At 64.5% G+C, this 57,671-nt stretch carries 33 protein-coding genes and 19 pseudogenes (2 of these 52 only partly in view); 12 read left to right on the top strand and 40 right to left on the bottom strand.

Annotated elements, in window-relative coordinates:
• Positions 1-923 (bottom strand): annotated as a pseudogene (locus PspTeo4_RS08375) (alkene reductase) (it extends 159 nt beyond the left edge of the window).
• Positions 924-1,164: 241 nt separating this feature from the next.
• Here PspTeo4_RS08375 and PspTeo4_RS08380 point away from each other — a divergent pair.
• Positions 1,165-2,493 (top strand): MFS transporter, encoded by a 1,329-nt coding sequence (locus tag PspTeo4_RS08380; protein WP_322363213.1) that lies wholly within the window; start codon positions 1,165-1,167, stop codon positions 2,491-2,493.
• Positions 2,494-2,917: 424 nt separating this feature from the next.
• Here PspTeo4_RS08380 and PspTeo4_RS08385 read toward each other — a convergent pair.
• The 10 genes and pseudogenes from PspTeo4_RS08385 to PspTeo4_RS08430 form a co-directional block, all read right to left on the bottom strand.
• Positions 2,918-4,269, bottom strand: a pseudogene (locus PspTeo4_RS08385) (DUF1329 domain-containing protein); the annotation flags it as partial.
• Between the two features lie 109 nt (positions 4,270-4,378).
• The gene (locus tag PspTeo4_RS08390; protein WP_322363214.1) at positions 4,379-6,067 is read right to left on the bottom strand and encodes a class I adenylate-forming enzyme family protein; all 1,689 of its coding nucleotides are present in this window, start codon (positions 6,065-6,067) and stop codon (positions 4,379-4,381) included.
• 21 nt (positions 6,068-6,088) lie between these two features.
• On the bottom strand, positions 6,089-7,243 hold the full coding sequence (locus tag PspTeo4_RS08395) for an acyl-CoA dehydrogenase (RefSeq protein ID WP_322363215.1): 1,155 nt from the start codon (positions 7,241-7,243) through the stop codon (positions 6,089-6,091).
• Positions 7,240-8,444, bottom strand: a pseudogene (locus PspTeo4_RS08400) (acyl-CoA dehydrogenase family protein). The gene PspTeo4_RS08395 and the pseudogene PspTeo4_RS08400 overlap by 4 nt, the downstream one beginning before the upstream one ends.
• Positions 8,445-8,523: 79 nt before the next feature.
• A pseudogene (locus PspTeo4_RS08405) lies at positions 8,524-9,690 on the bottom strand (acyl-CoA dehydrogenase family protein).
• Between the two features lie 10 nt (positions 9,691-9,700).
• On the bottom strand, positions 9,701-10,879 hold the full coding sequence (locus PspTeo4_RS08410; RefSeq protein WP_322363216.1) for a lipid-transfer protein: 1,179 nt from the start codon (positions 10,877-10,879) through the stop codon (positions 9,701-9,703).
• 17 nt (positions 10,880-10,896) lie between these two features.
• The gene (locus PspTeo4_RS08415) at positions 10,897-11,316 is read right to left on the bottom strand and encodes a MaoC family dehydratase (protein ID WP_322363218.1); all 420 of its coding nucleotides are present in this window, start codon (positions 11,314-11,316) and stop codon (positions 10,897-10,899) included.
• Positions 11,288-12,423 (bottom strand): annotated as a pseudogene (locus PspTeo4_RS08420) (acyl-CoA dehydrogenase family protein). Before PspTeo4_RS08420 ends, PspTeo4_RS08415 begins: the two are co-directional and overlap by 29 nt.
• 12 nt (positions 12,424-12,435) lie before the next feature.
• Positions 12,436-13,409 (bottom strand): annotated as a pseudogene (locus PspTeo4_RS08425) (OB-fold domain-containing protein).
• Positions 13,410-13,466: 57 nt separating this feature from the next.
• Positions 13,467-14,241, bottom strand: a pseudogene (locus PspTeo4_RS08430) (SDR family oxidoreductase).
• A gap of 137 nt (positions 14,242-14,378) precedes the next feature.
• On the opposite strand from PspTeo4_RS08430, the pseudogene PspTeo4_RS08435 reads away from it, so the two are divergent.
• The 3 genes and pseudogenes from PspTeo4_RS08435 (at position 14,379) to PspTeo4_RS08445 (ending at position 16,383) form a co-directional block, all read left to right on the top strand.
• Positions 14,379-15,164: pseudogene (locus PspTeo4_RS08435) on the top strand (enoyl-CoA hydratase).
• A gap of 640 nt (positions 15,165-15,804) precedes the next feature.
• A complete protein-coding gene (locus PspTeo4_RS08440; RefSeq protein WP_322364819.1) occupies positions 15,805-16,098 on the top strand; it encodes a hypothetical protein in 294 nt (97 codons plus the stop codon).
• 19 nt (positions 16,099-16,117) lie between these two features.
• A pseudogene (locus tag PspTeo4_RS08445) lies at positions 16,118-16,383 on the top strand (DUF3077 domain-containing protein).
• Between the two features lie 308 nt (positions 16,384-16,691).
• On the opposite strand, the pseudogene PspTeo4_RS08450 reads toward PspTeo4_RS08445, so the two are convergent.
• From PspTeo4_RS08450 to peaA, 5 genes and pseudogenes are all read right to left on the bottom strand, one after another.
• Positions 16,692-18,362 (bottom strand): annotated as a pseudogene (locus tag PspTeo4_RS08450) (fatty acid CoA ligase family protein).
• A gap of 136 nt (positions 18,363-18,498) precedes the next feature.
• The gene (gene peaD, locus PspTeo4_RS08455) at positions 18,499-19,620 is read right to left on the bottom strand and encodes a quinohemoprotein amine dehydrogenase subunit beta (protein WP_322363219.1); all 1,122 of its coding nucleotides are present in this window, start codon (positions 19,618-19,620) and stop codon (positions 18,499-18,501) included.
• Positions 19,621-19,652: 32 nt separating this feature from the next.
• Complete coding sequence (gene qhpC, locus PspTeo4_RS08460) at positions 19,653-19,976, bottom strand: quinohemoprotein amine dehydrogenase subunit gamma (protein WP_176517541.1); 324 nt, start codon at positions 19,974-19,976, stop codon at positions 19,653-19,655.
• A 1-nt stretch (position 19,977) separates the two neighbouring features.
• Positions 19,978-21,406: pseudogene (gene peaB / locus PspTeo4_RS08465) on the bottom strand (quinohemoprotein amine dehydrogenase maturation protein).
• Positions 21,407-21,455: 49 nt separating this feature from the next.
• Positions 21,456-23,018, bottom strand: a pseudogene (peaA, locus tag PspTeo4_RS08470) (quinohemoprotein amine dehydrogenase subunit alpha).
• A gap of 482 nt (positions 23,019-23,500) precedes the next feature.
• On the opposite strand from peaA, the gene PspTeo4_RS08475 reads away from it, so the two are divergent.
• The 3 genes and pseudogenes from PspTeo4_RS08475 to PspTeo4_RS08485 all read left to right on the top strand — a co-directional run bounded on the left by PspTeo4_RS08475 (position 23,501) and on the right by PspTeo4_RS08485 (position 27,862).
• On the top strand, positions 23,501-24,994 hold the full coding sequence (locus PspTeo4_RS08475) for an aldehyde dehydrogenase family protein (protein WP_322363220.1): 1,494 nt from the start codon (positions 23,501-23,503) through the stop codon (positions 24,992-24,994).
• Between the two features lie 163 nt (positions 24,995-25,157).
• Positions 25,158-26,473 (top strand): annotated as a pseudogene (locus PspTeo4_RS08480) (hypothetical protein).
• Between the two features lie 705 nt (positions 26,474-27,178).
• Positions 27,179-27,862: an RHS repeat-associated core domain-containing protein gene (locus PspTeo4_RS08485; protein WP_322363221.1), complete on the top strand. Its 684-nt coding sequence runs from the start codon at positions 27,179-27,181 to the stop codon at positions 27,860-27,862.
• A gap of 64 nt (positions 27,863-27,926) precedes the next feature.
• Here PspTeo4_RS08485 and PspTeo4_RS08490 read toward each other — a convergent pair.
• The 4 genes and pseudogenes from PspTeo4_RS08490 to PspTeo4_RS08505 form a co-directional block, all read right to left on the bottom strand.
• A pseudogene (locus PspTeo4_RS08490) lies at positions 27,927-29,218 on the bottom strand (NAD(P)/FAD-dependent oxidoreductase).
• Positions 29,211-29,887: pseudogene (locus PspTeo4_RS08495) on the bottom strand (peptidase S8 and S53 subtilisin kexin sedolisin). Before PspTeo4_RS08495 ends, PspTeo4_RS08490 begins: the two co-directional pseudogenes overlap by 8 nt.
• A complete protein-coding gene (locus tag PspTeo4_RS08500) occupies positions 29,877-31,610 on the bottom strand; it encodes an ABC transporter ATP-binding protein (protein WP_322363222.1) in 1,734 nt (577 codons plus the stop codon). Before PspTeo4_RS08500 ends, PspTeo4_RS08495 begins: the two are co-directional and overlap by 11 nt.
• Before the next feature lie 3 nt (positions 31,611-31,613).
• Entirely contained in the window at positions 31,614-33,527 is a 1,914-nt protein-coding gene (locus PspTeo4_RS08505) for a sigma-54-dependent Fis family transcriptional regulator (protein WP_322363223.1), read from the bottom strand.
• Positions 33,528-34,083: 556 nt separating this feature from the next.
• Here PspTeo4_RS08505 and PspTeo4_RS08510 point away from each other — a divergent pair.
• The 5 genes and pseudogenes from PspTeo4_RS08510 to alkB all read left to right on the top strand — a co-directional run bounded on the left by PspTeo4_RS08510 (position 34,084) and on the right by alkB (position 40,486).
• Positions 34,084-35,411: pseudogene (locus PspTeo4_RS08510) on the top strand (hypothetical protein).
• 32 nt (positions 35,412-35,443) lie between these two features.
• Positions 35,444-37,678, top strand: a complete 2,235-nt coding sequence (locus tag PspTeo4_RS08515; RefSeq protein WP_322363224.1) for an Ig-like domain-containing protein — start codon at positions 35,444-35,446, stop codon at positions 37,676-37,678.
• Positions 37,679-37,693: 15 nt separating this feature from the next.
• Positions 37,694-38,165 (top strand): annotated as a pseudogene (locus PspTeo4_RS08520) (curlin).
• Positions 38,166-38,238: 73 nt separating this feature from the next.
• On the top strand, positions 38,239-39,627 hold the full coding sequence (locus PspTeo4_RS08525; RefSeq protein WP_322363225.1) for a curlin: 1,389 nt from the start codon (positions 38,239-38,241) through the stop codon (positions 39,625-39,627).
• A 215-nt stretch (positions 39,628-39,842) separates the two neighbouring features.
• A pseudogene (gene alkB / locus PspTeo4_RS08530) lies at positions 39,843-40,486 on the top strand (DNA oxidative demethylase AlkB).
• A gap of 150 nt (positions 40,487-40,636) precedes the next feature.
• Here the strand turns inward: alkB and PspTeo4_RS08535 are convergent.
• The 20 genes and pseudogenes from PspTeo4_RS08535 to mnxG all read right to left on the bottom strand — a co-directional run.
• Positions 40,637-40,882: a hypothetical protein gene (locus PspTeo4_RS08535; protein WP_322364821.1), complete on the bottom strand. Its 246-nt coding sequence runs from the start codon at positions 40,880-40,882 to the stop codon at positions 40,637-40,639.
• Between the two features lie 743 nt (positions 40,883-41,625).
• Positions 41,626-42,467, bottom strand: a pseudogene (locus tag PspTeo4_RS08540) (CsgG/HfaB family protein).
• A gap of 35 nt (positions 42,468-42,502) precedes the next feature.
• Complete coding sequence (locus tag PspTeo4_RS08545) at positions 42,503-42,916, bottom strand: curli assembly protein CsgF (protein ID WP_322363226.1); 414 nt, start codon at positions 42,914-42,916, stop codon at positions 42,503-42,505.
• Positions 42,913-43,305, bottom strand: a complete 393-nt coding sequence (gene csgE / locus PspTeo4_RS08550; protein WP_322363227.1) for a curli production assembly/transport protein CsgE — start codon at positions 43,303-43,305, stop codon at positions 42,913-42,915. The genes PspTeo4_RS08545 and csgE overlap by 4 nt, the downstream gene beginning before the upstream one ends.
• On the bottom strand, positions 43,302-43,829 hold the full coding sequence (locus PspTeo4_RS08555) for a type II secretion system protein (RefSeq protein WP_322363228.1): 528 nt from the start codon (positions 43,827-43,829) through the stop codon (positions 43,302-43,304). The genes csgE and PspTeo4_RS08555 overlap by 4 nt, the downstream gene beginning before the upstream one ends.
• Positions 43,804-44,178, bottom strand: coding sequence for a type II secretion system protein (locus PspTeo4_RS08560; protein WP_322363229.1), 375 nt, complete (start codon positions 44,176-44,178; stop codon positions 43,804-43,806). The genes PspTeo4_RS08555 and PspTeo4_RS08560 overlap by 26 nt, the downstream gene beginning before the upstream one ends.
• Positions 44,179-44,183: 5 nt before the next feature.
• The gene (locus PspTeo4_RS08565; protein ID WP_322363230.1) at positions 44,184-44,657 is read right to left on the bottom strand and encodes a type II secretion system protein; all 474 of its coding nucleotides are present in this window, start codon (positions 44,655-44,657) and stop codon (positions 44,184-44,186) included.
• Positions 44,654-46,525 carry a secretin N-terminal domain-containing protein gene (locus PspTeo4_RS08570; protein ID WP_322363232.1) on the bottom strand — a complete coding sequence of 624 codons (1,872 nt, stop codon included), beginning with the start codon at positions 46,523-46,525 and terminating at the stop codon, positions 44,654-44,656. The genes PspTeo4_RS08565 and PspTeo4_RS08570 overlap by 4 nt, the downstream gene beginning before the upstream one ends.
• A complete protein-coding gene (locus PspTeo4_RS08575) occupies positions 46,522-47,031 on the bottom strand; it encodes a hypothetical protein (RefSeq protein WP_322363233.1) in 510 nt (169 codons plus the stop codon). The genes PspTeo4_RS08570 and PspTeo4_RS08575 overlap by 4 nt, the downstream gene beginning before the upstream one ends.
• Positions 47,031-47,582: a type 4a pilus biogenesis protein PilO gene (gene pilO, locus PspTeo4_RS08580; RefSeq protein ID WP_322363234.1), complete on the bottom strand. Its 552-nt coding sequence runs from the start codon at positions 47,580-47,582 to the stop codon at positions 47,031-47,033. Before pilO ends, PspTeo4_RS08575 begins: the two co-directional genes overlap by 1 nt.
• Positions 47,569-48,111 (bottom strand): PilN domain-containing protein, encoded by a 543-nt coding sequence (locus PspTeo4_RS08585; RefSeq protein ID WP_322363235.1) that lies wholly within the window; start codon positions 48,109-48,111, stop codon positions 47,569-47,571. The genes pilO and PspTeo4_RS08585 overlap by 14 nt, the downstream gene beginning before the upstream one ends.
• A 1-nt stretch (position 48,112) precedes the next feature.
• Positions 48,113-48,892: a hypothetical protein gene (locus PspTeo4_RS08590; RefSeq protein ID WP_322363237.1), complete on the bottom strand. Its 780-nt coding sequence runs from the start codon at positions 48,890-48,892 to the stop codon at positions 48,113-48,115.
• Positions 48,876-50,669: a GspE/PulE family protein gene (locus PspTeo4_RS08595; protein ID WP_322363238.1), complete on the bottom strand. Its 1,794-nt coding sequence runs from the start codon at positions 50,667-50,669 to the stop codon at positions 48,876-48,878. Before PspTeo4_RS08595 ends, PspTeo4_RS08590 begins: the two co-directional genes overlap by 17 nt.
• Positions 50,670-50,730: 61 nt before the next feature.
• Positions 50,731-51,267 carry a response regulator gene (locus PspTeo4_RS08600; protein WP_322363239.1) on the bottom strand — a complete coding sequence of 179 codons (537 nt, stop codon included), beginning with the start codon at positions 51,265-51,267 and terminating at the stop codon, positions 50,731-50,733.
• Between the two features lie 237 nt (positions 51,268-51,504).
• Positions 51,505-52,143, bottom strand: a complete 639-nt coding sequence (locus PspTeo4_RS08605; RefSeq protein ID WP_322363240.1) for a SurA N-terminal domain-containing protein — start codon at positions 52,141-52,143, stop codon at positions 51,505-51,507.
• 12 nt (positions 52,144-52,155) lie between these two features.
• The gene (locus tag PspTeo4_RS08610) at positions 52,156-53,682 is read right to left on the bottom strand and encodes an ABC transporter substrate-binding protein (protein WP_322363241.1); all 1,527 of its coding nucleotides are present in this window, start codon (positions 53,680-53,682) and stop codon (positions 52,156-52,158) included.
• Positions 53,683-53,687: 5 nt separating this feature from the next.
• Positions 53,688-54,353, bottom strand: a complete 666-nt coding sequence (locus PspTeo4_RS08615; RefSeq protein WP_322363242.1) for an SCO family protein — start codon at positions 54,351-54,353, stop codon at positions 53,688-53,690.
• On the bottom strand, positions 54,350-55,015 hold the full coding sequence (locus PspTeo4_RS08620) for an SCO family protein (RefSeq protein WP_322363243.1): 666 nt from the start codon (positions 55,013-55,015) through the stop codon (positions 54,350-54,352). Before PspTeo4_RS08620 ends, PspTeo4_RS08615 begins: the two co-directional genes overlap by 4 nt.
• Positions 55,012-56,988: a cytochrome D1 domain-containing protein gene (locus PspTeo4_RS08625; RefSeq protein WP_322363244.1), complete on the bottom strand. Its 1,977-nt coding sequence runs from the start codon at positions 56,986-56,988 to the stop codon at positions 55,012-55,014. The genes PspTeo4_RS08620 and PspTeo4_RS08625 overlap by 4 nt, the downstream gene beginning before the upstream one ends.
• Before the next feature lie 17 nt (positions 56,989-57,005).
• Positions 57,006-57,671, bottom strand: partial view of a manganese-oxidizing multicopper oxidase MnxG gene (mnxG, locus tag PspTeo4_RS08630; protein ID WP_322363245.1) — the 3' end only. Its footprint extends 5,196 nt past the window's final position; 666 of the gene's 5,862 nt are visible here — the last part of the coding sequence; the start codon falls outside the window, past its right edge; it ends in the stop codon at positions 57,006-57,008.

Consider the following 57,671-nt stretch of genomic DNA (forward strand, 5'->3'; position numbering starts at 1 on the left):
GACCGCCTCGCCCTCGCCTGCCTCCAGCGCGGCGCGGGCCGAGTCACCGTCGAACCCATCGTTGAGAATCAACCCCTGGGGGCCGTGTTCACGCGCCAGGGCGAAGGCGTCCAGCTCGGGCAGTGGCGAGCGCATGATGTGCAGGTAGGCCAGGCCCAGGGCGCCACCGCCGCGCACAGTGCAGTGGTGGTTTGTGCAGGCTCATGGTCGTCGATGTCGTTGTACGGGTTGCCGGGGCAAACGCGCAGGCCAACCCGGCCTGCGCCGATGGCAGCGGCCATGGCTTCGAGCACTTCCTTGGCGAAACGCACCCGGTTCTGCGCGTTGCCGCCGTAACCATCGGTACGCTGATTGCTGCCTGAAGCCATGAACTGCATGGGCAGATAGCCGCTGGTGCAGTGCAGCTCGACGCCATCGAAACCGGCTTCACGGGCGTTGAGCGCAGCCTGGCGATAGTCACCGATCACCTCGCCGATGCCTTCTGCGCTCAACGCCTCTGGCATATCGGCGTCGACCAGGCCGGCGGCGTCGCTGAACAACTGCACACGGGCACGCAGCAGCGACGGCGCCACCGTTGCCGCGCCTTCGGGCTTGTTGTGGTGGCTGGCGGCGCGGCCCACGTGCATCAGTTGCAGCACGATCTGCCCGCCACGCTCGTGCACGGCGCGGGTCACCTGCTGCCAGGCGGCGATCTGCTCGCGGTTGTAGATACCCGGGGTGCGGCAGTAGCCCAGGCCACTGGCCGATGGTGCGGTGCCTTCGGCGACGATCAGTCCGGCACTGGCGCGCTGGCGGTAGTACTCGACCATTTCGCGGCCCGGCACAGCGTGGCCGTCGGCGCGGCTGCGGGTCATCGGGGCCATCACGATGCGGTTGGCCAGTTGCAGTTCGCCCAGGCGCACAGGCTCGAACAAGATGTCCATCTCAGCTCCTTCACGTCTTCTTGTTTCCGGCTCGCAGGGAGCGCGAAACGCCGGATATGGGCTGAATGATTGACCGTGGGCAGGTGCGAAACATCGTCCGTCGAGACTAGGTTTGCAGGGGGCTCGCCAACCGTCGGCAAGCCTTGTGGGCACTGGAAAATCTGGTCTGAACAGACGATGAAATACCGCTAGGATCCGTCGAGCATCGTGCGCACCTAAAACAAGAAGCGGAGCCTTTGCAGTGAACGCATCCCCACCTGTGACCTGGCGTACCCATTACGCCCTGCTGGTGCTGGCCAGCATCTACGTCTTCAACTACATCGACCGCCAGTTGATGGCGATCCTGATCGAGCCGGTGAAGCAGGAATTCGGTATCTCCGATACCGGCATCGGCCTGCTGTCCGGAGTCACCTTCGCCGTGTTCTACACCGTGTTCGGCCTGCCGCTGGGGCGCCTGGCCGACCGCGTCGGGCGCAAACCGGTGATTGCCTTCGCCTGCATGGCCTGGAGCCTGATGACCATGCTCTGCGGCATGGCCGGCAGTTTCTTCACCCTGGTGTTGGCGCGCATTGGCGTTGCCATTGGCGAAGCCGGCGGCACCGCGCCTTCGGTGGCCATGGTTTCCGACCTGTACCCGGCCAACCGACGCTCCACCGCGCTGGCGGTGCTGATGCTCGGTTCGAGCCTGGGCGCCATCGTCGGCCTGGGCCTGGGCGGCTGGATCGCCCAGCACCATGGCTGGCGCTATGCGTTCCTGCTGATTGGCGCGCCCGGCATTGCGCTTGGGTTGTTGCTGTTGCTGACGGTACGGGCGCCGGCACCGGTTCGGGTCAGGCAAGCGGTGGACGCACCTGGCGAAAGCTGGGGGCGCACGCTGGCCGAGCTCATGCGCATGCCATCGTTCGTGTGGCTGGTGCTCACGGGCGGCGCCGCGGCCATCGCCGGCTATGCCATCGGAACCTGGAGTCCGAGCTTCCTGATCCGCTCCCACGGCCTGAACATGCAGCAGGCGGGGTTTCTGGTGGGTGTGGTGGGCGGCACTGGCTCGACCATCGGCACCCTGGTGTGCGGCATGCTCACCGACCGCCTGGCCCGGCGCGACGTGGGCTGGCAGATAGGCGTGCCGTTGCTGGGCACGCTGCTCAGCATTCCTTTTGCCCTGGCGTATTTCCTCTGGCCGCAGGGCATTGCCTTCCATATCGGTGACACGCCGGTGCCGCAGGCGTTTCTGTTCTACAGCGCGTTCGGCTTCTTTGGCGTGTGGTGGGCGACGCCGTGCCTGGGGGCGATCACCCACCTGTTCCCGGCCCATCGCCTGGCCCAGGCCACGGCGGTGTTCGTCATGGCCATGACCTTGCTGGGCGTGGGTATCGGGCCTTTGTTGATCGGCTTGCTCAGTGACCTGTTCCTGCCGAGCCTGCAGGGGGAATCGCTGCGTTATGCGTTGGCGGCTTCGGTGAGTGTGCTGGTGCTGGCGGCGGGGTTCCTGGGGATGGCGTTGCCCCGGTATCGGGCACGGATGAAGGGGGTGGCGGGTGAAGATGCGGGTGTTCGGGCTGTGACGGTGTGATTGAGCGCATGTCGGACGAGGTTTAGTGCCTGTGAAATCGAGCGCCGTAGGTCGTAGGTCGTAGGAGATGTAGCGCCTGTGAGATCGAGCGCCGCCGCGCGGCGCATCGCAGGCTTCGCCAGCTCCCACATCTGTTTCGGGCCAATTATTCCTGTGAAATTCGCGCGCGCCCCCTTTGGCGCATGGCTGGATATCGCGTCGAACAAATAAGGGGTCGAGCGCGCCTGTAACAGGCGTTATTGGCCCGAAACAGATGTGGGAGCTGGCGAAGCCTGCGATGCGCCGCGCGGGCGGCGCTCGATCTCACAGGCGCCGAATCTCTCTCGGCGAACATCTACTACCCACCCCAAAAACAAAAAGGCCCAGCGGTCTCCCGCCAGGCCTTCACACCAGCCCGACCTAAGCCGGGCCACCTACCCTTACCGCCCGATCGCCGCGCCGCATCCGCGGTATACATATCCGGCGTGAACTTGCTCTCGTTCAGAATCGGCCCCTTCTTCGCCTCGTTGGTCATGCCGTAACCGGTGTACTGCCCCGAGTTCAGGTCCATGAAGAACTGCGACCCGGCCTGCCAACCGCTCATGTCGGGGTGGTAGTAGTAGTTGATCATGGCGTGCTTCCACAGCTGCCCACGGGCATCGTAGTTGTCGGCCATCACTGCGTTCCAGGTGTCTTCGTCAATGAACAGCACACGCTTGCCATACACGTGGCGGTAGCCTTCCTTCAGGTCCGCCTCCACCACCCACACCCGCCGCAACTCATAACGCATGAACTCCGGGTTGGGGTGGTTGGGGGTGAGCAGTTCGGCGTACTTGACGGTGCCGGCATTGGCCTTGAAGGCATTGGCCGGGCTGTAGATTTCGCGCTTGCCCAGCAGTTTCCAGGTGTAGCGCTCTGGCGCGCCGTTGAACAGGCGGTCTTCGTCCACCGTCATGGTGCCGTTGGTGCCGATCATCGGCTGGTCGTAGCCGTAGCCAGGCATCTGCCGCACACGGCGGGTCGACGGGCTGTACGACCAGGCCTGGCGCGCCGAGGTGACGAAGTTGTACGGCTCGTGGGCAATGCTGATCACACCATTGTCACGGGCCGGCTTGAGCGTGGTGTTGTAGCTCATCGCCTGGATCATGTCCGAGGTCTTGGGTTCGACCGTCGGCGAGTTGGCCTGGGACAGGTTGCGGGCATGGGCGCGGCCCCAGCCGATGCTGCCATTGGGCAGTACCGAGGCCAGGTCGGAGATTTTTCTTCGGTGTAGGCCCGTGCCGGCAACTGGTGGTTCCACAGCACTTCCATGCCGTTCTTGGGAATCGGGAACGGCACCTGGCCCAACCCTTCGATACCCAACCCGTCGTTCACCAGCTTGGCATTCAGAGCATTGTCCATGACCCGGCGGCACACGTAGTCGGGGTAGCGGAAGTCGCGGTGGCCTGGGTAGATGTTCATCTTGTAGCTGCTGGGGTACTTCTTCAGCAGCGCCTTCTGCCCATCGGTGAGATGCGCCGCGTACTGGTCCATGTTCTGCGCGGTGATTACCAGAATCGGCTTTTCGTTGGCGTATGGGTCCACCGGCTGGTCACCGGAGAACTTCACATGGTTCCAGCCTGGCACCTCACCCAGGTACTTGCCGGTGTACGGCGGGATGGTGCCTTCGGCATTGCCGGCCTTCTCGGCCCCGACGCAGGTCAGGTCCTTGCCGAGCCTGGCAGCTTCGTCGGGTGGTACCGCCGCGTGGGCGACAACCACCAGTCCGGTGTTGACGGTTAGAGCAGCTGCGAGCATCACACCTTTTGTTGTTTTCATGTACTGCCTCCTTCGCTGATAAGGCTTCTGGTATGGCTTCATTGTTCTTTTTCCGGGGTAGCCGGCATCGTCCGGAGAGACTAAAAAATCACCCGGCGCACAGGCTTGCCTTGAGTTCGGCCTTGAGCACTTTGCCGGTGGCATTGCGTGGCAGCGGCTGCGGCACGCGATAGACCTGGGCCGGCACTTTGTAGGCGGCCAGACGAGCGGCGATGTAGCCTTTCACCTGTTCGACCGACGGCAACTCGGCGGCGCTGCCATGAATCGCCAGCGCCACCACTTCGCCCAGCGTCGGGTCGTCCAGGGCGAAGGCCGCCGCCTCTTGCACGCCGGCCATGTCGCTGACGCAGGTTTCGATCTCGACCGCTGAAATCTTCTCGCCGCCACGGTTGATCAGGTCCTTGACCCGGCCGCTGATGCACAGGAAGCCCTGGTCGTCCAGGTAGCCCAGGTCGCCGGTGTCGAGCCACCCTTCGCGCAGGCTGTCGGCACTGGCTTCGGGCAGGTTCCAGTAGCCTTGCATCAGCGTCGGCGCACGCAGCCAGATCAGCCCTGGGGTGCCCGCCGGCTCGGGGTTGAATGGGTCATCGCCGATGCGCACTTCGACGATCGGCAATGGCCAGCCAGCCGTGGCAGGCCGGTATTCGAACGCATCGCCACCGATGGCCGCGCCAATACCGTTGCTCTCGGTCAGGCCGTAGCCGCTGCCACCGATCACCTGCGGCTTGCGGGCCAGCATCTCGGCCAGCAGGCCGGCCGACGAAGCGCCACCGCCCAGGCCCAGGCCGAACAGGCTGGCCGTGTCATCCGTGCCGTAGCGCGGGGACGCCAGCAGTTGCTGCATCATCACCGGCGCACCATTGAACTGGGTGCAGCGTTCATCGCGGATCAAGTCCAGGGCCTGGCTGGCGTCCCACTTGTACATCAGCAACAGGCGCCGGCCGCCACGGAAGGCCGACAGAAACTGCGCATGCAGGCCACTGACATGGAACAGCGGCACCGCCATCAGCGAAGTGGGCGCAAAACCACTGGCGAGCATGCCGCTGATTCGCTGCGGCGAGCTCATGGCGCAGAACGCGCCCTGGAACTCCAGTGCGGCAAGCGCCTGGCACACGGCGCGATGGCTGGACAACACGCCCTTGGCGCGGCTGGTGGTACCCGAGGTGTAGAGAATCAGCGCTGGGTCGTCGGGCGCGATGTCCGGCACCTCAAGCGCAACCGGCTCGACCGTCAGCACGTCTTCGTAGCGCCGGATGTAGTCAGGCAATACGGTTTCAGGGGCCAACCCGACCACGATGCAGGTGTGCTCACCCGCCACAAGGTCATCCCCCATTACCGCCAGTCGTGCTTCATCGCAGAACAGCAAGCGCGCACCGCTGTCCTGAACGCCATGCAACAGCTCGTCCCGCAGGCCCCAGCTGTTGAGCGGCACGCACACCGCGCCGCAACGCTGTATGGCCGCGAAAGCCACCAGCCACGCAGGCTGGTTGCGCATGGCAATAGCGACCCGCTCGCCCGGCTTCAGGCCCAGGCATCCGGCCAGTTGCCCGGCCAGCCGGTCGACCGCGTCAAAATAAGCGGCAAAGGAAAGCCGCTGCTGCTGCCAGACGACGAACTCCTTGTCGCCATGCACCCGGCCCGCATCAATGACCTGCACCAGGTTGCGCGCCGCGTGGCGGAAGTAGCGCGGGCCGCCATCGGCCGGGGTGATCACTTCAAAAGGCGCGCCTGGTGCAATCAGCTGCTGCCAGGCTTCACGCCAGCGTTCAATGCTCATCAAGGCTCTCCAACGGTGGGGTCAGGCGCAGGCCGCATCGAGTGCCGCGTAGCGCTCGCAGTGGAAGTCACGGTCGCCCAGGCAGGCCTGTGCCACCCGTACCCGCTTCAGGTACAGGCCCACATCCAGTTCATCGGTCACCCCGATGCCGCCGTGCATCTGCACCGCCTCGTTGGCCACCTTCAGCGCGGTGTCGCCGGCCTTCCACTTGGCCAGGCTGACCAGGCGGCCACGGCGGGCCTCGTCCAGCTCGCCGTCATCCAGTGCCGCCATGCCGGCCATCACCGCGCTGCGCGCCAGCGCCAGGTCGACATACAACTGTGCGGCCCGGTGCTGCAGGGCCTGGAACGAGCCGATCGGCACGTCGAACTGCACGCGGGTCTTGAGGTATTCGAGGGTGGTCTGGAACAGCTGCTCAGCAGCGCCCAGCAGCTCTGCCGCAACGCAGGCGCGGCCACGGTCCAGTGCAGCATCCAGTGCGCCCCAGCCCTCGTTCAGCGTTCCCAGCAGTGCTTCGCTGCCCAGGCATACCTGGTCCAGACGCAAGCGCCCGCAGTTGCGCGAGTCAATCAACGGCAGCGGGCTGCACTGCACCCCGGGGGCATCGGCTGGCACCAGGAACAGGCTGATGCCTTGGGCTTCGCCAGGCTGCCCGGCGGTGCGCGCCGCCACCACGTAGCCATCGGCACCCACGCCATCGACCACCCAGAACTTTTCGCCATGCAAGCGGTAACCGTCGCCGTCGGCCACCGCCGCCAGGGCGATGTCACGCGGCTGGTGGCGGGCTCGCTCATCCACCGCCAGGGCCAGCCGCCGCTGCCCCTTGATCAGTGCCTGCAACCAATCGCCCTGCTGCTGCGCGGAACCTGCCAGGTGCAGCAGCGAGCCTGCCAGCACCACGCTCGACAGCAACGGCGTTGGCGCAAGGTTCTGGCCAATGGCCTCGAACACCGGGCCCAGGCCCATGCAACCGAAGTCCAGCCCGCCCAGTTGCTCGGGAAACGGAATCGCGCTCCAGCCCAGTTCCACCGCATCGCGCCATACCTGCGGGTCGAAGCCAGCTTCCACCTCTTGGTCACGCAGCCGCCGCTGCGCCGCCACCGGGCTACGCGCCGCCAGAAAATCCCGTGCGCTGTCGGCCAGCAGGCGTTGTTCTTCGTTGTAGCGAAGGTTCATGCTGTCACTCCTTTCTTGCCGTCAGGCAGGCCAAGCACGCGCTTGGCGATGACATTGAGCTGCACTTCCGACGCACCGCCGGAAATGGTCAGGGCGTAACTGTTCAGCCAGGCGCGGGTCACAGCCAGCTCGCGCGCGCTGAAGCCTTCGGGTTGCCAGCCGAAGGCATGGCCACCCATGACATCGAGCAGCACCTCGAACTTGTCGCGTTCCTGCTCGGTGTGCACCAGCTTCATGATCGCCATCAGCCCGCTGATGTCGTCGCCACCGCGCCCCTCCTCGGCCATGCGTTGCACCGTCAGGCCGTAGGCGTGTTCATCCATGGCGCACGCCACGGCACGCGCCTGCAGCGCCAGCTCGCCTTGGCTGCGCGGCTGCGGCAGGTACTCGCGCAGCAGGCCCAGCAGGTCGAAATGCGACGGCAGGCTGAATTCACCGAACTTCGACATGGCCTTGCGTTCGTGCTGCAGCAAGTACTTGCCCAGGTTCCAGCCACCGTTCAGCGGGCCGATCAGCTGGCTCTTGGGCACTTTCACGTTGTCGAAGAACACCTGGCAGAACGCCGACTTGCCGCTGATCAGGTCGATCGGCACGGCCTTCACCCCAGGGCTGCGCATGTCCAGGACGATCAGGCTGATGCCTTCATGCTTCGGCGCCTGGAAGTCGGTGCGCACCAGGGCATACATCCAGTCAGACTTGTCACCGTAGGACGTCCAGATCTTGCTGCCATCGACCACGAAATGATCACCGGCGTCCCGCGCCGCCATCTTCAAGCTGGCAAGATCAGAGCCGGCGTTAGGCTCGGAGAAACCCTGGCACCAGCGCACTTCACCCCGAGCCATAGGCGGCAGCAAGGTACGCTTCTGTTCTTCGCTGCCGTAGGCCAGCAGCACCGGCCCGAGCATCCAGATACCCAGGTTGATTTGCGGCGGCCGGCAGCGCAGCCTGCGCATTTCGCTTTCCAGCACCGCCACCTGCTCGGCGCTCAGGCCGGCACCGCCGTATTCTTCCGGCCACTCGGGCAGAACCAGCGCTTGTCGCGCATGCGCTCGAACCACAGGCGCGCATCGTCATTGGGGAACTGCGGTTGGCTGGCGCCCCACACCACATCGCCTTCGCCCATGGCGACGCGCATGGACGGCGGGCAGTTGGCTTCCAGCCAGGCACGGGTCTCGTGCCTGAATTGCTCGATCGTACTCATCAGATGCAACCCTCGGCCCCGCTCCGGCCTGTGCCGGAGGGGCCTTTCGTTGGAAGGGCTGAACGGCGCGGTGGCGCCCTCAGCGCTGGGTACGCGGCATGCCCAGGCCGAACTGGGCGATCAGCTCGCGCTGGATCTCGTTGGTGCCGCCGCCAAAGGTCACGGTGACCGAGGCGCGCAGCTCGTACTCCAGGTCGCCGTGCAGCACGGCGGCAGCCGAACCACCGCGCACCACGCCATTGGCGCCGACGATGGCCGACAGCTTGCGCAGGATCTCGATGGCCGACTCCGAGCCATACACCTTGGTGGTCGAACTCAGCGCCACGTCCATGTGCTCGCGCTCAAGGTTGGCGGCAATGCGCAGGTTGATCAGGCGCATGGCTTCGAGGCGCGCATAGCACTCGGCCAGCGAGCTGCGCACCCAGGCCTTGTCCATGGCCCGGCGGCCGTGCTCGTCCCGGGCGCGGGCCCACAGGTAGACCCTGCGGAACAACCCCGCGACCTTGTCCGACCATGAACCCAGCCCGAGGCGCTCGTGGTTGAGCTGGGCAGTGATCAGCTTCCAGCCGCCGTGCAGCTCTCCCACCAGCATGTCCTTGGGCACGCGCACGTTGTCGTAGTAGGTGGCGGCGGTCGGGTTGCTGGTGGTGGGGATGACAGTGCTGGAGAAGCCCGGCAGTTGGGTGTCGAGAATCAGGATCGACCCCCTTGTGCCGTGCCTGGCTTGGGTCGGTGCGGGCGGCCAGCCAGATGTAGTCGGCCGATTCGGCGCCCGAGGTCCACAGCTTGTTGCCGTTGACCACGAAGGCATCGCCGTCCAGCCGGGCGCTGGTCCTGAGTACCGCCAGGTCACTGCCGGCATCGGGTTCGGAGTAGCCGATGGCGAACATGATTTCGCCTGCGGCGATACCCGGCAGAAAACGCGCCTTCTGTTCGGGGCTGCCATGCTCCATCAATGCCGGGCCAACGGTGCTGATGGTCACGAATGGCAGCGGTGCCCCGGCGATGTTGGCCTCTTCGAAGAAGATCAACTGCTCGGTGGCGGCATAGCCCTGGCCGCCGTGGGCCTTGGGCCAGCCCACCGCGAGCCAGCCGTCGCGGCCCATCTGGCGCACGGTGTTGCGGTACAACTCGCCGCCCTCCTGGCCGCGCAGTTGCTCGCGCAGCTCGGGGTCATCAAGGCCTGGAAGTAATCGCGCACTGTGCGGCGCAGCGCATGTTGCTCGGGGGTGAGATCGACGAACATGCTGCGCTCCTCAGGCCGTGCCCAGAATCAGGCCGCTGGTGGGCACGCCGGTGCCGGCGGTCACCAGCACGTTCTCGACGTCCGCCACCTGGTTGACCGCCGTGCCACGCACCTGGCGCACCGCTTCGGCAATGCCGTTCATGCCATGGATGTAGGCCTCGCCCAGTTGCCCGCCGTGGGTGTTGATCGGCAACTTGCCGCCACGGGCGTGGTGCCCTTCGCGAATGAACTCCTTGGCCTCGCCACGTCGGGCGAAACCGAACTCTTCCAGTTGCGGCAACACGAACGGGGTGAAGTGGTCGTAGATCACCGCTGTCTGGAAGGCATCCGGGCCAAGGCCGGACTGGCGATACAGCTCTTTGGCGACCACGCCCATTTCTGGCAGCCCGGTGATGTCGTCACGGTAGAACGAGGTCATGCTCTGCTGGCCGCTGGTGATGCCTTGCGAGCCGGCCTTGATGGTCACCGGTTTCTGCTTCAGGTCGCGGGCGCGCTCGGCCGAGGTGATGACCATGGCCACCGCGCCGTCCGACTCCTGGCAACAGTCCAGCAGGTGCAACGGCTCGCAGATCCAGCGCGAGGCCTGGTGTTCTTCCAGGGTGATCGGTTTGCCATGGAAGAACGCCTTGGGGTTGCTGGCGGCAAAATCCCGCGCAGCTACCGCAACGCGGCCGAAGTCCTCGGAGGTGGCGCCATAGGTGTGCATGTAGCGCTGGGCGAACATGCCCACCCAGGCGGCCGGGGTGTGGAAGCCGTGCGGCATGTACCAGCCGTAGTTGACGTTGTCGAAGATCGGCGTGGCGCCAAAGCCGTAGCTGCCGGTGCCGAAGCGGTACCAGGAACGCTCGTTCATCGCCCGGTACACCACCACCACCTTGGCCACGCCCGTGGCCACCGCCATGGCCGCATGCATCACCGGCGCACAGGCCGCGCCGCCGCCGTGGGGAATCTGCGAGAAGAACTTCACGTCCTTGCAGCCCAGCAGGCGGGCAATTTCGTATTCCGGCACCTTGTCCACCGAATACGAGCTGAAGCCCTCGACTTCGGACGGGTCGATACCGGCGTCGCGCAGTGCCTCAAGGGTGGCTTCCAGGGCCAGGCGCAGCTCGGTGCGCCCGGAGTTCTTGGAGAATTCGGTCGCGCCCAGCCCGACAATAGCGGCGCGCCCGGAAATCGACAGGTTGGTCATGCAACTGCCTCCGGTGGTCATGGCAGCACCAGCGCGACCGTGCCGGTCACGTGGTTGCCCATGGAGTTCTTGCCGCTCAGGGTGACTTCCACTTCGCGGGTTTCGGGGTCCTGGCGGGTTACCTGGCCGTTGAAGGTCATGCAGTCGCCTGGGTAGTTGGGCACGCCTAGCTTGATCTTCAGCGAGGTGAAGCGAGCCAGCGGGCCGGCCCAGGCTTCGACGAAACGCTGCACCAGGCCATTGGTGGTGAGGATGTTCATGAACACATGGGGCGAACCCAGTTCACGGGCGGCATCCAGGTCGTGGTGGCCGGGGAAGTAGTCGCGCGTGGCAATCGCCCCGCCCGCGATCAATGCCACGGTGATCGGCACCTCAAGCGTCGGCAAGGCTTCGCCTGGGCGCACGTCTTCAAAGCGCTTGGTGTTCTTCGAGGTCATATTTCCATCCCAGCTTGTCGTTGTCGCTCAGCCAGTCGCCGAGCCGTTCCAGGCAGGCCGCCGCACCACCCAGGGCAATTCCCAGGGCGCGGCTCCAGTAGAGATAACGGTGAATCGGGTACGTCAGGTCGACGCCAATGCCGCCATGCACGTGCTGGGCGACGTGGCCGATGCGGTGCCCCGCTTCACATGCCAGGTACGCCGTGGCCAATGCCTCGGAAGGTGCCGGCAGGCCGGCGTCCAGGCGGTAACACAGCTGCCACAAGGTGCTGCGCAGGGTTTCCAGGGCGATATGGGCGTCGGCCATGCTCATCTGCACCGCCTGGAAGCTGCCGATACGCCGCTCGAACTGCTGCGCCGCTCGCCCGCATAGTCGACGGTGCGGCGGATGTGCTCGGCGCTGACGCCCAGCTGCAAGGCGGCCAGGGCGGCGATGGCGCGTGGTTCCAGCCAGGCCAGGGCGGCGGCTGGCAGAACGCGGTCGGCGGTAACTTGCAGCCCCTCCACGTGAAGATCGGCAATAGCTTCGCCGTGGGTAAGCACACCGGCCTCGCGCCTCATTGCAGCTGCGCCGAGGTCAAGCAGCAGCAGGCGCACCTGGTCATCCACCCGCACTGGCACCAGCGCGGCCTGCGCCTGCCCGCCCAGGGCCAATGCGGCGACACGGCCATCGACCCGCCAGCCTTCGGCACAGGCGCTGGCGCTCAGCTCGATGCCATGGGCTGCGCTGAGGCCATCCAGGGACAGGCTCAACAGCACCTCGCCACGGGCAGCCTTGGCCGCCAGCTCGGCGGCGTCACCCAGGGCAAAGGTCGCCAAGGTCGCGGCCGCCAGCTGATGCCGCCACAGCGGCACCTGGGCAAGGCTGCGGCCCTGGGCCTGCAGCACCAGCATCAGCTCGGTCATGCCCAGGCCGCCGCCACCTTCGCGCTCGGGAATGGCCAGCGCATGCAGGCCGGTTTCCAGGCACAGCGCCCACAGCGGCGCCATCATCGCCTTGCCTGCGGTGTCCCACTGGCGCAGGTAGTCATCGTGGCAGTGGTCGCTGAACAGGCTGTCGGCCATCTGCTCGATGGCGCGCTGGTCTTCGCTCAATTCGAAATCCATGCTGTCGCCCTCCTACTCGACCACAGGCCGGAACAACGGCAGGGTCAATTGTTCGTCGAAGGTTTCGAACGTCACCTCCAGGCGCTGGCCGATCTGCAGTTGCTCGCGCTGCACGCCGACCAACCCGGCAATCAGGCGCACGCCCTCTTCCAGCTCGATCAGGCCGATGGGGTTGGGGTGATCGAAAGGCGGCACTTCTGGGTAATGCATCACCACGAAGGAGTACAGGCTGGCGCGCCCGCTGGCTTGCACGGTGTCCCATTCGAAGCTGTGGCACTGCATGCACACCGGCGCAGGCGGGTGGCGCAGGGTCGCGCAGGCGCTGCAGCGCTGAATCAGCAGCTTGCCTTCGGCGCAGCCTTCCCAGAAGAACCGGGTGTCGTCGCTGACCCGGGCATCGGCCGCTTGGCCTTGACCGGCGCCGCCGGGGCCTGGGGCTTGGCTGCCGGCTGTGCGTTGGCCGGGCGGAACTTGAACACCCGGAACAACAGCTCACCCACCGGCTCGTCGCCTTCGGGCTTCTTGACGAAGTGGCTCATCACCAGGGTGACGAAGAAACCGGTGCCCAGGGCGGTGGTCTTCTCGTCGCCGACCGCATCCAGGCGCGTGGTGTAGTAAAGCTTTTCACCCAGCCGCACCGGGCGGGTGAAGCTCAGCTCGGAGTTCACCGCCACCACCGAGGCGTAGCCGTATTCCTCGATCAGCTTGAGCACTTCGTAGGGGTTCTGGTCGGTGGAGCCTGGTGGGTAGTTGTTGGCGTGCAGCCCTTCCATGGTCCACACCTGGAGCATGGCCGGCGGGGCGATCAGTTCCTCGTAGGGGCTGCTCTGGGCGAAGGCCGCGTCGGTGTAGAGCGGGTTGTCGATGCCCATGATCTCGCACCACTGGCGGATCATCGGCGCGTTGACCGCATCCCAGGCATACACCCGGCCATATTCGCGGCCCACCAGGGCGCGCACACTGGATAGCAATTGTGGATCAGCCAAAGTCGTCTCCTTCAGCGTGAGGGCGGCGAGCCGATGCGGCCACCGCTGGGTGGTCGATCAGGTGGGTTGAACCTGCGCCGCGTCGAGAAACGCCGGGCGCTCGCCGCCGCCATGCAGCAGCAGGTTGCAGCCGCTGGCATAGCTGGCCAGCGGTGAGGCGATGTACAAGCAGGCATTGGCGATATCGCTGGCAGCGGCCATGCGCCCGGCCGGAATACCAGCACTGACGGCGGCGATGCCCTGTTCGCTGCCGTAATGCAGGTGGGCCTGGTCGGTCAGCACCAGGCCTGGGCTGACCGCGACCACGCGCACCTTGGGCGCCCACTCCACCGCCAGCGATTGCACCAGCGCCAGCACCCCGGCCTTGGCCGCACCATAGGCGGCGGTGCCAGGCGATGCGCGCAAGGCACTGATGCTGCCGATGAAGACGATGCAACCGCCCTGCGCCTGGCCCTGCATCAGCCGGTTGGCGTGTTGCGCGGCATTGAGCGGGGCGATGAGGTTCAGGCGCAGGATGCTCTCGTGAAAGCGCGGCGAGGCCGTGGCGGCGACTGCCGAAGGGCTGCCACCGGCGTTGTTGATCAGCACGTCGAGGCGGCCGAAGTCACGTTCGATGGTGTCGAACAGCGCCTGCAGCGAATCGCCGTCGCGCACGTCGGTGGCGATGAACACCGCGCTGCGCCCGTCCACGCTCGGCAGCTGCTCGGTGTGCGCTGCGGGCACAGACGATGACCTGCGCCCCGGCCGCCAGAAAGCCCTCGGCAATACCTGCACCGATGCCCTTGCTGCCACCGGTGACGAGCACCACCTTGCCACTGAAATCAAGCCCCATTGCATGCTCCTTGGTTTGCTGTCCCGGTCGACTCTAGAGGCTATGGGTGGGCCATTCTTCGTCTGAACGGACGATGAATGGGGTAGGCCTGGGGCAACACTGGCGGGTAACCAGCCCTGTCGCCTGCGAGGAATGCCATGCCTGACACCCCTGCTCCACCGGTTCTGCTCGAACGCCCGCTGCCTGGTGTGGCGTTGCTGCGGCTCAACCGCCCACAGGCCACCAATGCCCTGAGCCTGGAGTTGCAGGCGCTGCTTTCGCAGTACTTCAGCGAGCTGGCTGCGGACCCTGAAGTGCGCTGCATTCTGCTGACCGGTGGCGACAAGGTGTTCGCCGCTGGCGGCGACATCAGCAGCATGGCCGACGTGGGCCCGATCGATATCTACCAGCGCCACACCGAGCGGGTGTGGGCGCCGATCCAGCATTGCCCCAAGCCTGTGATCGCCGCCGTGTGCGGCTATGCCTATGGCGGGGTTGCGAGCTGGCGATGCTGGCCGACCTGATCGTCGCCGGCCGTGGCGCGCGGTTCTGCCAGCCAGAGATTCGCATCGGCATCATGCCGGGCATTGGCGGCACCCAGCGGTTAGTGCGGGCGGTGGGCAAGGTCAAGGCCATGCGCATGGCACTGACCGGGCAGCCGATCAGTGCCGAGGAAGCCTGGGTGGCGGGGTTGGTCAGCGACCTGGTGGAGGATGACCAGGTGCAGGCCCATGCGCTGGAGTTGGCGCGGGTAATCGCAGCGATGCCGGCGCTGGCGGCGGAGCAGATCAAGGGAGGTGATTCTGGCGGGGATGGATGCGCCGTTGGAGACGGGGTTGGCGTTGGAGCGCAAGGCCAATGCGTTGTTGTTTGCTTCACGGGATCAGAAGGAAGGGATGCAGGCGTTTATCGAGAAGCGGGCGGCGCGGTTTGAGGGGTGGTGATGGGTATGGTTTGCGGGTTGGGGCGGGTGTGGGATCGAGTGGCGTAGGTCGTAAGAGTTGCAGTGGCTATGAGATCGAGCGCCGCCCGCGCGGCGCATCGCAGGCTTCGCCAGCTCCCACATCTGTTTCGGGCCAATAACGCCTGTTACAGGCGCGCTCGATCCCTTGTTTGTTCGACGCGATATCGAGCCATGCGCCAAAAGGGGGCGCGCGCGAATTTCACAGGAATAATTGGCCCGAAACAGATGTGGGAGCTGGCGAAGCCTGCGATGCGCCGCGCGGGCGGCGCTCGATTTCATAGCCACTGCATCTCCCCCGTCATGCACCCGGCCGCCATCACTCAATCATTTCAGATATTTCCTACGCCCCAAGACTGGTTTTGCCGAATCCCAGGAAATACCCTACGCGCTCTGTCGACACGCGTCTGATTGTCCCGGGAAACCCCACCCTCTAGGCTCTCCGGGTCGCTGAAGGTTCAGCGACCGGGGTGTGGAAACCTTGGCAACACATATGGTTATTGTCGTCATGACAGCTGTGCACGGGAGGCTCTTGAGCCTACCGGGTTCGCCATATGCCTGGTTTTCCACCCGTGTACAGCTGTCGCCCCAATGTGTGGAAACTGAGGGGTTGCACATGACCCATATGGTGCCGATATGAAAAAATCGTTCCCGACCCACCCCACTCCTTCGACCTCCCCTCCGACAAAACCCTCACCAGCGCCATCAGCGAGCGCATCGTGCCCATAGACCACGTGGTGGCGAACGTCACCCACTACCTGATGCTGGCGTACAACCACTGCCACCTTGCCCTCAACCACATCGAGCAGGACGAAACACGGGAGTTGCTGGTGAACGGTCTGCGCTCGATGCAGATCGCCTGGGGACAGGCGGATGCGTTGTCTCTGGCGCTGGAACGTTCGACCAGCCTGCACTGAGGCAAGGGGGATTGAAACCGTGGAACCCGACGACAACACGCCCACAACCGTTGGCAAGACTTACTTCTACCAAGGCGAAAACCAGCAGCAGCCGTTGTTCCTCATCGCACCGGGCATCCCTTGCCAACATGCGCGGGAACAGGCCTCGAGCTGATGGGCTATGTGCGGGACATGACGCTCACCGGGTTGATGGAGGAGGATCAGCAATTGATCTGGGCTTCGCATTATCTGAGTGCCCTGGCCAAGGCACTGCTGGATGATGCTGAGCTGGGCATGATGCGCTGACTGCCGAGTCCAGGCCAAGCACGGTCGTTGTGGGAGCCGGCTTGCCGGCGATGCAGGCAACGCGGTGTCTGGCACCGGCAAGCCGGCTCTCATCAAACTACAGCTATCTCATTGATTTGGCGAGGGATCCGTGGGAGCTGGCGCAGCCTGCGATCGAGGGCGTAGCCCTCGCATGATCACGAATTAGGGCTGCTACGCGGCCATCGCAGGCTGCGCCAGCTCCCACGGGTTTGATGCGCGACAGCGCAGCCCGGCAGGGCTGGGTGATCTCCCACAGGGCCCAAGCCAGTCTGCAGAACTGTCGGACATCACCCTAACGCCAATTCCTCGACACTGATCTCACGCATCCTGAACTTCTGCACCTTGCCGGTCACCGTCATCGGAAACTCATCGACGAAGCGGAAGTACCTGGGCACCTTGAAATGCGCGATGCGCGCCTTCGCCCACTCACGCAGTTCATCTTCGGTGGCGACATGCCCCGGATGCAATCGCACCCAGGCAACGATCTCTTCACCGTACTTCTTGCACGGAACGCCAATGACCTGCACGTCGGCCACCGCTGGGTGAGTGAAGAAGAACTCCTCCAGCTCGCGTGGGTAAATGTTCTCGCCGCCGCGAATGATCATGTCCTTGCTGCGCCCGACTATCCGCACATAGCCCTGCTCGTCCATCACCGCCAGGTCGCCGGTATGCATCCAACCCTCGGCGTCGATGCTCTCGGCAGTAGCCTTGGGGTTGTCCAGTAGCCCAGCATCACGCTGTAGCCGCGGGTGCACAGCTCGCCAATCTCTCCACGGGGCAGCGTGTTGCCATCGGCATCGATGACTTTGTTTTCCAGCCGCGGCTGGGTGCGGCCGACACTGGTCACCCGCCGTTCCAGGTCGTCGTTGGCGCCGGTCTGCAGCGAAACCGGGCTGGTCTCGGTCATGCCATAGGCGATCTGCACTTCGGCCATGTGCATTTCGTCGATCACCCGGCGCATCACTTCGATCGGCAAGTGGCACCGGCCATGATGCCGGTGCGCAGGCTCGACAGGTCGAACTCGCCGCGTTGCGGGTGGTCTAGTTCGGCGATGAACATGGTCGGCACGCCATACAACGCGGTGGCCTTTTCCTCTGCCACGGCGCGCAACGTGGCCAGCGGGTCGAAGGCGTCGTTGGGGTAGATCAGGGTGCTGCCATGGGTCATGCAGCCGAGGTTGGCCATGACCATGCCGAAGCAGTGATACAGCGGCACGGGTACCACCAGCCGGTCATGCTCGGTCAGGCCCAGGCTTTCGCCAACCATGAAACCGTTGTTGAGGATGTTGCTGTGGCTGAGCGTGGCACCCTTGGGGAAACCGGTGGTGCCAGAGGTGTACTGGATGTTGATGGGGTCGTTGCAGTGCAATTGTGCCTGGCGCTCGGCCAAGGCTTCGCGGCTGATGGCTTCGGCGCGGGTTTGCAGCTCGTGCCAGGCCAGGAAACCTGCGGGTGGCGACGCCGCCAGGCTCACCACACCGCGCAGGTCGGGGAAGCGTTCGCAGATCAGCGCTCCGGGCTGCCCACTGGCAAGGCCAGGAATCAGGCCCTGCAGCATGGCGTGGTAGTCGGAGGTCTTGAAGGCATCCGCGCAGATCACCCAGCGGCAGCCGGACTGGCCGAGGGCGTAATCCAGCTCACTGGAGCGATAGGCCGGGTTGATGTTCACCAGAATGGCGCCGACCTTGGCGCTGGCAAACTGGGTGATGCACCACTCGGCGCAGTTGGGTGCCCAGATTCCCAGGCGGTCGCCGGGTTGCACGCCCAGGGCCATCAGTGCGCGGGCGTGGCGGTCGACGGCTTCGGCCAGCTGCTGCCAGGTGTAGCGCAAGGCCTGGTGACGGACGATCAGGGCGTCACGCTCGGGAAGCGGGCGACGGTGGCGTCGAAGGCGTCGCCGATGCACTGGTCGAGCAGGGCCTTGGCCTGGTCGCCCTGGGAATAGCTTGGCTGGGTCATGGGTGCGCTCTTGTTGTTTTTGTATTGCTTTCACTGGCCCTATCGCCGGCAAGCCGGCTCCCACAGGTAAAGCAAGGTTCAAGGCCTGTGCAATTCCTGTGGGAGCCGGCTTGCCGGCGATAGGGCCGACACTGCACTAACGAACGAACACCTGCGGCGTGGTGGTGGACATGTCGCCACCTGGCAGCTTGATGTTCTTCACCTTCGTCAGCGTTTTGGGGTCGAACACCGCCAGGTCATTGAAGGTGCCGCCCAGGTACAGCTTGTCGCCCGCCTTGTCGAAGGTCACACAGTAGTAAGTGTGGTCCAGATTCGCCGCCTTGATCAGCTTGCGTTGCTTGATGTCGTACTTGGCCAGACGGTTGAGCACGCCGTACATCTGGTTCGGGTCCTTCGGCGAGCGCAGGCCGGTGAAGTACAGTTCGGTCAGGTCGGCGAACTCCTGGGTATGGGTCTTGCCGGTCTTCAGGTCGACGCTCAGGTAGCCATACAGCAGCTCTGCGGTATTGGGGTCCTGCTTTTCGTCCTTGAACTTGGCGATGGTGTAGAGCATCGAGAACTCATGCCGGGCGCTCTGGTGCGGCCAGAAGTACAGCACGTCCGGGGCGCTGTAGCCTTTGCGGTTCCAGTTGCGCAGCGGCAATGCCACTTCGTACTTGCCGGTGTTCACATCCATCTTGTAGATGTCCGGCCCGGCCACGAACAGGCTGCCATCGTCGGCGGCGCGCATCAGGTAGACCTGGCGCGGCATCGGGAAGGTGCGCGCCGGTTTGGCGTTCAGGCCATCAGCGGTACGGAACACCTCCAGGCGCGGTGGCTTGACCACATAGTGGTCGTTCAGGCGCTGGGTCGGGTTGACCGTGGCGTACACCTCTTTGCCGTCCGGGCTGATGGCGAACGAGTACATCGACTTGCCGACTTCGCCTGGCACGCTGGACAGGTTGGCGTGGAACGTGGTCTTGCAGGTGTCCAGGTCGATGCCGTAGATGTCGGCGTAATGGTTGTTGAGCACATAGGCGGTGCGGTTGTCCGGCGCCATCATCGCGGTGCCGGGGCCGAACGAGTCGGGCATGCGGCAGCTCTTGTAGAGCGTGTCGCTGGCCACGTCCACCACGTGCAGGTTGTTCGGGTAGTTGGTGGCGATCAGGTATTCGTGGCCGGCCTTCAGGGCCGGGCCGGTATCATCGGCCTGTACTGACCAGGCGCCAGCCGTGGCGGCGACGGTGAGCGCGAGTTGCGCGCAGAGTCCAGCTTTCATGCGGTTTCCCCTTGTCATTCTTGTTGGGCCGGTCACTTGTCTTTAGGGAACACGGTGCCGAGGTTGCGCCAGTCTTCCTGGGAGTTGGTCGCCTGGGCGTTCCAGTCCTGGTAGGTGCTCATCATGTCCGGCACCTGGGCCGGCCACCAGCAAGGGTCGGAGCAGCCGTACAGGTCGGCCTCCATTGGCTGGCACAGCGAACTCACGCCGCCAAAGGCGTCCACTTCCCAACCCGGGTCGGTGGTGGCGGTGCAGCCGGCCACCGCGCTCATGGCCATGACTTCTTCGACGCGGTCTTCGGCGGCGGCCTGCTCAAGAATCCGTGCCTTGTTGTTCAGGGGCTTCAAATGCTTCATGTCAGTGCGCCTTCCGCGGGTGATGTAGCGGTCGATGAAGGCCGGGTTGACGGCCATGATGCGGCTGTAGACCTCGATACCGAAGTCGACCCAATCGCGCATCAGCTCGCAGTAGTGGTAGGTTGGGTGCTGCGGGTCGCCGTAGCGGGCATAGCTTTCGTGGTAGCAGCCACCGGAGCACAGGTTGCGGATACGGCAGCTTTCGCAGCCGGTGTTGCTGCGGTCCAGGCGCTGGGACAGGAAGTCGTTGAGCTGCGCCTGTTTCACGCCCTGGTGCACATTGCCGAAGGTCGGCAGGTTGGAGCCGGTGAAACGGTGGCACAGGTTTAGCTCGCCTTTGTGGTCCACCGCCAGCATCTTCAGCCCGGCACCGCATGGCAGGGCCTTCTTGTGGCCCTCGTGGATGTCGGTGATCAGCTGGTGCAGGTTGGAGAAGCCGATGTTGCGGTGCTCCAGCGCCGCCTCCAGGTAGCGCCGACCCAAGGCTTTCATGTTGGCGAACACCTGCACCAGCTCTTCGCTGGTGAGGTTGAAATCGGCCATGTCGCCAGAGGTGACCGGGGCAAAGCCCACTTCAGCGAAGCCCAGTTCGTTGAACAGGTGATTCCAGATGGTTTCGACGTCGGTGATGCCGCGGGTAAGGGTCACCCGCGCGCCCACCGGGCGGCTGTTGTAACGCGACAGCAGCATGTCGGACTTGCGCCGCACCACGTCGTAGGTGCCCTGCCCGCCCACGGTGATGCGGTTGCGGTCGTGCACGGTCTTCGGCCCGTCGATGCTCACCGACAAGCCGAAGCGGTGGGCGTTGAGCCAGTCGACGATCTCTTCGGTGAGCAAGGTGGCATTGGTGGTCATGATGAACTCCACCTGCTTGCCTGCTTCGGCGAAGCGACGCTCGCAGTAGGCCACCATATGCTCGATCAACGGCCGGTTGGACAGCGGCTCGCCACCGAAGAACACCACGCTGTAGCGTTCTTCGTTGGGCGATTCCTTGAGCAGCATCTCCACCGACGCTTCGGCGGTGGCCGTGCTCATCTTCTTGCCGGCCGACGGCTTGTCCAGGTCTTCCTTGTAGCAATAGGTGCAGCTGAGGTTGCAACCGGTGTTGACGTTCAACACCACGGTGTTGAGTGCCGTACGCTCGACCTGCTTGAGGGCGATCTCCGGGGTCAGCGGCGAGCCGTCGCTGACCACTTCGAGGGCGATCAGCTCGCGCAGGGTTTCCTCGATGTCCTGCCCGGCGAACTGCTGGCCAAGGCGCTGCATCAGCTCCTCGGCCGAGCAGCCTTGCTGGCGCAGGGCGTCGATGATGCCGCCGGTGACTGCGTCGGCGGCGAACAGCGAACTGCTTGGAATGTGAAACAACATGCGGTCGGCATCGACCGCACTTCGTGCAGGTTGCGTTCGACCAGGTTCAGTAGTGCGCCCATGGCGACCTCCCGATAATCGATTCGTTGGAAAACGCGTCAGCCACACGCCTTACGGCAAGGGCGGGTTGTTCCAACGTTGGACGGTGACGATCAGATGGCCTTCGCCCTGCTTGCCGCCGTCTTCGAGCTCGGCGATGACTTTCAGGTTGCCGGCGTTGTTGGTCATCATCTTGCGCTCAGGGTTGGGGCCCGCGCCGGCCGGCATGAACACACCGTCAGGCTGCATGTTGCCGGCGAACTTCACGTCCTCGTCCTCGATGGCCCGCTCGTTGAACGGCTCGACCTTCCATTTGGCCGGCAGGTAGCCGATACGCAGCGGCTGGCCGCTGGCGTCCTTGCCCCAGGCCTCGGCCTCGAAACGGCCCTGCACCTTGGGCACCGACGCGCCGTTCTCGCCGATACGGGCGATGGAGAATGCCGGCACCACCTTGACCTCATCGACCTTGTCGTAGACCGCAAGGTTGACGCCCTTGAGCGCACCCACCGCCACTTCGCGCTGGCCAGGCTTGGCATCTGCCGCGGCGCGGGCCTTGACCCGCACCAGGGTCGGGGTCGACTCCAGCACCTCGGTCACCTGCACGCCGGCACCGAGGTCGGGCTTGCCATCCAGACCGCTGCCCACCAGAGTGATTTCCTGTTCCGCACCTGCCTTGATGAAGGCCGGTTGCACTGCCAGCAGGCGCGCCTTGCCCTCCTTCACCGCGCTGAAGTCCAGGCCACGCTCATCGTGCTCGGCTTCGAACATGCGGCCTTTCATCTCGCCATCGAGGGCGGCGAACACCTGGCGCAGGTTGCTGTCGCCGACCTTGACGTTGCCGCGCCACTCGTAGCCGTTGTAGAGCATCGCCGAGCCGCTGCCATTGAACGGCGTGCCATCGGCGTAGGTGCCCTTGACCTCGACCTTGAAGGTGTCGCCCTGGTCGGCGGTGACGCTCATCACCCCGCGTACATCGCCCTTGGCCAGCATGTGCCCGCTGAACGCCCACTGCCCCGGCGCGCGTCCGCTTTTGGCTTGGCTTTCTCCCAGGCCGCCCACTCAGGGCTGTCCAGCGGGAAGCGCTTGGCCAGGTCAGGCACCACTTGCTTGAGGGCGATTTCCAGCCAGTCGCGGTCACGGGCCTGGGCCTGGTATTCGAGGACGGCCACTGGCCGAGGTGGAAGTTGATCAAGTGTTCCCATTCCTGGGCGGGGCGGCGCTGCAAGGCGACCCGGGCGCCGGAGTGGCAGCGGCCGCAGGTCTGGCTGAGCTGCTCGTCGAAGTGCTCGACGGTGTTAAGGCGGCGCTCCATGGCGTAGCGCACGCCATCGGTTTCGCTGGGCGCCAGGCCCTGCTTGTCGGCCAGGTACTTGACCAGCGTGCGACGGTCGTCGTCGCTGATCTGCAGGCCGTGCATGACCTGCATGCGGGCGATACTCATCAGCCAGCCTTCCGGCGTCTTGCGCTGGTGGCTGATACGGCTGTAGGTATCGTTGCCTTCGGGGATATGGCACCCCATGCACTTGTTCTGCAACAGGCTCGGCCCTGCTCGGCCGCCATGGCCTGGGTGCTCAGCAGTGCGGCGGCAACCAGTGCCAGTTTCCCCGCATGCCGCCGGAGTCGAGTCGTCTTCAAGGTCAGACCTCCACGGTGTTGTTCTTATGGTTTTCGCACGCTTTGGTACAACAGGTGTGCATGTGACAGTTGCGATACAGAAACTGTGCCAGGTGGCGCAAAAGCGTTCTATTTCAGCCTTTTAGCTCGTTTGGACGACAGGATCGACCCGCTACCCGGGGAGTCGGAACGTGCCATTTCGCGACAGGGTGTTTCATGTTGAGACAGGGGCCTGTTGCACAGGCCATCGCCGGCAAGCCAGCTCCCACAGGTATCGAGATCTGCGTGGTCCATGTGGGAGCCGGCTTGCCGGCGATGGGGCCGGCAAAGCCACTGTTTCACAACCGTCTCACAGCGTCTCAATGTGCAACAGCGCGGCACTGCAACCCTCTCCTTGCAACACAGCAAACCCCAGACATTTCAGGCCTTTGCATGTTATGCGCCTCTTTGGCACGGCCATTGCGCCAGTGCCCGTCACATCCAATGACAAGAGGCACCGCCCCATGCTTTCCGAACTGCCCATCCTGCCCGCTACCCGCGCCTTCCTCGACCGCAAGCTGAAGATGCGCATCGGCGCCGACTGGCAGGATGCCGCCAGCGGCCAGACCCTGTCGTTCCGCAACCCGGCCACCGGCGAAATCCTTGGCGAAGTGCCCGCCGCCGATGCGACAGATGTCGACCGCGCCGTCCAGGCCGCTCGCCAGGCCTTCGACAACTCGCCGTGGAGCCGCATGCGCCCTCGCGAGCGGCAAAACCTGCTGTGGCGCCTGGCCGACCTGATGGAGCGCGATGCACAGCAACTGGCCGAACTGGAATGCCTGAACAACGGCAAGAGCGCCGTGGTGGCCAAGGTGATGGACGTGCAATTGGCCATCGACTTCCTGCGCTACATGGCCGGCTGGGCCACCAAGATAGAGGGTAGTACCGTTGAGGCTTCGATGCCGCTGATGCCCAACGACCAGTTCCATGGCTTCGTCCGTCGCGAAGCCGTCGGTGTGGTCGGCGCCATCGTCGCCTGGAACTTCCCGCTGCTGCTGGCCTGCTGGAAGCTGGGCCCGGCCCTGGCCACCGGCTGCACCGTGGTGCTCAAGCCGGCCGACGAAACCCCACTCACCGCACTGAAGCTCGCCGAGCTGGTGGATGAAGCCGGCTACCCGGCCGGTGTCCTTAATGTGATCACCGGCACCGGCCTGAATGCCGGCGCCGCCCTGAGCCGCCACCCTGGCGTGGACAAGCTGACCTTCACCGGCTCCACCGAGGTGGGCAAGTTGATCGGCAAGGCGGCCATGGACAACATGACCCGCGTCACCCTCGAGCTGGGCGGCAAGTCGCCGACCATCGTCATGCCCGATGCCAACCTGCAGGAAGCCGCCGCCGGCGCCGCCACGGCGATCTTCTTCAACCAGGGGCAGGTGTGCTGCGCAGGTTCCCGGCTGTACGTGCACCGCAAGCACTTCGACAACGTGGTGGCCGACATTGCCGGCATCGCCAACGGCATGAAGCTCGGCAATGGCCTGGACCCTGCCGTACAGATGGGCCCGCTGATCTCGGCCAAGCAGCAAGACCGGGTCACCGGCTATATCGAACTGGGCCGCGAGCTGGGCGCGACCATCGCCTGCGGCGGTGAAGGCTTCGGGCCGGGCTACTTCGTCAAACCGACCGTGATCGTCGATGTGGACCAGCGTCACCGCCTGGTGCAAGAGGAAATCTTCGGCCCGGTGCTGGTGGCCATGCCGTTCGATGACCTGGATGAAGTGATCGCCATGGCCAACGACAACCCTTATGGCCTGGGGGCGAGCATCTGGTCCAACGACCTGGGCGCGGTGCACCGGATGATTCCGCGCATCAAGTCCGGTTCGGTGTGGGTCAACTGCCACAGCGCGCTGGACCCGGCACTGCCGTTTGGTGGCTACAAGATGTCGGGCGTCGGCCGTGAGATGGGCGCGGCGGCGATCGAGCATTACACCGAACTCAAGTCGGTGCTCATGAAGCTCTGACCTTCTTTGCCTGATTCGCCCCTTCGCGGGTAAACCCGCTCCCACAGGTTCTGCTCTGCCCTTGAGGGTTGCGCAGTACCTGTGGGAGCGGGTTTACCCGCGAAGAGGCCGGATCAGTCGACACCTATTCGCCCCAATAAAACAAGAACAATGGAGCACTTCAATGGCCCGTATCCGTCCGCTCGCCCTGGCATTGCTACTTGCATCCCCCTCAGCCAGGCCTACGAGCTGTACAACCAGAACGGCACCACCCTCAACGCCGACCTCGAAGCCCTGTTCGGCGCCTTCCACAGCGACGAAAGCTTCAACCAGGCCGGCAACCGCCAACCCGGCAGCACCGCCTGGCAGGAGGGCTATGCCAAATACGGCCTGAGCGGCAGCCAGACCCTGGCCGACAGCGGCGCCCTGTATGGCGCCTTCAACCTGCTCAGTTCCGCCACCTGGGGCGATGGCGATGCCGCCGGCCTGACCCTGGGCGATGAGCGCCGCACCGCCATCGAAGACCTGTACCTGGGCTGGCGCTCGGCCAACCTGTTCCCGGCCCTGGGCGAAGATGGCGTCGATATCTCCGGTGGCCGCCAGATCGTCACCCTCGGCGATGGCTTTCTGATCCAGGGTGACCCGGTGAACCTGGGCAAGGTCGACCTGGGCGCCAACTTCGACCGTGGCGGCGCCTACTACCTTGCCGCGCGCAAAGCCTTCGACCGCACCGCCGTGCTGCGCCTGGGCGGCAAGCAGGGCTGGCGTGGCGACCTGATGTGGCTGAAATCCGACAACCACTTCCAGGCCGACACCTCGATGGCCGTGGCCAACCTTGAGCACGTTGCCGATGAAGGCACCGTGGGCCTGAGCTGGATCCGCGGCCTGGACGTCGACCAGCGCTACGCGCGCAAATCATGGGCCTGGAACACCGAGATGGCATGGACACCGTCAGCCTGCGCGCGGCGCGGCAGCCTCGGCGTGAAAGACCTTGAAGTAGCCGGCGAATACGTCACCCAGGACAAGACCGGCGGCCGTGAGAACGCCTGGTACCTGGAGGGCAACTGGACCTTCTCCGAACTGCCCTGGACTCCCACCGCTACTTACCGCTACAGCCGCTTTTCCGAAGACTTCGACCCGCTGTTCTATGGCCTGAGCCGGGGTTATGGCACCTGGTTCCAGGGCGAAGTGGCGGCCAACTATGCGGGGCCATTCAACACCAACAGCCAGGTGCATCACGTGGCGTTCAAGGCCAAGCCACGGGACAACCTGACCGTCGGGGCGCTGTACTTCGACTTCGACACGCTGGACACCGATCAGGGCAACCTGGGCGGGCGCGAGCTGGATTTGTATGTGGAGTGGATGGTCAACGACCATCTGCTGATTAGCCCGTTGGTGGGGTTCTACAAGCCTGAGCGTAGTGCGGCGGATGGCGGCACGCAGATGGGGAGCCGGGATACCGGGACCTATATGCAGTTGGTGGTCGGGACGTTCTTCTGATCCATTCACTGGGGCAGCTCTACAGCTACATCGCCGGCAAGCCGGCGCCTACATAAAAAAACACAAACCCTGTGGGCACTTGCCGGCGATCGGACCTTCGCTAAACCCCTGATGAAATACTCAACATCACAACATGCCCGTTGGTCTACAGACGGGTGGCCAATGGTCTACAGCAACACCTGACCTCAGCAGCACCTGCCCCATCACATGCAGTTGCTGGCCAAAGCGGAATGTTGAACTATTCCTTTGAAACACAACAGCCCCCATTATCAACATGCACCAAACCATTTAAAACGAAACTAGCAAATTTACCAGTTGCCTTGCCCATGAACAAAAGCATAATGAAGACTCAATTTATCAGAAGACACAAAAAATGAACATACAGAAAATATTTTACAAGGGTAGCGCTCGATCGAGTTCATTGCAACGAGACGGGCACACATCATTCTTTTTCACCAACTCCTGCCCCATCAGCCAACAGTCGCTCGACAAACAGACAACCATAACAAACATATTTGCCACAGACCAACAAAAAACAACATTCAATATCACAAGTCCAAATAGTCAATCCATCAACCACACACCCTACGGTTACGCACCTGCGAGAGAGCCTGACTTCACCCAAGGTTATACAGGCCAACATCTAGAATTGATTACCGAAGGTTATTTTCTGGGAACGGCAAACGCCTCTATAGCCCTAAGCTGATGCGCTTTTTCTCCCCAGACACTTTAAGCCCTTTCGGTCTTGGTGGGCTAAATTGCTACGCTTACTGCGTGGGCGACCCAATAAACCTGACCGATCCAACCGGACAAACCCCAAATGCATTCCTTAAATTGTTTTATAAAAAGTCAGGAACAGCCTACTCACCAATCACCAATACAATTAGCAGCCCCCTCCCTCAAAATACCAAGAGTACCACCCAGCAAGAGCTCGCACACGCCCTCGCAGAAAAAACAATTGAGCTATCTAAAGTCCAAAAAGAACTAAAAGAATCCAAAGATTTATATCGCATTCTGAGCAAGCAATACGAGATAATAAGCGACATGAATTATATTCTCAACAAAACCTCAGCAAAACTCAGCACAACTGAAATAGCAAACGCCATTATTAAAAATTACGGCAAGAAATATAGCGGGGCATTATTTAGTCGAACAGCCAGCAAAGCAACCATGGACGACCTACGGAAACTTTACAACCAAAACTTTATGGCTTCCGAATTCGGCCCCGACGATCGTGCAGTTAAAGAATTAACATACTATAAAACTCTAGAGCAGTGGACTCAAACCTTCAAGACACACGAATTTAACGATACAATCAACGAACTGAAAAACCCTTTAACTAATACAGCACGCAGGTCGTCTTTAGTGCGCAACTCCCCTTTCGTATAGAAAATTTGTTTCCACCGTTATTCTGGCATGGCCTCCGAAAGACGTGACTGATGGGGGGCCTCGCTCAGGAATATCCCTGTTCAATTAGCCAACGACGTAACCTTACTTGCACAATTTCAGAATTATCACCCATCACTTGCTGCAGCGTCTCACCCGCCTGTAACCCCCGCACCACCGGCGCCAACTCCACCCCTTGCAGATGCCAAACCCCCAGCGGCTGATCCGCCGTCACCACCACCTCGGCCTCGTCTACCAACCCATCACGCAGCACCGGCCGACGCTCTACCCGCACTGTTTTCCAGTCCGCCGCTTCGTGCAACGGCTGCGCATCAGGCCAACCCAAGCGCCGGTCCCAGAACGTTTGCCCTGCCCGGCACTGTTCCTGGCCGTAGAAGTCCCGCCCGATGCGGGCAAAGCGCATGAACAGCTGCTCGACCCGCTGCTGATGAAACTGCTTCGCCAAGGCCGCCCGTTCCGGCCGATGCAGCAAGGTGTTGATCACCACCGGGGCCTGCAACGCCGAGGACAACGACTGGAAAATCCCATTCCCCGAAAGTGGGTCAACCGCCATCGCCGCATCGCCCACCCGCAACCAATCGTCACCGGCACACTCACCCGCCAGAATCGCCGTGCTGCTGCGGGCGTGCACCTGCGCAGGTTGCAGCGCTTGGGCATCAAACAACTCGGCTACCAGCGCGGAACGGCGTCGGCGTTCGGCGCAGTACTCGGCCAATGCGGCTTTGCCTGGAAGCCCTTGGGCATCGAGCGTCACCTGCCAGTAGCAACGGCCATCGGCCAGCCGGGCCATCCAGGCCCACCCGTCGTCCAGGCTTTCCACCGCCGACGCCGGTGCCCCGGGCTGGCCTTGCCAGATATTGAGCAGGCTGACCGTCTCCGGGCCGCGCAAGCGGTCAGCAGTCAGCGGTGCCTGGCGGCCACGGGCTTCTACCAGGAACTCGGCTTCGAGGACCTGACCATCGTCCAGGCGTACCTGATGCCCCTGCGTACGCGATACTTCTCGCACCTGGCCTTCGATGACCGTCACCCCGGCCTGCATCAAGTCGTGACGCAATGCCTGGTCGAAGCGCTGCCGATCGAGTAGAAACTCCTGGTTCAGATGCAGGTGCTGACCATTCCAGCGCACCTGCCGGGTCGCGGGCATCGTCGCTTCCCGCAAGGCCCGCCCAAGCCTGCATGGCGTAGCCCCTCCAGCACGCGCTGCGAAACACCTTCAACAGCGGCGAAACGGCGCCACTGCGACACCACTGTTACCGGGTAACCGAGCCGACGCAGGCCGATGGCGGTGGCCGCACCGGCTGGGCCTGCACCAAGCACCAGGATGCGTGAGTCAGTCATTCAGCGCCCCTCGACGTTCAGGGCCGATGAAAGCCGCATGGGTTTTCAACCAGTCGACCAGTTGCTGCTGGCTCATTGCAGGCGCTTCACGCAGCAGCGCAGCAATTCGCCCGGTCAGTGCCGCACAACCCAGGCTCGCCCCGGCCATGCCGCGATCACCGACATAGCCGCCGAAATCGGCCTGGGCGGTGCCAAGCCACGACCACTGCCCCGGCGCGCAGCGGGCATCACCGGTCACCCGAATCACTCCGGGGTAACTGGCCGGGTACACCGGGCCACCCTGGGCTGGGCTCGAGGCACACAGCAACACGCCAGCGGCATGGGCTTCGGCGCAAGCCTGGCGCAGCACAGGGCGGTCCTGATGCAAGCCAAGCTCAAGTTGACCACCGTCGCGCCCTCTTCCACCAACCACAGTAACGCCGCCGCCACCTGCAAGGCGCTGGTGCTGGCCTGTTCGGAAAACACCTGGGCCAGCAGCACCGGCACCTCGCCCGCTTCGGCTTGCAGACGCGTCAGCACTGCGCTGCCATGGCCAAGCAGGTCCGACTGCGCCGCGCCTTCACGCAACACGCCATCCTCCAGCCAGAAACGTCGAACGGCGGCAAGCGTGCCTTGTTGAGCGGGCGAACAACCGCTGTCGATCACCCCGACACGCAGTTCAGTGCTCATGCTTGGTGGCCTCCTGCGGGAGCACCCGCAGTTGCCCATCGTGCAGGTGCAGGTGCAGATCGGCGTCGGCCAGGGTCGAGGCGCGATGGCTGATCAGGATGCGCGTACGGCCGGCGAACAGCTCGTCGATGGCTGCGATCACCTCACGCTCGGTGGCTTCGTCGACCGCCGACGTGGCTTCGTCCAGCACCAGGATCGCCGGCCCCTGCAACACCGCACGGGCGATGGCGATGCGTTGTTTCTGGCCGCCAGAGAGCTGCTGACCACGTTCGCCGAGCAGGCCATCGAGGCCCAGCGGCAGGCTTTCGAGCAAACCCTCAAGGCGAGCCAGGCGCACCACCCGTTCAAGGTCCGCACGGCTGGCCTGGGGCGCGCCGTAGGCCAGGTTATGGGCCAAGGTGCCGCGGAACAACACGATGTCCTGGCTGACCACCGCAATCTGCCGGCGCAGCGCCGCAAGGTCCAGCTCGCGCAAGTCGCTGCCGTCCAGCAGGATGCGACCGGCATCAGGGTCGTAGAAGCGTTGCAACAGGTCGATCAAGGTCGACTTGCCGACCCCGGAAGCGCCACTGATGGCAACCTTCAGGCCACCCGGGATGCAGGCATCGACACCCTGCAACACAGCGCCCTGACGCCCATCGTGAGCAAAACACACGCCCTCCAGGCGCAGCTCGCCCGGCCCTTGCGGCATCGACTGCGGTGTAGCGGACTCGTTGACGGCCACCGCCTCCTGCTTGAGTTCCATTACCCGCCCCAGGCTCACGGCCATGCGCTGCACCGCCACGTACAGCCCCAACAGGCTCTGCACCGGCCCGACCGCCATGCCCATGTAGGTGGAAAACGCAATCAACGCACCCAGTTGCCAGGTGCCCTGGATCACCCACCAGCCGCCGATCAGGAAGGCACAGGCGCGGCACCAGGACGTCAGGGTGCCGGGCACCGCCTGAGTGAAGAACTCCGTGACCTGCACCTTCAGCAGCTGGCCCATGTAGCCCTGGCCCAGCTGGTCCAGCCGCTCGGCCTCGCGGCGCTGCTGGCCTGAGGCCTGGATGAATTTCATCGCCGGTAGCGTCTCGACCAGGAACGACGACACATCCGCGGAACGTTCACGCAAGCTGCGCACCTCACGTTCCACCTTGCGCCGCATCCAGCGCAGCCACAGCACCTCGACCGGCACCAGCAAGGCCAACAGCAGCGATAACTGCCACGACAGCATCAGCATCAACGCCACCGCGCCCACCAGGCCGATCACCGCGGACACCGCCGAGAACAGCGAATCCACGGCAAAACGCTGGATTTCGGCGACATCGCCATCCAGCCGCGAGAGGATGTCACCCGTGCGGCGACGGCCGTAAAAGGTCGGCGACAACCGCTGAAGGTGACGGTAGAGGTCATCGCGCAAGGCAAACAGGATTCGCCCGGACAACCGTGTGTGCAGGTAGCGGTTGACCCCGGCCAGCACGGTGCCAGCGAGGCCCGCGACGATCATGATCGCCGCCATGTGCCACAGGGTTTGATAATCCTTGGCCAGCAGGCCCTCGTCGATCAGGGTCTTGACCAGCCAGGGCTGGGCCAGGGCGAGCAACGATGCGCCCAGGGACAGGCCCAACAGCACTGCAATGGCACGCCGATGCGGGCGGACGAAACCATATAGCCAGGCCAACGCCTGGCGCATGAGTACCGGGTCGCTGGACTCCACCAGCCTTGCGAACAGTCTGCCCATGGGTCAGCCGCGCAACTGTTTGAGCTTGCGGTACAGCGTCGCCCGGCTGATGCCCAGCGCCTCGGCGGCGGCCGAGACATTGCCCTGATGCCGCGACAAGGCGCCGCGAATCAGCTCCAGTTCGTTGTCCTTCAGGCTGCCGGAAGCTGGTGTGCCGCTAGCCAGTTCGTCGAGCAGGCAATCGGTGAGGTGGTCGAGGGTCAGCACCTGTTCGCCGTCCTCGCGCATGGCCAGCGCCGTGCGCACGACCATTTCCAGCTGGCGGATGTTGCCTGGCCAGTCGAAGCCCTCCAACAGCTCGGCCAAAGGCGGGTCGAGGGTGACGCCCTTGGCGCCTGCCTTTTGCAGCAGGCCCTCGATGATTCCGGCCAGGTCGTCACGCTCACGCAGGGCCGGCAGGCGCAGGGAAACGCCGTTGACCCGGTAGTAAAGGTCTTCGCGGAAATGCTGCTCCAGCACCAGCCGTTTGAGGTCGCGGTGAGTTGCGCAGATCAACGCAACATCGATTTCCTGCTCGTCACCCGCGCCCAGCGGCGCCACCCGGCGCTCTTGCAGCACCCGCAGCAACCTCGCCTGCAACGCCAGTGGCATGTCGCCGATCTCATCGAGGAACAACGTACCGCCATGGGCCTGCATCAGGCGCCCGACCATGCCGCCTCGGCGCGATCCGGTGAACGCACCCTCGCGGTAGCCGAACAGTTCGGACTCGATCAACCCTTCGGGAATGGCGGCGCAGTTGACCGCCACGAAGGGTTTGTCGGCCCTGGGGCTGGCCTGGTGCAGGGCACGGGCCACCACTTCTTTACCTGTGCCGGTCTCGCCCAGCAGCAACACCGGCAGGCCGTTGCCCAAGCCCTGGCGGGCCATGCGCAGGTTGCGGGCCAGGCGCGGGTCGCCGCCGGCCAATGCTTCCAGCGCCAGTGCCTTGCTGGGTTGCGCCGGCTTGTTCGCTGTCACGCTGCCATTGACCTGGCCATGGCGAGGCAACTGCAGGGCGCGGAAGAAGAACTCGCCCTTGGCGGTCTGCACGCTGCTGACCCCGCCCTGCCACAGGCGGGCGATGAACGCCGGTGAGCGCTCGCCCAGCAGGTCGCTGCTGCGGCGGCCGATCAAGCCTTGGCGGGAGACCTGCAACAGCTGGCAGGCGTTGTCGTTGGCAGCCAGCACTTCACCGTCCAGGCTCAGGGCCAACAGCCCATGCCAGGCGCTGTTGAGGTATTGCGGGCGACTGTGGAAGGCCAGCACCAGTTGCTCGGGGTGGCATAGGCCGAACATCCGGCTTTCGATGTTGCCGGCCGCCAGCATCAGGGTCGACAGGCTGTCCTGGGGCTGGGCCATGACCCCTTCGCGGGTGATGTCGAGCACGCCGATCACTTCACCGCGCGGGTCGCGCAGCGGCACCGAGGTGCAGGAGAACGGGCTGAGTCGGTCCAGGTAGTGCTCGCCGCAGTTGATCAGGGTCGGGCGCCCTTCGACCACGGCAGTGCCTATGGCGTTGGTGCCGCGCAGCGATTCGCTCCAGCAGCTGCCGGGGTGCAGGTCGCGCAGGCCTTCGCGTTCGAGCACGTGGGTCTGGCCTTCGATGGCCAGTACGTTGGCCTGGGCGTCGCCGAGAATGACGATACCGGCCTTGCCTTGGCGGGCGACCAGGTAATCCAGTTCGGGGGTAACGGCGTCCAGCAGCAGGCGGTTGCGTTCGAGCAAGGTGCGCAGGTCGTGGCCCTGCTCCAGGCCCAGGCCGACTTGTTCGCCCTGCAGGCAATTCAGGCCGTGGCCCAGGCTGCGCCGCCACGAGGCATCGATTTCGTCGCGCAGCATGCCCAGAGGCAGCTCGCCTTCGCTGGCCAGCTTCAAGCGGGCCTGGCGGGATTCGTGTAGCGGGTCTTGGGCGTTTGTTATGGGTAATTGTCGCGCCATCTTCTACTCCAGCTGTGCCCCTGCTTGGGGGTCGCATGCTTGGTATTTTTCCGCAGTGTGCGGGAGATTTTTCTGGGCGTCGAGGTGCTTGTCTTGAGTTTTGAGGGGATGCGGATATCGAGCGCCGCCCGCGCGGCGCATCGCGAGCAAGGCTCGCTCCTACGTTTGTTTCGGGCCAGTTATGCCTGTGGGATATGCGCGCGACCGCTTTGGCGCATCGCACGATATCGCGTCGAGCGAACAAGGCGGCGCGCGCGCCTGTCACAGACGTTATTGGCCGTAAACAAACGTAGGAGCGAGCCTTGCTCGCGATGCGCCGCGCGGGCGGCGCTCGATATCCGCCTCACCCCAACCCCAAGACATGCACCTACCGCCCCACCACCCCCAATCCTGGGGAACAGCGCCCACAGCAACCCTGGCCCTTCCATCAAACGCAAAAGCCAGAACCCAAGCCGCACAAGCCCTCCAGCCCATTTTTCAAAACTTGGCACGGCTGTTGCCGACTCCTGCTCAGACGCCCCAAGTCCATGGGCTCGTTCGCAGGAGGAATTGACTCATGCTCCGACCGATACCCCACCCGCTGGCTGTGGCGATCTTCGCCGGCATGCTCCAGCTCCCGGCCCACGCTGCGCTGTACGCAGTCGACACCGGTACCTATACCGAAAACAACGGCAAGTTCCCCGCCTGGTACGAGGACAGCCACGGTCGAACCCTCGACCTGTGCCTGACCAAGGCGGTGAGTTCGCGGGTCCCCGGTGCCCCCGGCGCACCTTCGTACATGTGCACGCTGTTGCCGACACCCGGTGTGTTCGACGACACCCTGCCCATTGCCTTCCCCACCAACTTCCCGGATGAAGCCTTCTGGTTCACCGCCGACGCAGCCATTGTCGACGCTGCTCGTGGCATCGATCTGAGCTTCGGCACAGCCATCGAAGCGGCGTTCAGTGCCGAAGAGCCGGTCGATGGTGACCAGGTCAGCTTCGCCCGTGTGCGTATCCGTGTCGACGTGCCAGCGGCGGGTACCTACGTGATCACCCACCCCTACGGCGTCGAAGTGTTCGATGTGCCTGCCGCCGGGCGCCGGGCGATCAACATGACCCGCGACATCGGAATCGGCAGCCCAGGCGACTTCACCGGTGCGCTCAAGGGTGATGTCGGCCCGTTCCTGCGCAGCGTCAACGGGCCGTACACCGAGGGCAGCGAGCGCTTCATCGGCGACCCCAACCTCGAAGAACGGGTCACCGGCAGCCCGTTCAACACCAACTTCGTACGCATTGAAGGCCCCAACGGCATCGACCTGCGCACCGAGCTGTTCGCGGTCTCGGGCAAGCTCTCCAACGTCACCCGGCCAACCCCGCTGATTCCGCAGCGCAGCACCTACTCGCGGCGCACCCAGAATAACGAAGTGCAGGCCCAGCAAGATGTGTTCGTGCTGGCCCCACCGCCACCGGCCACCGTCACCCTCACCAGCCAGACCCCAACCCTGCCGCTGACAGAAGCCAACGGCACCGGCGCCTGGTACGCCCAGTCGGCCCTCAACCCGGCCCCAGGCACCAACCTGCTGGTGCATGCCGACAACAGCGTGGCCATCCCCACCAGCAGCGCGACCGACGCCCTGATGCCACTGACCGACCTGGTGACCATCACCCGCGCCGAGTACAGCCTGGGAAGCGGCACCTGACCCTGGTGGCCAGCACCAGTGACGAGACCGCGCCACCCGCGCTTACGGCCCACACCGGTAACGGCGCGTTGATCGGTGACCTTTCGGGTAATGGCGCAGTGAAGTCGCTGACCACCAACCAGTCGCCCCTCCCACCGGCCAAGGTGCAAGTCACCAGCGCCAATGGCGGCAGCGACAGCGAAGACGTGGTGCTGGTGCCATGAACAGACAAAGGTTTCGCCTTCAAGGAGGCAGCATGAACACTTGGTCTCGCCGGGCGCTGTGCGCCGCTGGTTTCACCCTGACCGTCAGCAGTGCGGCCTGGGCCGCGCTGTCGGAGGTCGATCTTGGCCCGTACACCTTCGCCACCGGCGGTTACCCGATGTGGTACAAGGACTCCAACGGGTTGTCCCTGGAACTGTGCCAGTCGCGGGCAACCAGCACCCGGGTGCCCAGTGCACCGGGCGCGCCTTCCTATATGTGCACCCTGCTGCCGGAGCCGGGTGTCTACGATGACGCCCTGCCGTTGGTGTTCCCCGACAACTGGCCGCCAGAGATGTTCTGGTTCCTCGCCGAGGCCACCATCCCGGCGGTGGGCAACAACGGCTTCGAGCTCGATGCCTACGTCGCGGGGATCGAAGCGGCCTTCGCCGCCGAGAACCCGGTCGATGGCGACCAACAGAGCTTTGCCCGCATCCGTATCCGCGTCTCGGTACCCGTCGCCGGCACCTACAAGATCACCCACCCGTACGGTGTCGAAAACGTCAATGTCACCGCCCCAGGGCGGCGGGCGATCAATATCACCCGTGATATCGGGATTGGCGCGCCAGGCAACTTCACCGGTGCACTCAACGGGGCTGTCGGGCCATTCCTGCGCGGTGCCGCTGGGCCCTACGTCGAGGTCAACCCGGATACCGGTGCCAGCGAAACCTTCATCGGTGACCCGAACCGTACCGAAACCGTGCTCGGCAGCCCGTTCAACACCAACTTCATCCGCATCGAAGGCCCGAACGGCCTCAATATCCAGACCGACCAGTTCACCGTCTCCGGCAAGATACTGGACCAACGCGCGCAGACCCCGGTCACACTTGAACGGGCCACCTATTCGCGCAACGGCTCCGGCACCCGCGTCGCGGTATTCGCCAAGGCGCCGGCCACTGCCAACGTGTGCATGCGCAACGGCCTGGCACTGGTCGGCACGCCACCTTCGCCCTGCCAATTCAGCCTGACACCGGACAACAACGGGCTGTTCTTCACCCAGCAACTGAGCCAGACCGCGCCGCCTTCGGTGGTGGTGGTCACCGCCAGCAGCAGCACCGCCGCGACCCAGCCTACCGCCCTGTCGAGCAAGCTGTCCGACCTGGTCAAGGTGAGCCTGGCGCGCTATGACTGGGCCAACAAACGCCTGGTGATCGAGGCCAGCTCCAGCGACGAAGTGGTCATCCCGGACCTGGTCGCCCAGGGCTACGGGCGCATGTCCAAGTCTGGCACCCTGCAGACGTTGACCGTCAACAACCTCAACCAGCCACCCGCCACGGTCACCATCAAGTCGGCACATGGCGGCAGCGATGTCGAGCCGGTGGTGGTGGTCGGCAATGCCCCGGTCGAAGCTGCCAACCAGCCACCGCTGGCCCAGGCCGATACCGGCGCCACCAGTGTCGGTGTGCCGATTACCCTCAACCTGTTGCTTAACGACAGTGACCCGGATGGCAACGTGCCGCTGACCCTCAGCGACCTGACCCAACCTGGTACCGGCCTTGGCGGCGTGGTGCTCAACGGCACCACCTCGGTAACCTACACCCCACCGGTCGGTGCCACCCAACCGCTGGTGGCCACCTTCACCTACCGGGCCGTGGACGCCAAGGGCCTGAAGTCCGAGCCTGCCACCGTCACCATCAACGTTGCGCCCAACCAGGCCCCGACCGCCGTGGCCGAAACCGTTACCACCCTGGGTGTGCCAATCACCATCAACGTGCTGGCCAACGACACCGACCCTGAAGGCAACCTGCCGCTCACCGTCGCCAGCGTCGGCCAACCCGCTGTCGGCAGAGGCACGGTGAGCACCGATGGCACCACGGTCACCTATACACCGCCGGCCACCGTCACCACGGCCTTCACCACCACCTTCACCTACGTGGTGCGTGACTCGATCGGTGCCAACTCCACCCCAGGCACGGTCACGGTCAACGTGTCGCCACGCCCGGCAGCGGAGACCTTCACGGTCACCACGGCCACGGTCACGGCACGCTCCAACAACCGCTTCAACTGGGACTTCAGCGGCACATCGTCGGTGACCACCGGCAACGTCGTGACTGTGCGGGCAACCACCACCACCGGCGTACAGACCCTGGGCACCGCAACAGTGCCAGCCAATGGCCGCTGGCGCCTCTCGGTCAGCAATAGCACCACCGCAATCCCGACTGCCGCGCCGACGGCCACCATCACCACCAGCCCAGGCACTACACGCACCGTCAACGTGGTCGTGCAGTAAGGCAAGGAGAACGCCATGAAACGCCTGTACCCACTGCTGTTGTGCCTGGCCCTTGGCGGCCAGGCCTACGGGCCGAAGACCTGATGGACAACGCCGACCTTGCGGCCGGCAACGACCTGGGTGACTCCGTCATCGTCCGCCTGCTGCCGGTCGGCGCCGGCCAGGTGGCAGTCATCGAGCAGCAAGGGACAGGCAACCGTGCCGCCCTCGACCAGAACGGCCAGGCCCTGCTGGGCCGGATCGTCCAGGCCGGGGGCGCGCAGGAGGCTTACATCCTGCAGGAAGGCAGTGACCTGATGGCCAGCATCAGCCAACAGGATATGGCAACAGCGCGTCGATCCGCCAGAGCGGCAGCAGCAACAGCGCCACCATCGAGCAGATCGGCAACAACAACAGCGCCAGCATCGAGCAGTCCGGCTCGGGACTCAGCAGCGCCGTGACCCAGGCCGGCAATGGCCAGCATGTTCAGATCACTCAATATCGATAGACCTGGAGGCACCACCATGTACAAGCTCGCCCTTTAAGGTGCCGCTATCGTCCTGGCCCTGGCCGGCCAAGCCATGGCTGACGACAGCACCTCGGACCAGTCCCAAAGCGGTAACGACAACATTGCCGAAGTCACCCAGACCCTGGCGCCCTACGCCTCGGCCACCCAGACCCAGACCGGCAAGGGCCACAACCACATGGCCCTGCAGGACGGCAGCACCAGCGACATTCAACAGAGCGCCACCGGCTCGTACAACGCCGGCTACGGCGAGCAGTACGGTGAAAACGGCAGCCAGATCAAGCAGCAGGCCGGCGGCTCGTACAACGACGCCTTCGCCAGCCAATCCTACGGCGAGGCCAACCAGACGCTGCAGGTACAACAAGGCAGCGAAAACCGCTCGACCATCTGGCAGGACATGCAGATGGGCAGCCAGGCCCTTACCGGGCAATCCGGCCAACGCAACGAAGCCTTCATCGAGCAGATGTTCGGCGGCACCAACAACAAAAGCGTGATCACCCAGGACGGTGCCGACAACTACGCGGCCGCCGAGCACCTGAACTACCTCGACGGCAACGTCCAGATCTACCAGGAGGGCAAGCAGAACTGGGCCTACGGTGACCAACGCGACGGCACCGGTGGCTACATCGGCCTCAGCCAGCACGGCACCGGCAACTCGGTGGAAGTGTGGCAGGACAACCAGGTCGGCAGCCAGGCCAACGTCAGCCAGACCGGTCAGCTCAACGAAGGCATCATCGACCAGAGCTTCGGTGACAGCAACGTGGCGAACCTGTATCAGAACGGCAAGGGCAACGCCACTTGGTCGGATCAGTTCGAGACCACCAACACCACCGCGACCATTTCCCAGACCGGCAACAACAACCTGCACTTCACCTACCAGCAAGGTGACAGCCACAGCCTGACCGTGACCACCACCGGTAACGGCAACAAGATCCAGGCCAGCAACTGGAAAGGCGACAAGTTTGGCGGCCAGTTCGGTGAGCGACAACGTGCCGAGATCAACCAGAACGGCAACGGCAACACCGTCACCCTCACCCAGAACGACGCCGACAACCTGGCCCGCCTGAACCAGAAAGGCACCAACAACGCGATGACGACCGACCAGGCCGACACCAACAACGAGTTGTATTTCGAGCAGAACGGCACTGACAACGTGCTGATCGCGTCCCAGCGCGGCACCGACAACTATGCCTACGGCGAAACCAAGGGCAGCACCAGCACCATCAACCTTGACCAGACCGGCACCGGCAACCAGAGCTACACCTACCAGCTCTACGGTAGCGGCAACGAGGCAACCATCAAACAGACCGATACCTACAACGTGGCCTACGTGACCCAGGGCGGCCACAACAACCAGGCCTTCGTCGACCAGAGTGGCGCCAACCAGAACGCCACCATCAGCCAGCTGGGTAGCGGCAACACCGCCACCGTGAACCAGCACTGACGCTTCCCCCTTTGAACCGCGGTGCTTCCTCTCCCTGGTGCCGCGGTTCCTTTTTATCCAGGTATCGACTACATCCTCTTCGCGGGTAAACCCGCTTCCGCCTGAACACTCCATGCTGCAAGGGCGCCGTCGTACCTGTGGGAGCGGGTTTACCCGCGAATAGTCCAGCCAGGCCAGCAGCGTTAGAATGAGCAGTCCCCCTCGATGCCACCGCAATGATCCAGTCCGACCTCGACCTGTTCGACTCCCAGCCGCAACGCCTGGCCAGCCACACCCTGCTGCTGCCCGGCTTCGCCCTGGCCGATATGGAACCACTGCTCGACGCCCTGCGCCCGGTGCTGCGCGCCGCGCCGTTCCGGCACATGCAAACGCCGGGGGCCAGCACATGGCGGTGGCGTTGACCAATTGCGGTGCGCTGGGTTGGGTGAGCGACGCCAAGGGTTACCGCTACACCAGCACCGACCCAAAGAGCGGCGAACCCTGGCCCGCCCTGCCCCAGGTGCTGCTCGACCTCGCCCGGCGCGCTGCCGAAGTGGCTGGGTTCGAGGGGTTCGTCCCGGATGCATGCCTGGTCAACCACTACCTGCCCGGAACTCGGCTGAGCCTGCACCAGGACAAGAATGAACGGGACTTCAGCCAGCCGATCGTGTCGATTTCATTGGGGTTGCCGGCGGTGTTCCTGCTGGGTGGTTTACAGCGGTCAGACCGGACCCAGCGAGTACCGCTCAGCCATGGGGATGTGATGGTATGGGGTGGTGAAGACCGGTTGCGGTTTCATGGGGTGATGCCGATCAAGCCTGGGGTGCATCCGCGGATGGGTGAGCGGCGGATCAACCTGACATTGCGCAAGGCGGGTTGATTGCGCTGGCAGTACCGGCCCTATCGCCGCGGTTCGTCGCCACGACAAGCCGGCTCCCACAGAGTAAGTAACGCTGCGGCCTTTGTGGGAGCCGGCTTGTCGTGGCGACGAACCGCGGCGATGAGGCCGGTACAGTCAACATCAAGCTGCTCAGACAGTCCGCATCCGCGGCGTCGCGCCCTGCCCCGCCAACTGCTGCAATTCCACCCCATCGAGCAATGCCTCGACCACGGCCTTCGCTGCATCAAGCCCATGATCATTGCCCAGCAACAGGTCCCGACAGGTGCCCGTCGCCAGTTCCATCGCCTTCAGGTTGGTAGCAAACGCGCCCTTGAGCAGGGTAGACAGGTGAACCAACGCATCTTCGAAATCCACGCCTGAACGTACCGCGAACAACGGCGGATGGCTGCATTCACAATTGCCGAAATCAGAAGACGCCGTGGTGGCGCGAGTGGGTGGGTCCGGTAGACCTTTTGTCATTGTGTCGCTCCTTGATTCAATGGAGCCGCCACACAACGTGACCAAACGAATGGGTGGCGACTGTACGCGGGTTGGTCAACCGGGAATCAAGGAAACCGGCGCGCACGGAGGCGCCCCACGCACAGCCGCCATAAAACGAAACAGCCGGGCACAAAAAAGCGCCAACTGTATCGCAGGACGGGCGCTTGTGCGCCTTGATTGATCGCAGGTGACCAAACCCGGCTGCTGGATTTACAGCAGCGGGCAGAGAGTACCGGTGTCGGGGAAGCGTTTCAAGGCTGGGGCATTTGCAGAAACATATTCGTTGTAAGGTTCGCGGTGTTTTGGGAGGTGTATGGGTTGGGCCTTTCGGCGCCTGTTAGACCGAGCGCCGCCCACGCGCGCATCGCGAGCAAGGCTCGCTCCTACGTTTGTTTCGGGCCAATTATGCCTGGGGGATTCGAACGCGACCGCCTTGGCACATGACTCGATATCGAGTCTTACAAACAGGGCGGTCGCGCGCGCATGTCACTGGAGTTACTGGCCCGAAACTGACGTAGGAGCGAGCCTTGCTCGCGATGCGCCGCGTGGGCGGCGCTCGATCTGATAGACGCTAAAAACCTTACGGCGGACTCTAACGGCCCTCACTCATTCCCCAACCAAACCCCGCCGCCCCCTTGCTACTGCTGCTGATACTGGCTCAAATACTTATCCACCCCAGCCTTGCCATCCCCCGCATCCCCGCCACCTGCCACAACCGCCGCTCGATCCCCTGGGCCAGCAAATGCCCCACCGCCGCCTCGATCGCCGACAGCACACACAGCTGCGCCGGCTCGTTGGTGGTGTAGCCCACCTCGGCCTCAAGCAACTTCTTGAACTCGATGAACTTGAACACCCCGGCATTGCGCCCCACCGAGTAGATGGTCTTGCTGGTCATCACGTTGGCCAGCACCTGCCCTGTGCGCACATCCACGGCCCGCAGGTTCACCGTCACCTGGTCGACCCGGTACTCGCGGGAGATATCGATACCCAGGTAACGCGCGCCCTCGCCGCCGCTACGCACGTTGGTGTCGTAGGCGATGATGCCGCCTTCGAGCATCAGGTTGGCGGCCTGCAGCGGCGGCAGCTCACCTAAGATGTTCTCGGGTACGTCGGCCTTTTTCTGCGAAGCACGGATGATCTTGCGCTCGGTCAGCAGGTTCTGCAGGCCTTCGCGCTCCAGCACCACGAACCAGCCACTGGCGTTCAGCGCATCCATCAGCATGCTCGCGGCGCCCTGGGTCACGCTGGTGGAGAACGAGCTGGCCGGGGTCGGCTTGTACTGGCCGGTCTGGTCGCGGAAACCATACACCACGGCCATCAGCCGGCCTTTGGGGCGAGGCATGTTGATCAGGTCATAGTAGGTCGAGGCCCGTGGCGTCAGGGTCGGGGTCTCGGTGTCCTGTTCGGCAGGCATCGGCTCACGCAGGCTGCAACCTTGCAGTGCGGCGAGAATCAGCAGTGTGCTCAGAAATCGTTTCATGATGCGCTCTCCCCAAATTCGAAAACCTGTCCCTCTCAGGGGTTCAGGCCGCTGACCTCGATGATCGATGTTTCTCCTGTGGCGCGGTCGGTGACCTTGATGCTCAGGGCACCGGAGTCGTCGATCACGTCAATCAGGAAGGAGTCGGTAGCCATGCTGCCGGTCTGGCCGTTGCTGATGTTGTCCAGCAACTGCGACAACATCCGGGACTCCAGCTGGCTGCTGAAGCGCTCCAGGGCCGAGGTGCCGCTGAAGGCGGAGGTGCGGTCCTTGAGGTCCGGGTCGTCGTAGTCGTTCTGCGCCTGGGCGTTGTTCAACAGCCAGGTGCCGTTGAGCGGGTTGCCGCCGAACGCCGGGTTGACCGGGGTGTACACCAGCTCCGTGGCCTGGCTGGCGAAGGCGCAGGCCGCCAGGCACATGGCGAAGCAACGGGGAACGTAGGTGTTCATAGCTCATCCCTCTCCAGATCAGTGGTGTCCTGCAGCAGGCGTTGCAGCTTGCGCTGAATGATCTGCTGCTTGACCAGGTCGGCGGCCGCGACGGCCTCTTCTTTGAGTTGTGTGGTATTGGGCGGCAAAAAGCGCCGGTACAGCACTTCACGCTCGTACTCCACCGTCACCAGGCTGCCCCAGCGGGCATCGGGGCGTTCACGCACCACCAGGTTGAAGTCCAGGCGGCTGGTGGCGCGCAGGCGGTCGGTGAAGTCGTTGTAAAAGTCGTGGCCAATGTGCGAGATGGTGTTGTCGACGATGAACCCCATCATCTCGTCCTCGCTGCCGGCATGGGCCAGCGGGCCGGCCAGCAGCAGGCTCAGGCATACGGCGGCCAGGCGGTTCATGGTGCCTCTCCCGCGCCGACATGGGTGCGGCTGCCATCGGCGCTTTCGGCGAAGGACTGCTCGGCGACGAACTGCCAGTCGCTGTAATGCTCCAGCCCTTCGAAGGCTGACCATTGGCTGTCGAAGTTGCCGCGCTTGAACGGGGTGGCGTCCGAGCGGCTGTAAACCCCGGTGATGCGCCCGTCGATCGCACGCAGCAGACCCCAGTCGTCGCTACCGGTCACAGGGTCTGGGTAAAGTTTGCGGATGTGCCGCTTGGCCTCGGGGAAGCGGTTGTCCTTGAGCAGGTCGGCCAGCTCCTGTGGGTACTGGGCCAGGCCTGGCGAGGCGCGGTAGTAGCTGCGCAGGGCCTGGGCGTACTGGCCGCCGACCCACAGCAACTGCCGCTCGCGATCGCGCTGGGCGGCGCTGGACCACACCGTGCCAGTGGCGGCCAAGGCCACGCTGCTGACGGCAATCAGCAACAGCACGCCCAGGTAGGTGAAGCCTGCACAGGCCTTACCATTCTGCATAGAGGCTGCCATCACGCGCCCTCCCTGTGGCACCGCTCTTGATGTCGGCCACGCCGCCGGCCACGCCTTCCGGCGGGGGCACCAGCTGCCAGGCGTCGCTGCGTTCGGTAATGGGGTCGACCGGGGTGTTGCGCAGGTACCGTTGGTCCACCAGTTGCTCCAGCGAATCCGGGTAATGGCCGGTGTCGCCGTAGTAGTGGTCCAGTGCCTCGCGCAGCACCGCCAGGCTCTGGCGCAGGGTCGCTTCGCGGGAACTCTCCAGGCTGTTGAAGTAGCGTGGCATGGCGATGGTCATCAGGGTGGCGATGATCGCCATCACCACCAGCAGTTCGATCAGGGTGAAGCCGCGGCTGCGTTTCATGGCGTTCACCATTGCCCGTAGGGGATGTTGTTGAGGCCTTTGCCACGGGCCTTGGAATACACGTCGAACACGTCCTCGCCTGGGCGCGGGTTGTCCGGGTCGCTGTCGTAGGCGCGCAAGCCCCAGCCGCCCTCGTCTTGATCCTTGGCCGCGAGCATCGGGTCGTGGGGGATGCGCCGCAGGAAGTAGAACTTGGCGCCCTTGGCACTGCGCACATCGCGCACGCCGTCCACCAGCACCTGCAGGTTCGGCGGGTAGCCGCTGGCGTTCAGGCGCTTCTCGATGAAGCCGGCATCGAAGGCACGCTTGTAGGCGTCGATGCCGTCGCGAATCTGGTACAGCGCTTCGCGCAGTTGCTGCTCCTTGCCGCGGCGTACCACGGTTTCGGTCAGCGGCGCCGCTATGCTGGCGAGCAGCCCGAGCAGTGCCAGGGTCAGCACCACTTCGATCAGGCTGAAGCCTTGCTGACGGCGTTTCATGGCTGTGGGCTCGCTTTGGTCGGCATGCCTGCCATCTGGCTGTCGACCACCGGTGCTTCGTCGTCTTCGGCCGGAGTGTCGGTGGGCAGTTCGCTCGGCAATGGCTGGCGCATCTGGCGAACCTGCATGGCCGACTCGGTGCCGGTGCCGAACTCCATGTCCGATGGGCTCTGGTATGGCAGGTTGCGCACGATGCGCGGGGTGATCGCCAGCACCAGCTCGGACTTGCTCATGTCATCCTTGTTGCTGCCGAACAGCCGGCCCAGCCCAGGGATGTCGCCAAGGCCCGGAATCTTATTGCCGCTGGCGTTGTGGTCGTTGCGCACCAGGCCAGCCAGCACTTGGGTTTCACCGTCGTGCAGGCGCAGGCTGGTCTGGGCGTTGCGGGTGTCTACCTGGACCGGAATGGTGCCCTGGCGGGTGGCCTCCAGGGGCGTTGCGTTGCTGACCTCAAGCGCCACCTTGATCGCCACTTCGTTGTTCAGGTGCACGGTGGGCTGTACTTCAAGCTTCAGACCCACATCCAGGTAGGTGACGCTTTCGGTGATCACCGGGCCCTGGGTGGACGGCACCGAGGTGGCGCTGATGATCGGCACGCGCTGGCCGATGTGGATGCGCGCCTGCTCGCGGTTGCTGACGCGAATCACCGGGCTGGCCAGGGTGTTGATGTCCTTGTCCTGGGCATTGATCTTGGCCTGGGGCGCCGGCGAGATGCTGATGCGGCTGGAGTCGATACCGCGCAGCTGGTCGAGCACGCTGACCGACTTGCCTTCATCGTTGAGCACGCCGAAGGTGTTGGGCCATTGCAGGCCAAGGTCGAGGATGCGCGAACGAGCCACTTCCATCACCTCCACCTCCAGCACCACCTCGGGGTTGGACTGATCCTGGGACTGCAGCAGCTTCTCGGCCATGCGGATGGAGTCCGGGGTGTCGCGCATGGTCAGGGTGTTCAGGCGCTCGTCGACGAACACGTCGCGGGTCTTGAGCATGGTCTTGACCATGTTCATCGCGGTGTTGGCGTCGATGCTGGTGAGGTAGAAGGTGCGCATGACCAGTTCCTGGTAGTCCTTGGTCTTCTGCGGCGAGTCGGGGTAGATCAGCAGGGTGTTGTCGTTGACGATCTTCTGGCGCAGCTGGTTCTGCTCCAGCAGCAGGGCCACGGCGTCTTCGATGCGCACTTCGCGGACGAAGATGGTGGCTTTCATGTCCGGGCGCAGGTCTTTGTCGAAGATGAAGTTGATGCCGGCGACCTGGGACAGCACCTCGAAGATGGTCTTGAGGTTGGCATCGCGAAACTCCAGGGTAACCGGGCGTTCGAGCTTGCTGCGCAGTTGCGGGAACGGCTGGGCGGTGCGGGCCTGGACGTTCTCGATGTCACTGCGCAGCATGATGCCCTTCTGGTTCTGCGGGTCCAGGCGCAGCACTTCGCGCATGTAGCGTTCGGCGCCGAACAGGTCGCCCTGGCGCAGCGCGGCCTGGCCCAGGGCCACGCGGTCGTCGAGGGTGCGCATCAGTTCCAGCTGGCGGATGCCTTCCTGGGCACGGCGGTTGTTCGGCTCAATGGTCAGCACCCGGCCATAGCCAAGCCGGGCGCCGGCGAAGTCGTGGCGGATACGGTCAGTGTCGGCCTGGCCCAGCAGCGCCTCGACCGCAGCCTGGCGGCCATGGGCCAGGGCGATGTTCAGTTCGGTGTCGCGCGGGTCGTCACGCAGCGCCTCTTCCAGGCGGGCGATACCGGCCTCGTACTGGCCCTCCTTCATCAGCTCGGCGCTGTCCTTGCGCACGGCACTGGAGCCACATCCGGCGATGGCCACGCATAGGGCCAACAGCAAGAACGGAGCAGGCTTGCACGACTTCGATGGCTTCATGGTGCGCTCCCGACAGACAAGGTCTGCGACTGATGCAAGGGCAGATAGATCAGGTCCAGTTCGTGTGCCGAAACCCGATCGAGGCGGTAGGTGTTATCGATCACGTCGCCCTGGCGCACGACGTAGAGTTTTTCGCCGCGCTGCAGGAAGATCTGCAGGTCGTCGCGGTCGCCAAGGCGTCCGATGAACTGGAAGGGCAATTCGGGTGCGGTCGGCGCTGCGGCCGCGACGGGGGCGGCCTGCACGGGCTGTTCGGTGACCGTGGCCAGGGCTTGGGCTGGGGTCCATTGCTGGCTGGGGAACAGATCCTTCGAGGGCTGTTCCGGCCCTTTCGCGGGTGAACCCGCTCCCACAGGAGCGGCGGTGTCCACAAGCCCTGTGGGAGCGGGTTTACCCGCGAAGGAAGCAACGCCGTCTTCCTGCCCGAACCAGTGCCCAGGTGCCCACGCCAGGGCCGCCGAGACCCCGAAGAACCCCACCCACATCACTGCGCGCTGAGTATTCATCACGACCTCGACAGGTAAAGGGTCATGCGCAGGCGGCCATTGAGCTCGCGGTCGCCGATGCGTTTGCGTTGCAGCTCAAGGTCTTCCAGCACCAGGGTCGGCAGTTGCCCGAGCAGGCCTTTGAGGAAGCCGCGAATCTGCGGGTAGCTGCCGCGTACCGGCAGTACGATCTGGTAGCGCGCCAGCTGGGTCTTGGGGTCGACCCCTAATGCATATTCACCCCGGGCCAGGCTGATGTGTTCGGCACTGGCCAGGTGGTACAGGCGCTCGATCAGCTCGCTGGCCTGGGGCTGCCCCGGCAGTTGCTGGCGCAGGCTGTCCAGGGCCTGTTGTTCAGGTTTCACGGCGATTTTCAGCTCGCCGCGCTTGACCCGCGCCACCTGGGCACTGGCATCGGCCTCGTCGGCGCGCAGCTCACGCACGGCTTGCCACTGCGGCAACACCGCGCCAACCGCTATCGCCAGCGCCAGCGCGCCGACGGCCATGGCAGCGAGGCCTACATGGCCGAAACGCTGCAGCTGTTCGTGAACGATCAGGCTAGGGACGCGCATGGCCGGTCTCCCAGGTGGCGGTCAGGGTGAAACGCACCGGGTGCTCGGGCTGGCCGGACACCACTTCGTGGTTGAGCAGCGACACGTCGCTGAGCTCGGCACTGGCTTCCAGGCGCTGGTGGTACTGCAGCATCGCTTCGAGGTTGCGCGCCTCGGCAGCGATCCGTACCTGGCCTTTGCGGGCGTCAGGGGTCAGGGTCAGCAGCGCCACGTCTTCCTGCGGCAGGGCTTCGAGCATGCTGAACAGCTGCTGCCAAGGCCGTTGCAGTTGTTGCGAGACGCTGCGCATCTGCGCCAGGCGTTCGGCCTGTTCGCGGCTGGCGGCACTGTTCTGCGGGGTGGCGGTGGCCGGGCGGCGGCCCAGTTGCAGCTCAAGGCTGTGCACCTGGGCCTCGAGGGCCACCTGCTCGGCCTGAAGCTGTTGCTGGAGCAGCAGCAGTGCTGTCACCACCGCGCCACCCAGGGCCAGCAGCGACCAGGCCAAGGGGCCGCTGCGCCGGGGCTGAAATTCCAGGTCGAGGCGGCGCATGTCAGGCCACCGCCCGCCACATGGCGCACAGCGGGTCGGCTTCGCTGGCCGGTTGGCACAGCTTGACCGCCTCCAACTGCGGCACATCGCCCCGCCCCGGGGCATGCAGGTAGACCCGAGGCAGGCGTTCGCCGTACAGCTCGCAGGTGCGCTCGATCAGTGCCTGCAAGGCCTGGTCGCTGTCGGCGCAACCTTGGGCCAGCACTTGCTGCCAGGCGCCGCCTGCGGCCAGCAGCAGCACACTGCGACGCGGCTCGGCCAGCACGAACAGGAAGTCGCCCTGCCCCAGTTGCGCCGAGCAGCGGTTGTAGGCCGCCATCAGGTAAGGCTGTACCGAGCGCAGGTTCAGGCGGCTTTCCCGGCCCAGGGTCTGCAGCCCCTGCAGCAAGGCTTCGGGCAGCGCCGTGGCGATGCGCGCGGTGCCGGCCGGTTCTGGCGACAGGACAATGCGCCAGTCGTCCAGCGACTGCCCGTAGAGGTTCTCGAAGCAGGCCCGGGCGTAGGCATCGAGTTCGCGCGGGGTGTGAATGGCATCGCTCCACGGCACCAGGCAGAAGCGGCTGTAGCGGGCCGACAGCAGCACCCGCAGCTGCGCACCGCGCACCGCGTGCTCGGCCACCAGCCCGGCCAGTGCCTCCAGGGCCGCGGCCCAGGTCGGTTGGGCGGCATCGCAGGTGAACTCGCGGCTGCCCAGCCATTGATGTTGATTGGCGTGCCAGCGACCCAGGCCGACACCTTCGGCGCCGAGCACGGCGCAGAAACGATCAGATGAATGTGACACGGTTGATCTCCTCAAGGGTGGTGCGGCCCTCGCGGACCAGGTCCAGGGCCGAGGCCCGCAGCAGACGCAGGCCGCGCTGGCAAGCCAGGGACTTGATCTGCGACACGGGGCGGCGTTCGACGATCATCTGCCGCAGGTCGTCGTCCAGGTGCAGCAGTTCGGCAATCGCACTGCGCCCGCGGTAGCCGCTGCCCCGGCACTGGCCGCAGCCCTGGGCGCGGACGAAGGTCCAGCCGGCGACCGCTTCGCGGGTCAGTCCCGAGGCGGCCAGGGTCTCGTCGTCTGGCTGGTGCGCCGTGGCGCAGTGCGGGCAAGCCAGGCGGATCAGGCGTTGCGCCAGCACGGCGTTGAGGGCCGAGACGAAGCTGTAGGGGTCGACCTGCATCTGGCTGAAGCGGCCGATCACGTCAAACACGTTGTTGGCGTGGATGGTGGTGAACACCAGGTGCCCGGTGAGCGCCGACTGCACGGCGATCTGTGCGGTGTCCGGGTCGCGGATCTCGCCGACCAGGATCTTGTCCGGGTCATGACGCAGGATCGAGCGCAGGCCCCGGGCGAAGGTCAGGCCCTTCTTCTCGTTGACCGGAATCTGCAACACGCCCGGCAGCTGGTACTCGACCGGGTCCTCGATGGTGATGATCTTGTCCACGCCGTGGTTGATCTCGCTGATCATGGCGTACAGCGTGGTGGTCTTGCCGCTGCCGGTGGGGCCGGTGACCAGGATCATGCCGTAGGGTTCGGCGGCCAGTCGGCGCAAGGCGCGCAGGGTTTCGTCGGCAAAGCCCAAGGCCTGCAGCTGCACGCCGCTGACGCGGTCGGACAGGTCTTGCTTGTCGAGCACCCGCAGCACCGCGTCTTCGCCGAAGATGCTCGGCATGATCGAAACCCGGAAGTCGATCTGCCGGTCGCCCACCGCCACCTTGAAGCGGCCGTCCTGGGGGACGCGCTTCTCGCCGATGTCCAGCTCGGCCATGACCTTGATCCGTGAGATGACCTGGTCGGCGAACGCACTGCCGCTGGCTTTGCCGGCACCGTTGAGCACGCCGTCGATGCGGTACTTGATGGTCAGGCCCTGGCCAGTCATGCCCAGGTGGATGTCGCTGGCGTGTTGCTTGAGGGCGTCGTAGAGGGTCGAGTTGACCAGCTTGACCACCCGGCTCTGGTCTTCGCTGATGCTGGCCAGCGACAGGCGTTGCAGGGGGTCGCCTTCGTTGCTGGCCTCGGCTTCGTGGTCCAGGGCATCGACGGCGTGGAAGCTTTCTTCGTGGCGGGCCAGGAAGGTGGCCAGGTCGGCGGCGTGTGCCAGGTACAGCGGCGCGCCTTGCAGGATGTCGTCGATCCAGGCCAGGCGGGACGGGTCGAACGGATCGGCGAATACACCGAACCGTTCGCCGCCCTGCTCGATCAGCACGAACTCGCGTTTCAGGCACTGGGCCAGGCTGACCGTGTCAAAGCAGGGGGTGCTGGCCAGCAGCGCCTGGCTGCCAAGCACGGGGTAATGCAGGGTGGTGCCCAGGCGGCGGGTGAAGGTGTCCGGGGTGTCGTTGGCCAGGCGTTCAAGGCAATTGAGCAGGCGCTCGTCGCCGGCTTGCTGGCGGGCCTGGGCTAGCAGTTCGCGGGGGTATGCCGCGTGTGCCGGCCTCTTCGCGGATGAACCCGCTCCCACAGGTTCGGCGCAGGCTTCAAGGGCAACGGCATCTTGTGGGAGCGGGTTTACCCGCGAAAGGGCCGGTGCAGGCTCGGGTGCTTCCTTGGCTGTATCGAATACATCGGACATGGCCTGCGACTCCGCTCAGGGGGCGCGTCGCAGGCTGGTTCAACCAGGGCTGCGGGCGCCGCTATTCCCCGGTGAGCAGTTGTTCGTCGTCAGGTCCTGGGGGCTTGGCGCCATTACGGCGGCGGTCTGCCAACACCCAGCTGCCATCGTACAACTGCAAGGGGAACGATTCGTTCCTGTTCTGGCGTCGTTCGACGAACCCCTCCGCCGGGTGGTCCGTGGCCCTGCGCTGGCGCTGGATGCCCATCAGGTCGAAGACTGCGCGGGCCAGTTCCGCCAAGGGGAACGGCTTGAACAGGACATGGGTCACACCTAGTTCGGCGGCCCGCTCACGGACTTCGGCAGTCGGGTGGGCGGTGATCAGCACGAAGTGGCACTGCCTGTTCTTGTTGCGCGCAGCCTCCAGAACCTGAAAACCCTCCATATCGGGCAAGCGGTAATCCAGCACAATCACATCCGGTGCCAGGCGTTCAGCCAGGCCGATACCACTGGCACCGTCGTGGGCAACATGGACCTCCAGGCCTTGCGCCTGCATGTACGACTGCAGGTTCTGCGCAAGGGTCTGTTCGTCATCGACTACCAATACTCTGTTCACCAAGGTCGACTCCCAAGAACTGCCCGGTTACCCGGTCTGCGAAGTGCGGCCTTGATAAGGCTTGAGCAGGCTTCGTGCCAGGCGTGAATAGTCATGTTGCACCACTGTAAGTCATTGATTTGGCTAGGTAGCTCCGTTGCCCCCAGGCCAAGGGTATGCTCGGTTCCCCACTTCCGGGGAACCTGATGGCACTTTGCCAAGCCGCGTTTCCCCAGCATTGGGGAAACGCCACTACCGGGTTCAATTGGCGATTTCCACTGTAGCGGAAGCGCGCAAACGTTGGCGCACGGATTGCCGCGCCTGGGCCTCCAGCTGCCCGATGAGCGCGGCCCTGGCCAACACCAGGCCCTGTTCCGGTATGACCGAAGTGTTATCACTTTGGTTCTGCGCTCCTTGCAGTCTTTGACGATTGGCCTGGTAGAACGCCTCTACCTCGGCCTGATTGGGTTCATCGACCGCGCTTAGTTGGGTGTACACCTGCTGCGCAGCCAACTCGTGGCGTATGTAATCAGCGTAATCTGCCCTATCGAACCCCGCCTGCGCCAGCTTTCGCTCAAATACTGCCGGGCCGCCGAACGCTGCCTCCAGCTGGCCGACCTGCGCCGACACCTGCTCATCGCCGATAGCGATGCCGCGACGCTGGGCTTCCTGCCAGAGCAGCTCCTTGTCGATCAGTTCATCCAGCGCCTGGTCGCGCAGGCGCTTGTAGAGGCCGGGGTTGCGGATACTGGTCACTGCCCTGCCCTGGGCATCGAGGTATTCGCTGAAATAGCGTTCCAGGCGTATCACGCCAATCTCCACGCCATTGACTCGTGCGGCCGGTTGATCGGCCCAACCAGTGCTGGAAAGCAACAACAGGCAAAGCATCAGGATTCGCATGGCAACCTCCGCTCAAGGCATATCCGGCAACGGCCGGTACGGGGCTACGGATGTGAAGCGCGGCCCAGGCAGGGCCACCGCCACCACATGGGCACCAGCCATACCCTGACGGCGACCGGGGCCAAAGCCCAGGGCCGGGGTCAGGCCGGTGCTGACGTCGTGCAGCCCCTCCAGGGCAGCAACCAGTTGTTCACGGCTGGCGTCGCGGCCGATCTGTTTCAGGGCCTCGGTCAATAGCCGCAAGGCACATAGGGTGTTGACCTGCAGCGATGCCTGGCGCGGGTCCAGGCCCTGGCGCCGTTGTACGCCGGAAAGGGTGGCCAGGCCGTGTTCGGTCCAGTCATCGGGCACATACGGATAAGCCAGAAACACCCGTTGCGACCAGTGTGCCGGCAACTGCGCCACGGCGCCTGCCACCTGGCTGGAGGCCGCCAGCAGGTAAGGCTCGCGGCCGGAAGCCTGTAACGCATTGGCCAGTTCAGCGAAGGCCGGGGCACGGCCCACGAACACCACACCCTGCCCGTCCACCGCCTGGCCGGCGAATGCCTGCACCGGCCCAGTGGCCCAGCCCTGTTGCTGCAAGCGCTCGCGCACCTGCTCGGCCAACGCCGCCTGCTCGGCACCGGCGTACACCACCCGCAAACCGTCCGCTGGCACACCCAGCGCATTGCGCGCGTGCTCGGCCAGGCTCAGCAACTGTGTGGGCAAACCTGGCAGCGGGTCGAAAATCTGTGCGCTGCCGCCGCTACGGGGAGTACTGCCCACCAACGGTACGTCGTGTTGCTCCAACGCAGTCACCAGCTGTTCATCGAGCATCGGGGCCAGCGGCGATATCAAGGCAAACACCTGCTGCTCGTCCACCAGGCGGTTGAGTGCCTGGCTGGCGCTGGCGGTGTCATTGCCTGGGTCAAGCACCACCAGTTCCAGGCGCCGGCCATGGATACCACCCTGTTCATTGAGTTGGGCCAGGCCATCTTCGATGACGGCGCGCACCACATGGCCCGCGTCGGCCAAAGGGCCGCTACCGGGCAGCAACGTGCCCAGACGCAATACGCTTTCCTCCACGCCGGGGTCGCGTTCATCACTCAGCCGCTTGAGATAGGCCGTCAGGTTGCGCTGGTCGGCCAGGGTCAGCTCGAAACGCGGCATGGCCGCATCCAGGCGGTTGCCGGCGGGGTCGACACCGTGCTGGATCGCCCGCGCCAGCGTGCCCTCGCTGTAGGCCGGGTAGCTGCGGCCATTGGCCTGTCGCTGGCCCTGGCCCAGCGCCAGGCGCTGCCAGTCGAGGCTGGGTGGCTTGACCCCGCCTTCGGCGCGGCCACGGCCGTCGGTGCCATGGCAACTGGCACAGGGCAGCACGCTGGCGGGCACGCTCATGCCGCTGGCACCGACCCGCGCCAGTAGTTGGGCATCACTGCTCGACACCCCTTCGCGGTAAAGCCGCTTGCCGGCCTGCTCGTGCTCGGTCAGGTCCAGGGCCAGGGCTGAACTGCACAGGGTCAGGCCCATGGTCAATGCCAGGACTCTTGCTGTGTTCATGGCGGCTAACGCCCAGCCAACGGTTGGGTCAACAGCTGCATGCGCTGGGCGATGGCCGCGGGCGGTGCATCCGGGCGGATCTTGCTCCAGCGCTTGCCGGCCACATCCCCGGCAATCAACTGCGTCGAGTGCTGCTCGGGGCTGGGCAGGAACTGGCCGATGCGGCCCAGCACCAGGTCGACGTTGGCTTTATCGCCGGTCAGGAACAGCCAGTTGGGGCCATCGACCCCCTGCTTCTCGGCAAAGGTCTTGAGCGCGGCGGGCGTGTCGTTGAGCGGGTCGCTGCTGATCGAGATGAAGGTCACCTGGCTGGCCAGCTCGGGCCCCATGGCGGTACGTACCTCACGCAATTTGCGGGTGATCAGCGGGCAGGCGTCGTTGCAGTGGGTGAAGATCACGTTCAGCATCACCACCTTGTCCTTGAGCACATCACTGTAGAAACGCAGCTCGCGGCCGTTCTGGTCCTTGAGAAGCGTGTCAGTGAACCAGGTCTGGGCATCGCGGGTGCCTGCGCCACTGCTGTAGGCCTGGGGCGCCGGTTGTGGGGACGGCGCATCCGAGGCATGCCCTTCGTGGGCCAGCGCCACCGAGGTGAGGATCCACAGGCACGCGCCCAATACCAGCCAGTCGAAACTACGCATGCCGCAACGGCGGGAAGTCAGGCTGCTCATGGTTGCACCTCGGAATGCTCAGGGGTGACGGCGAACGCCGAGCTCTTGGCGTGTACCCGGCGGGCACTGAGGCGGTTGATTTCCTCGATCAGCACGGCGGGGTCGGTGAAACCGTAGTAGCGCGTCCAGTGGCCGCTGCGCCCGTCGCCCACCAGAATCAGTGGTGGGTGCTGGCGTAGGTCGGCACTGAAGCTGCCCAGGCCTTTGAGGGTTTCGGTGATGGCATAGGGCGAGCCGGTCAGCCAGCTCCAGCCCGGCCCGTGCTGGAACGCCTTGGCGTAGTTCTGCAGGCGTTTGGCGTCATCGCGCTGGGGGTCGACGCTGATCGACACCAACTGGATCTCTTCCCCCACGCGCCCACCCAGTTGCTGCTGGACCTTGCCCATGATCGACGACACCACCGGGCACACCGTGGTGCAACTGGTGTAGATGAAGCCCATGACCACCAGGCGGTCGCCCACCAGGTCCTTCTCCAGGCGCACCGGCATGCCGTCCTGGTTCAGCAGTGCCACATCGGCGAAGCGTACGCTGGCCTTTTCCTGATGCGCCGCTGGCGGTTGTTCGGCAGCGCCGCTGTGGTCGTGATTTGCGTGGGCCAGGGCCAGGTTGCTGGCAAGCGTCAGGCTCAGGGCAAGCAGTTTGCAGGCATGCAGGCTGTTCATCGCACACTCCTTGTTTCAGCTTGGGAGGCAGTAGACGCTGCGGCCGGCAGGACGCGCAGGCTGGTGTAGTTTTCTTCGGCGAACTTGCGGCCCAACGATGGCGACTGCACGTGCAGGTACCAGGCGCCCGCCTCGGGCAGTTCCAGTGCGGCCTGGTAGACCCCATCACCGACTTCCTTGAGTGCCTGGGAGCGCGGCATCGAAGACGGCGCGAGGAAGTAACGCAGGCTCAAGTCGCTCAGGCCTTCACGGGGTTTGCCATCATCACCGACGATGCGCACCCGCGCGGTGTAGGCGCCACGCTGTGCCAGTGGCTGTTCGGTACCGATGAACTCAGCATGTGCGCCTTTGCGTCGGGCCGCATTGGGAGTGCTGGTCACGTCGGTGCTGAAGCAGTGGATGATCTGCGGTTGGTTGAGCAGGAAGGCCACATCGAACTTACCCGCCGCCGGCAGTTTCACCGTCGAGCCGTACACACCCGGCGCCACTTCGCGCAGGCTGCGGTCGACCACGATGGCCGCACGAGCCTGGTGGCCCCGGTTGTTGTAGCCGGACATCGGCGCATTCATGCCCTCGGCATAGAAGTAGGTGGTGTTGTCCACCGGGTTGACCACGAACACCGAATTGTCGTCGCGCGAGACCGACAAGCCCTGGGCCAGCGGCAAGTCACCGGCCTGACGCGGCGCGGCGGGGCCAGCCTCGAAGCCCTGGACGATCGGCTCACGGCCCTCGCCCAGGCTGCTGAGGTTGATCATGCTGACCTTGGGCGAAGCCAGGCCGCGCACGTAGGCATAGCCTTTGGTGAAGGTCAGCTGGTACGGTTCGGCCGCCACCGGAATGCGATGGATCAACGCGTCGGTGCTGGCATCGATCACCAGGGCCTGGTTTTCCAGGGTGTTGAGCACGATGCCGTAGCGGCCATCGCTGCTGAAGCGCATCGGCCCCAGGCCCTGTTCTGCCTTGATGGTGTGGCGCAGGTGGTGGCTGCGGGCATCGAACACGCGCACCGAGCCCTCCTTGCCATCGACCACGTAGACCGCCTGGGACAGCGGTGAGTAAGCCACCGACAGAGGATGCGGGCCTACCTCGAGGGTCTTGAGCAGGCGCATTTCGGGAATATCGATGACGCTGAGGGTGCCGCCGTCGCGGTTGGTGACGAAGGCGTAGCGCGAGTCGCCGCTGAAAGCGATCTCGTGGTGGCCAGAGCCGGTGGCGAAGGTCTTCAGCGTCGTGCGCCCAGGCACGTCGATCACAGTCACTCCGCCCTTGGCCGGGTCATCGCTGTTGTTGCCGACCCACAGCCGGTGCTGGTCTGGCTGCAACGCCACGCGAACCGGTTGCTCGCCTGCATCAAGCGTCGCCACGCGGGTGAAGGTTTCGGTGTCGATCACCGCCACCTTGCCGCGCTCGGGAATCGACACGAACACCTGCTTGTCATCGCTGGTGGCCGCCCAGTCCATGGGCCTCCCCGGCAGCTCGATGCGGGCCATGGTGCTGGTTACCCCGCCCACCGAGACGGTCGGGTCGATCACGGTCAGACTGGCGTCTTTGTTCAGCACCAGCAGGAAGTAGCTGTTGAGGTCGAGCAACGGCCGGGCGCCGATACTGCTTTTGAGGAACAACGCCACCCGTGCCTTGCAGCTGCTGTCGCGGTCCTCGGTGGGTGCCGACTGGGCCGGGTCGATCCAGGCCCCCGGAGCCATGCCCGACAATGGCTGGCCGCTGCTTTGGTCGCTGACCTTAAAGCGGATGTTGGCGAAGTCGCCTTCGCGCAACTCGCCGCCGGCCAGCGGCCGGGCCTCGAACTCTACGATGACGCCGTCCCGGCTGAGCCGGTGCAGGGCCTGCTCGTCGGCAGACTCCTGCAGTAGCTCACGTGGGTCACACCAGAGCTTTTCGTACGCAACGCCCAGGCCGATCAGTGCAGCTCCCAACATTACCCCCAGCAAAGCAGGGCGAGTCTTCTTGTTCATGCTCGCGTTCCCCTCAGTTACTGCGCTTGTGCCGTTGCCGGCGGTGCTTCGTTGGTGACCCGCAGGATGCCCCACAACCCCGAGGTGTTGCCGTAGGCTGCATAGTCGCGGAACAGGTAGTCGCCTGGCACAGCGTTGGCTCCCCCGGCACTTGGCAGCATGAAGCTGAAGTGCGCCGCCGGCAGCACGCTTTCCTGGGCACCGATGTACATCGACATCGGGTTGTAGCCGAAGCGCACCGAGCCGATCCCCGGCAGGTTCATGGGGTAACCGTTGGCATCGTTCTTCTCTGCCTGGTAGGCGTGCAGTGGCCACAGGTGCCCGTCCAGCTGGTAGGTGATGCCACGGCTGCCGCCGCTGGGCATGACCACATGGCTGCGCACTGGCTGGCCCGGCTTGGCCCAGAGCACTGGAGTCTGCGGGTCACCGCCGACCAGGTCGTTGCTGTAGGCCATGTGGGCGTTGGGCACATCGGCGAAGCCAAAGCCATCGGCGTGACCGAACGGTGCGTCCGGGGCCAGGCCGAAGCGCAGCCACAGCGGCTCGGTCTTGTAGTTCATGGCCATGTTGCCGTTGTCTTTCGGGTCGCCCGGTACGCCGTTGCCTTCGGTGGCGATCCCCTCCACCGGACGGCCATCGGCCCAACGCATGTTCATCGAGCGCTGCCAGACCGTGACGAAGTC

Origin of the sequence: Pseudomonas sp. Teo4, from assembly GCF_034387475.1 — a bacterium.
Lineage (GTDB): Bacteria > Pseudomonadota > Gammaproteobacteria > Pseudomonadales > Pseudomonadaceae > Aquipseudomonas.

What these genes read in the sequence shown, in the direction of transcription:
- PspTeo4_RS08390 (WP_322363214.1), bottom strand. Translation starts at nt 6,067, where the DNA reads ATGAGCATTGAACGCTGGCGTGAAGCCTGGCAGCAGCTGATTGCACCA.
- PspTeo4_RS08395 (WP_322363215.1), bottom strand. Translation starts at nt 7,243, where the DNA reads ATGAACCTTCGCTACAACGAAGAACAACGCCTGCTGGCCGACAGCGCA.
- PspTeo4_RS08410 (WP_322363216.1), bottom strand. Translation starts at nt 10,879, where the DNA reads ATGACCAACCTGTCGATTTCCGGGCGCGCCGCTATTGTCGGGCTGGGC.
- PspTeo4_RS08415 (WP_322363218.1), bottom strand. Translation starts at nt 11,316, where the DNA reads ATGACCTCGAAGAACACCAAGCGCTTTGAAGACGTGCGCCCAGGCGAA.
- peaD (WP_322363219.1), bottom strand. Translation starts at nt 19,620, where the DNA reads ATGAAAGCTGGACTCTGCGCGCAACTCGCGCTCACCGTCGCCGCCACG.
- qhpC (WP_176517541.1), bottom strand. Translation starts at nt 19,976, where the DNA reads ATGAAGCATTTGAAGCCCCTGAACAACAAGGCACGGATTCTTGAGCAG.
- PspTeo4_RS08475 (WP_322363220.1), top strand. Translation starts at nt 23,501, where the DNA reads ATGCTTTCCGAACTGCCCATCCTGCCCGCTACCCGCGCCTTCCTCGAC.
- PspTeo4_RS08485 (WP_322363221.1), top strand. Translation starts at nt 27,179, where the DNA reads ATGCGCTTTTTCTCCCCAGACACTTTAAGCCCTTTCGGTCTTGGTGGG.
- PspTeo4_RS08500 (WP_322363222.1), bottom strand. Translation starts at nt 31,610, where the DNA reads ATGGGCAGACTGTTCGCAAGGCTGGTGGAGTCCAGCGACCCGGTACTC.
- PspTeo4_RS08505 (WP_322363223.1), bottom strand. Translation starts at nt 33,527, where the DNA reads ATGGCGCGACAATTACCCATAACAAACGCCCAAGACCCGCTACACGAA.
- PspTeo4_RS08515 (WP_322363224.1), top strand. Translation starts at nt 35,444, where the DNA reads ATGAACACTTGGTCTCGCCGGGCGCTGTGCGCCGCTGGTTTCACCCTG.
- PspTeo4_RS08525 (WP_322363225.1), top strand. Translation starts at nt 38,239, where the DNA reads ATGGCTGACGACAGCACCTCGGACCAGTCCCAAAGCGGTAACGACAAC.
- PspTeo4_RS08545 (WP_322363226.1), bottom strand. Translation starts at nt 42,916, where the DNA reads ATGAACACCTACGTTCCCCGTTGCTTCGCCATGTGCCTGGCGGCCTGC.
- csgE (WP_322363227.1), bottom strand. Translation starts at nt 43,305, where the DNA reads ATGAACCGCCTGGCCGCCGTATGCCTGAGCCTGCTGCTGGCCGGCCCG.
- PspTeo4_RS08555 (WP_322363228.1), bottom strand. Translation starts at nt 43,829, where the DNA reads ATGGCAGCCTCTATGCAGAATGGTAAGGCCTGTGCAGGCTTCACCTAC.
- PspTeo4_RS08560 (WP_322363229.1), bottom strand. Translation starts at nt 44,178, where the DNA reads ATGAAACGCAGCCGCGGCTTCACCCTGATCGAACTGCTGGTGGTGATG.
- PspTeo4_RS08565 (WP_322363230.1), bottom strand. Translation starts at nt 44,657, where the DNA reads ATGAAACGCCGTCAGCAAGGCTTCAGCCTGATCGAAGTGGTGCTGACC.
- PspTeo4_RS08570 (WP_322363232.1), bottom strand. Translation starts at nt 46,525, where the DNA reads ATGAAGCCATCGAAGTCGTGCAAGCCTGCTCCGTTCTTGCTGTTGGCC.
- PspTeo4_RS08575 (WP_322363233.1), bottom strand. Translation starts at nt 47,031, where the DNA reads ATGAATACTCAGCGCGCAGTGATGTGGGTGGGGTTCTTCGGGGTCTCG.
- pilO (WP_322363234.1), bottom strand. Translation starts at nt 47,582, where the DNA reads ATGCGCGTCCCTAGCCTGATCGTTCACGAACAGCTGCAGCGTTTCGGC.
- PspTeo4_RS08585 (WP_322363235.1), bottom strand. Translation starts at nt 48,111, where the DNA reads ATGCGCCGCCTCGACCTGGAATTTCAGCCCCGGCGCAGCGGCCCCTTG.
- PspTeo4_RS08595 (WP_322363238.1), bottom strand. Translation starts at nt 50,669, where the DNA reads ATGTCCGATGTATTCGATACAGCCAAGGAAGCACCCGAGCCTGCACCG.
- PspTeo4_RS08605 (WP_322363240.1), bottom strand. Translation starts at nt 52,143, where the DNA reads ATGCGAATCCTGATGCTTTGCCTGTTGTTGCTTTCCAGCACTGGTTGG.
- PspTeo4_RS08610 (WP_322363241.1), bottom strand. Translation starts at nt 53,682, where the DNA reads ATGAACACAGCAAGAGTCCTGGCATTGACCATGGGCCTGACCCTGTGC.
- PspTeo4_RS08615 (WP_322363242.1), bottom strand. Translation starts at nt 54,353, where the DNA reads ATGAGCAGCCTGACTTCCCGCCGTTGCGGCATGCGTAGTTTCGACTGG.
- PspTeo4_RS08620 (WP_322363243.1), bottom strand. Translation starts at nt 55,015, where the DNA reads ATGAACAGCCTGCATGCCTGCAAACTGCTTGCCCTGAGCCTGACGCTT.
- PspTeo4_RS08625 (WP_322363244.1), bottom strand. Translation starts at nt 56,988, where the DNA reads ATGAACAAGAAGACTCGCCCTGCTTTGCTGGGGGTAATGTTGGGAGCT.